Here is a 57,671-nt window from a genome sequence, read left to right on the forward strand (position 1 = left end):
CGCACCGCAACTGACGATGGCTCTCTACGCGGTGGGATTCACTCCCACTCAATGGTTCCCGGCGGCTTTGACGTGACGTCCAGGACCACCCGGTTGATCTCCTCGACCTCGTTGGTGATGCGGTTGGACATCCGGGCGAGCAGCTCGGAGGGCAAGCGGGACCAGTCAGCGGTCATGGCGTCCTCGGAACTGACCGGGCGCAGCACCACGGGGTGGCCGTACGTGCGACCGTCCCCCTGGACGCCCACCGAGTGCACATCCGCGAGCAGCACCACGGGCATCTGCCACACGTCGTCGTCGAGACCGGCGCGCGTGAGCTCCTCGCGGGCGATCGCGTCCGCGCGGCGCAGGATGTCCAGGCGCTCCTCGGTGACCTCACCGATGATCCGGATCCCCAGACCCGGACCGGGGAACGGCTGGCGGCCCACGATGTTCTCGGGCAGTCCCAGTTCGCGGCCCACGGCGCGGACCTCGTCCTTGAACAGGGCGCGCAGCGGTTCCACGAGTTCGAACTGCAGGTCCTCGGGCAGCCCGCCCACGTTGTGATGACTCTTGATGTTGGCGGCACCCTCGCCGCCGCCGGATTCCACGACGTCCGGGTACAGCGTGCCCTGCACGAGGAACCGGACGGGCTGGCCGTCCTGGGCCTCGTCGCTGAGCACCTTTTGCTCGGCGGCCTCGAACGCGCGAATGAATTCCCGGCCGATGTTCTTGCGCTTGGTCTCGGGGTCGGTGACACCCTTGAGCGCGGCGAGGAAGCGGTCCTGCTCGCGGGCCACGTGGAGCTTGATGCCCGTGGCGGCCACGTAGTCCTTCTCGACCTGCGCGACCTCGTCCTGGCGCATCAGACCGTGATCCACCAGCACGCACGTGAGACGGTCCCCGATCGCGCGCTGCACGAGGGCTGCAGCCACCGCGGAGTCCACACCGCCGGAGAGCCCGCACAGGGCCTTGCCGTCACCCACCTGGGCGCGGATCGCGGCCACCTGCTCCTCGATGATGTTGCCCGTGGACCACGTGGGCGTGAGCTGGGCCCCCTCGAAGAGGAAGTTCTCCAGGATCTTCTGCCCGTACGCGGAGTGCTTGACCTCGGGGTGCCACTGCACGCCGTAGAGCCTACGCTCGCGGTTCTCGAAGGCCGCCACCGGGACGCCCTCCGTAGTAGCCAGGGTCGTGAAACCCTCGGGTGCGGCGGTGACCGAGTCACCGTGACTCATCCACACGGTCTGCACGTCCGGGGTGCCGTCCAGGATGGTGCCCACGCCGTCCCCGGAGGTCGAGGCGGCGGTGGCCCCGTACTCGCGCACACCCGTGCGCTCAACGGTCCCGCCCAGGGCGTTGGCCATGATCTGAAAGCCGTAGCAGATCCCCAGCACGGGCACGCCGGCTTCGAACAGTTCGGCGTCCCGTTGCGGCGCACCGGGCGCGTACACGGACGCCGGGCCGCCGGAGAGGATCAGTGCGGCGGGGTTGCGCTGCAGGATCTTCTCGGTGGACCAGGTGTGCGGGACGATCTCGGAGTAGACGTTCGCCTCGCGTACCCGGCGGGCGATCAGCTGCGCGTACTGCGCGCCGTAGTCGACCACGAGTACCGGACGTTGCTCCAGTTCGCTCAGGGTGTCAGGGGATTCACTCACGCGGACAAGTCTAGAACACCGCTCGGACACCCTCGCCCGGTCTCAGTAGCGCCGGGCGGCGCGCGGATTGGCCACGAGTTCGGCCTCCGTGGAGCGGTGGATCTTGCGTTCCACGATGAACGAGAGGAACGGCACCACACCGCCCAGGGCCATCACGACCAGCTGCGCGAACGGCCAGCGCATGAGCGACCACACGCGCAGGCATGAGAGCAGGTAGATCACGTAGAACCAGCCGTGGATGATCAGGATCCACGTGGAGATGTTCACGCCCCCGGCCAGGTTCTCGAGCTCGAGGTCCTGCCAGCCCAGGGCCACGCTCTGCCCCGTGGCCTTGTCCGTGCCGCCCGCGATCAGGTCGTAGCCGAAGCCGTAGCGGGTGATCATCTCCGCGACGAGCAGCAACAGGAAGGTACCCGAGATCCACGCGCACACCTTGTAGAAGGTCAGCGCGCCGCGGATCTGCGCCTCGGTCCCGCCGAAGCGCCGTCGTGGTTTCAGCGCGGCGGCCTTGGCGCGCACACTGTCCGGGACGGTCGCCCGCTCGGGGCTCGCGTCCTCGGGCGCGGTGACCCGCACGCCGTCGGTGCGGCGCACCGGGCGGGGCTGGGAATCGGGCTGCGGCGTGTGATCACTCATGACTGGCTCCGTGGGATCGCAGGGTGGAACTCGTGGGCGGGGTGCGCGATTCCGTGCGCACCGCGGGTTGGTCGTCGAAGTAGTAGTAGCACTGGTCCTGGGCGTCCCAGTAGTAGTAGGACTGCTCGGCCTCGTCCCAGAAGTAGTCGCCGTCGAAGTAGAAGTACTTCTCGGGGTCCTGCCGGCGCAGGTAGTCGTCCCGCACGAAACGCCACCACATGAAGAACGCGAAGCCCGCGAACACGACCCACTCGATCGCGTAGAACAGGTTCAGGGCGTGCACGGAGGTGTCCGCGGGTTGCTGCTGGATCTGCAGGGGTTCCAGCCCCTCCCCCATGAGCCCGGCCGACACCGCGAGCGTACCCTCCCGGGTCACGGGCGCCGGTTCCGCCGAGGGGTTCTCCGCGAACGCGGCCACGTACCCCGAGTACAGGGGCGCGTCCCACAGATTGCTCAGCTGCGCGGACGCCACGGACGCGACCTGCCCGGCCGGCACATTCTCGCTCGGTAGCGGGGAGTCCGTGGGCAGGAGTCTGCCGATCACCCGGATCTCGTCCGACGGCGCTCGCGGCACCCGGTCGGCGGAAGCGACCCAGCCCCGGGCCACCGCGATCGAGACGTCGTTATCGGCGGCGTCCCAGCGCTGTTGCGAATCGGGGATCGCGAGCTGGGTGACCACCCAGTACCCAGGGTTGCCGTCCTGCAACCGCCCCGGGACCAGCACCGTGGAATCGGGGACGTAGCGCCCGACCGCGGATACCATGTGATCGGCTTGCTGAGCGGTCGTGGCCTCCCCCGGGGAGACCACGTCTTCAAGGGTCGAGACCCGGTCCTTGGCGGGATCCACCACCGTGGAAGACTGCAGGGAAGCGTTCAACTGCCACATGCTCAACACTACGAACAGTGCCGCCACGAGCAGCGCGACCGCCAGGAAAGCCAGGGAGCGGGGGCGCAGGGCGGTCTTGAGCACCCCTCAACCCTAGTGCTCCGGGCTGGACGTTTCCCAAATCAGCGGGGGTACGGGCAGCCCCGATCACGGGACGGCCACGGGTCACGGGTCCGTAACGACCACCGGTTCCCGAGCCGGAAGCGCGGGCGCACCCGCGGCCCGGCACGGGGGGGATCAGCTGCGGATCACCACGTCCGCGCGTTGGAACTCCTTGAGCTCGGAGTAGCCGGTGGTGGACATGGCCCGGCGCAGGGCACCGATCACGTTAGAGGAGCCGTCCACGTGGCGCGAGGGCCCGTTGAGCAGCTCGCCCAGAGGACCCACGGTCCCCACGTGGGTGCGCACACCGCGCGGTGAGTGCGGGTTGTGGGCCTCGGGACCCCACAGCCAGCCTTGACCCGGGGCCTCCTCCGCGCGGGCCAGCAGGGTCCCGAGCATCACGGCGTCGGCGCCCATGGCGATGGCCTTGACGATGTCACCCGAGGTGCCCAGACCGCCGTCGGCGATCACGTGGACGTACCGACCGCCCGACTCGTCGAGGTAGTCGCGGCGGGCCGCGGCGACGTCGGAGATGGCCGAGGCCATGGCCGCGTGGATGCCCAGGATGGATTCGGTGCGCAGGGACGCGCCGCCCCCGAAGCCCACGAGCACGCCCGCCGCACCCGTGCGCATGAGGTGCAGGGCCGGGGTGTAGCCCGCGGCGCCGCCCACGATCACGGGAACGTCCAGGTCATAGATGAACTTCTTGAGGTCCAGGGGCTCCTGGGTGCGCGAGACGTGCTCGGCGGAGACCGTGGTGCCGCGGATCACGAACAGGTCCACGCCCGCCTCGAGCACGGTGCGGTAGTGCTCCACGACGCGCTGCGGGGACAGGGAGCCGGAGACGATCACCCCGGACTCGCGGATCTCGGCCAACCGGGCCTTGATCAACTCGGGCTGGATCGGGGCGGAGTACAGCTCTTGCATCCGCCGCGTGGCCTGCGGCAGGTTTTCAGAGCTGAGGTCCGCGATCTCGTCCAGGACGGGCTGCGGGTCCTCGTAGCGGGTCCACAGGCCCTCGAGGTCCAGCACGCCCAGACCGCCGCAGCGGCCCAGGGCGATCGCTGTGGCCGGGGACATCACGGAGTCCATGGGCGCACCCACCACGGGGATGTCGAAGTTGTAGGCGTCGATCTGCCACGAGGTGCTCACGTCCTGTGGATCGCGCGTGCGTCGGGAGGGCACCAAGGCGATCTCGTCCAGGCTGAACGTGCGGCGTGCCCGCTTGGAGCGCCCGATTTCGATGTCGTAACTCACGAGGGATCCTTTCACCGCGCGGAGAGCGCGGGGGCTGGCGCGATCAGCGCTTGTAGTTGGGGGCTTCCACCGTCATGGTGATGTCGTGCGGGTGGGACTCCTTGAGCCCGGCCGGCGTGATCCGCACGAACCGCCCCTTGTGCTTGAGCTCCTCGATGCTGTGCGCGCCCACGTAGAACATGGTCTGGCGCAGCCCACCGTCCAACTGGTGCAGCACGGACGCGAGCGGCCCGCGATAGGGCACCTGGCCCTCGATGCCCTCGGGGATGAGCTTCTCGTCGTCGGCCACGTCCGCCTGGAAGTAGCGGTCCTTGGAGTAGGACGTGTTCTTGCCGCGCGACTGCATGGCCCCGAGCGAGCCCATACCGCGGTACGCCTTGAACTGCTTGCCGCCCACGAACACGAGTTCCCCGGGGGACTCGTCGCAACCGGCCAGCAGGGAGCCGAGCATCACGGAGTCCGCACCGGCCACGAGGGCCTTGCCGATGTCCCCAGAGAACTGCAGCCCGCCGTCGGCGATCAGCGGCACGCCCGCGGGGATGGTGACCTGGGCGGCCTCGTTGATCGCGGTGATCTGCGGGACGCCCACGCCCGCGATCACGCGGGTCGTGCAGATGGAACCCGGGCCCACGCCCACCTTCACGGCGTCCGCGCCGGCATCCACGATCGCCTGGGCGCCCGCGCGGGTCGCGGCCTGCCCGCCGATGATGTCCACGTGGGCGGCGGCGGAGTCCTTCTTGAGCCGGGCGATCATGTCCAGCACGCCCTGGGAGTGACCGTTGGCGGTGTCGATGAACAGGGCGTCCACGCCCGCGTCCACGAGCGTCATGGCGCGCTCGAAGCCGTCGCCGAAGAAGCCCACGGCCGCGCCCACGCGCAGCCGGCCCTCGTCGTCCTTGGTGGCCAGGGGGTACTGCTCCGCCTTGGTGAAGTCCTTGACGGTGATCAGCCCGGTCAGCCGGTCCTGCTCGTCCACCAGGGGCAGCTTCTCGATCTTGTGCTTCGCGAGCAGCGCGTGCGCCTCGTCCTTGCTCATCCCCACCTTGCCGGTGACCAGCGGCATGGGGGTCATCACGTCGCGGACGAGCCGGGTCTCGAAGTCGCTCTCCGGCAGGTAGCGGGTGTCACGGTTGGTGATGATGCCCAGCAGCTTCTGGTTCTCGTCCACCACGGGCAGGCCGGAGACCTTGAAGTAGCCGCAGAGCCGGTCCAGATCGGCCAAAGTGGCGTCCGGGGAGACCGTCACGGGATTGGTGATCATCCCTGACTCGCTGCGCTTCACGCGGTCCACGTGATCCGCCTGGTCCTGGATGGACAGGTTGCGGTGGATCACGCCGAGCCCGCCCTGGCGGGCCATGGAGATGGCCATGGCGGACTCGGTCACGGTGTCCATGGCCGCGGACAGCACGGGTGCCTCCAGGGTGATCCTGCGCGAGAGCCGGGTTTTGGTGGACGCCTCTGAGGGGATCACGTCCGTGTTGCCGGGCAGCAGCAGGACGTCGTCGTAGGTCAGTCCGGTGAAGCCGAACGGGTCGTCCATCAGGGCAGTGGGCACGTTGTCAGACACGGAGGGTCCCTTCCACACGAGGTTGTCCCGGCCAGTCTACGGGCCGGGCCCACCTGCTCCCCATTCCCTCAGCAGCTACGACATGGCTGTTCAGCCCAGAACCTCATCCAGCTGGCCCCCGAAGGCATCCGTGAGACTGAGCCCATAGGGGGCCGAGAGGTGGTTAGTGTCTGCGAACACGTAGACGTTACCGACGATCGGGTGGCACGATCCCCCGGGGCATATGAACGAGGTCATGTCCACCGAAACGTAGCCGTCGATGACGTCGGTCAGGGCCTTCTGGGGGTCGTCCTGCATCACAGCCGGGGGCACTTGGATACATTGGGGGTTGTCCCGGCCCAGAGTCAACGCACACTGGGTGAGCCCCTCCTTGAACCGAGGATTGTCGCGTATGCCCACCACGGTCGTTCCTCGCCCGGTGAGACGCCGGATGGCCGACGTGAGATTGTCGTGCACTGTCTCGGACTCCACGCTCGCGAACGTGCCCTGCAGGAAGACCGTGTCGAAGTCGTTGGAAGTGAGCAGGTCCTGCGAGTGTTCGAACCACCCGGCGCAGTGCGGTTGGGTCTTCGGCTGCTCCGATGGATCCGTGTAGAAGCATCCCTGCCCCACGTACGCGATCACCCGCCAGTTGTGATCTTGTGCGTAGGCCTTGATGGCAGGGATCCATTGCTGTGCGTGGCTGTTCCCCAGGACCAGGACCGTCTTCTCGGCATCGTCGTTACCCAGGACTTCCGTGCAGTACTTCCTGACCGAGGAGTCGATGCTGATATCTGAGGGGCACTTTGACCCCAAATCAGCGTGGTAGTTCGCAAGGTTCTCGACAAGCGGGAGCGTAGGGGCATCTGGGTCTCCCCTCAACTCATAGCCCGGTTCGAGGACCCGAGCACCGGGATTGTTCAGCTCAGCCTGCGCCTCGAGCTGGGCCGTACGGCGTCCCTCGAGGATGGACCACGTACCCGCAGTGGCGAGCACCAGACCCATGCAGACCACGATGATCAGCGCGAGCCTCCAGTTACTCGCCTCGGGCCACCTCCACCGCTTCAACGGCGTCTCAACCAGTTGGGTCAGCACCAGCGCCAGGACGATGGACAGGACCACGATCACCACACCGGAGCGCGGTCCGGCCACCGGCCGCTCCCGCACCATCAGGTAGGTGATGAGCAAGGGCCAGTGCACGAGGTAGAGGGCGTAGGCGGCGTCGCCCATGCGCACCACCGGGGTCCACGAGAGGAAACGGTCGAAACTCCATCGCGAACCTGACTGACCAGCCACAATGATCGCCGCCGCGGACAGCAACGGCCACAGAGCGATCCACCCCGGGAACGCGCCCTGGACGTCCACCAGGATGCCCACCAAGACCATGCTCACGAACCCGCCCCAGCCCAGGACCACGCGCAGCGCGCGGGACAGCCGCAGGTACGGGATGGCCAGGGCCACGAGTGAGCCCAGCGCGAACTCCCAGAGCCGTGCCCGGGTGTCGAAGTACGCGAACGACTGCTGGGTGTGGGTGGTGATCACCGAGAACACGAGGGATGCAGCGAAGACCACGCCGAAGCACGTGGCGAGCACGGGGATGCTGCTGCGCCCGGTCCGGCGCTTCACGAGCCAGGCAAGCCCAAAGATCAGCGGCCAGACCAGGAAGACCTGCCCCTGCACGGACAACGACCAGAAGTGCTGGAAGGGCGAGGCGCTGGAGTGGTCCGCCGCGTAGTAGTCCACAGCGTTGAAAGCGAGCGTCCAGTTCTCGAAGTAGAGGATCGAGGCCACGCCCTGGAAACGGAAGTCCGCGACGTCCTGCGCGGGGTACAGCCACCACACGAGGAACAGCGTGGTCAGGATGACGACGGTCGCCAGCGGCAGCAGCCGCTTGAAGGTGTGCAGCCAGTAGCGCCCGAGCGCCAGAGGACGTCCCCCCTCGAGCTTGCGGACGAACGAGAGTGTCATGAAGAACGCGGAGATGAACAGGAAGATGTCCACACCGCCGGAGACCCGGCCCATGAACACGTGGTAGAGCACCACCAGCAGGACCGCCACCGCGCGCAGCCCCTGCACCTCGGGCCGAAACCCCGAATACTGCTGGACACGCTCCGCCGACGAGGAACCAGCGTCGGCCCAGGACTGGGACCTCACCGGGGACGGAGGTGACGACGTACCGGCAGCGAGGTCCGCGGGAGGGGGAAAGCGCATCTGACCAGCTTAAACGTACCGGGGTGCTTTGATCGCATTGCACGCAGTCGTCAATACGCCCGTGGCGCCGCGCGGCGGTCCGCCCGTGCCCCGGTGCCTTGTCCCTCCCGCTCCGGCATCCCACAGGAGCCCGGCACACCCATTCCTCCACCCACACGAGGCCGGCGACCCACCCCTCGGAAGGGATGGGCCGCCGGTCGTTCAGCGTGCGCGGGCCGGAGCCCAGACGAGAACTCAGTCCTCGTCGTCGTCCTGCTTCTCCGCCACGAGGGTCTCCGTGGTGAGCACGAGCGCCGCGATGGACGCCGCGTTCTGCAGAGCGGAACGGGTGACCTTGACGGGGTCGATGATGCCCGCGGCGAGCAGGTCCTCGTACTCGTCCGTCAGGGCGTTGTAGCCGTTGCCGGGCTCGAGGTCCGCCACACGCGCCGCGACGACGTTGCCGTCCTGGCCCGCGTTCTCCGCGATCCAGCGCAGGGGCTGGGTCAGGGCGCGCCGCACGATGGTCACGGCCGTAGCCGCGTCCCCGGTCAGACCGAGGTCCGTGCCGTCGAGCGCCTTGGAAGCGTGGACCAGCGCGGAACCGCCGCCGGCCACGATGCCCTCCTCGAGGGCCGCGCGGGTCGAGGACACGGCGTCCTCGATGCGGTGCTTGCGTTCCTTCTGCTCGACCTCGGTCGCGGCACCGACCTTGATCACCGAGATGCCACCGGCCAGGCGCGCGAGGCGCTCCTGGAGTTTCTCACGGTCCCACTCGGAGTCCGTGCGGGCGATCTCCGCCTTGATCTCCGCCACACGCTCGGCCACGGCCTCCGAGGAGCCCGCACCGTCCACGAGCGTGGTCTGGTTCTTGGTCACGGTGATCCGGCGGGCGTTGCCCAGCTGGGACACGTCCACGCCCTCGAGCGAGATGCCGAGCTCGGGGGTGATCACGGTCGCATCCGTGAGCACGGCCAGGTCCTGCATGATCGCCTTGCGGCGGTCACCGAAACCGGGGGCCTTCAGGGCCACGACGTCGAGCGTGCCGCGCAGCTTGTTGACCACCAGGGTGGACAGGGCCTCGCCCTCGACGTCCTCGGCGATGATGGTCAGCGGCTTCTTGGCCTGCAGCACCTTCTCGAGCACGGGCATGAGGTCCTGGACCGAGGAGATCTTGCCCTGGAACAGCAGCACGAAGGTGTCGTCCAGGACGGCTTCCTGGCGCTCCGGGTCCGTGACGAAGGACGGGGACAGGTAGCCCTTGTCGAACTGCATGCCCTCGGTGACGTCCAGCTCCACCTCGGTGGAAGAACCGTCCTCGATGGTGATCACACCGTCCGTGCCCACGGTCTCGAAGGCGCGGGCAATCAGTTCGCCGATCTCCATGGACTGCGCGGAGATCGCGGCCACGTGGGCCACGTCCTTGCCCTCCACGGGGCGGGCGTTGTCGAGCAGACGCTGGGCCACGGTGGCCACGGCCGCTTCCACGCCGCGCTTGATGTCGCCCGGGGCCGCGCCGGCGGCCACGTTGCGCAAACCCTCCTTGACGATGGCCTGCGCGAGGACGGTCGCCGTGGTGGTGCCGTCACCGGCGACGTCATTGGTCTTGGTGGCCACTTCCTTGGCCAGCTGGGCGCCGAGGTTCTCGTACGGATCCTCGAGCTCCACCTCACGGGCGATGGTCACGCCGTCGTTGGTGATGGTGGGTGCGCCCCACTTCTTGTCCAGGACCACGTTGCGCCCGCGGGGGCCCAGCGTGACCTTGACGGTGTCGGCCAGTCGGTTGACACCGGATTCGAGCGCTTTGCGAGCGGCGTCGTTGAACACCAACTGCTTGGGCATGTGTGCTCCTTACGAAACGAGAAGGGTGTGGAAATGACGGCGCGGTGCCCGCGTGGCCCGTTCTCGGGCGAACGTCCGGGCACCGCGCACGAAAGTCGTTGCGGGGATTACTTCTCGATGACGGCCAGCACGTCCCGCGCCGGGAGCACCAGGTACTCCTCGCCGTTGTACTTGACCTCGGTCCCGCCGTACTTGGAGAAGATGACCACGTCACCCTCCTTGACGTCCACGGGGATGCGGTTGCCCTTGTCGTCCACGCGGCCCGGGCCCACGGCCAGGACGGTGCCTTCCTGCGGCTTCTCCTTGGCGGTGTCCGGGATGACCAGACCGGAAGCGGTGGTCTGTTCAGCGGCCAGCGGCTGAACCACGATGCGATCCTCGAGAGGCTTGATGGAGACCGACACGATCTCTCCCTTTCTTCTAGGCGTGTGAGACGGTGTGCGAACGCGCCGTGTCATGGGGTCCCATGACCGCGTCCGCCACAGGCCAGTTGGCGTGCCAACCGTCGTCGCGGTGCCGATTGAGCGCCTGGCCTTTAGCACCCTCAGCATGAGAGTGCTAATCATCACTGTAGGGAGACGGGCCGCGCGCGGTCAAGGCGCGCCCGCCGCGCTCGTCTCTGGGCACAATCCGCGGGTACGACGCCGCCGTCCCCGCGGCCGCGTCAGTCGAGGCCGGCGAGCCGTCCGTGCCGCGTCAGTAGTAGACCGCGAGCCGTCCGTGGGGACCGTCGTGGCACGTGACCGGGGTGTCGAACACGCGCGTGAGGGTCTCGTCCGTCATGATCTGCTCGGGCGGGCCGAACTCCACCACGCGACCGTCCTTCACGGCGCAGATCCAGTCCGAGTAGTGGCTCGCGAAGTTGATGTCGTGCAGCACGATCAGCACGGTGCGTCCGAGCTCGTCCGCGACGCGGCGCAAGTGATGCATCATGTGCACCGAGTGGCGCATGTCCAGGTTGTTCAGGGGCTCGTCCAGCAGGAGGTACTCGGTGTCCTGGCACAGCACCATGGCCACGTAGGCGCGCTGGCGCTGACCGCCCGAGAGCTGGTCCAGGTAGCGGTTCTGCAGGGGTCCCAGGTCGAAGAAGTCGATCGACTCGGAGATGATCCGCTCGTCGTCCCGGGTGATCCGCCCGCGCGTATAGGGGAAGCGACCCAGCGCCACGAGCTGACGCACGGTGAGCCGCGCGGTGAAGTGGTTCTCCTGGCGCAGCGTGGAGACCACCTTGGCGAGTTCACGCGGCGGCGTCCTGCTCACGTCGTGACCGCCGATCTCCACGGTGCCGGCCTCGGGACCCAGCAGGTGACCCATCATGGTCAACAGCGTGGACTTCCCCGCGCCGTTGGGCCCCACGAGCGCGGTCACGCCACCGGCGGGGATCTGCAGATCCACCGGCCCGATCGCCAAGTCCGTGCCGTACTCCTTGACCAGTCCGGTCAACTGGATCACAGTCTGCCCCTCCTCAGGATCACGAAGAGGAAGACACTGCCACCCACCAGCTCGATGATGATGGACACAGCGCCCTCCGCGTAGAAGACGTTCTTCAGGACGAAATAGGCCCCGGACAGCACCGCGAAACCGATCAGCGCGGCCATGGGGAACACGTAGCGGTGGTCGTGGGTGTCCGCGAACTGGTACGCCAGGATCGCCACGAGGAACCCCAGGAACGTCATGGGCCCGATCAGGGACGTAGAGACCGCCATCAGAATAGACACCCAGAACAGGGTGAGCAGCAGCCCCCGGCGGTGGTCCATTCCCAGGTTCGTGGCCACGTCCCGCCCCATAGCCATGACGTTGAGCGTGCGGGAGTGCGCGTACAGGGCCACCGTGGCCACCACGCACAGCGGCACGGCCAGCGGGAAGTACCCGGGATCCGCGTTGGCCACCGAGCCGAACAAGCGGGCGCTGAGCACGTCGAACTCGCTCGGTGAGAGCAAGCGCTGCATGAAGGTGGACACCGCGCCGAGCCCGCCGCCCAGGACGATGCCGATCAGCAGCATCACCTGCACGTTGGCGTACTTGCCCGAGAGCAACCAACCGTAGAGCCCCAGCGCGAACACGATCATGAGGCTCACCTGCAGGGCGTACTGCGGCAGCCCCTGCACCGCACTGACCCCCACCGCACCCAGGAAGTACACCGCCGAGGTCTGGATGAGCACGTACAGGGACTCGAAACCCATGATCGACGGCGTGATGATCCGGTTGTTCGCGGCGGTCTGGAACGCGACCGTGGCCATGGCTTGGCTCACCGCCACGATCAGGATCACCACCACGCTCGTGGCCCGGGACTCGGCGATCCGCCAGAACCCCGGGGTGCCGAACGGCAGGGGGTTGTCCCACGTGAGGATGCCCGCGCAGAACACGAGTCCCGCCGCGAGCAGGGACAGCGCGGTGATCCAGTAGCGGCGGCGGTGGGCCGGGGAGACGAAGGCCCCCGACCCAGTGCGCGCCCGGTCGTGGCGCAGCGCGGTCACCTCAGACATGGCGCCGGCTTCGCAGCAACAGGGCGATGAACACCGCAGCGCCCACGATGCCCAGGATCAGGGACACGGGGACCTCGAACGGCGCGATGATCGTGCGCCCGATCAGGTCACACACCGTGACCAGGCCGATCCCGAGCAGGCACACCCACGGCAGGTTGGAGCGCAGGTCGTCGCCCCGGAACAGGGACACCACGTTGGGCACGATCAACCCCAGGAACGGCAGGTTGCCCACGACCACTGTGACCACGCCGGTGGCCGCGGCCACGAGTCCGGTGCCGATCAGGATGATCCGGTTGTAGTTCAATCCCACGTTGGTCGCGATGTCCTCGCCGAGTCCCGCCACGGTGAGCCGGTCCGCGGTGATGACCACGAGCACCGCCACGAGTGCCACGACCCAGAGGGTCTCGTACTGGCCGCGCAGCACGGACGTGAAACTGCCGGCGAACCACACGCCCAGGTTCTGCAACCGGTCCGTGACGAGCGCCAGGTAGGTGGAGATCGACCCCACCACGGCCCCGAGCATGATCCCCACGATCGGCACGATCAGGGAGGAACGCAGCGTAACCCGGCGCAGGAACGCGAAGAACACCATGGTCCCCACGAACGCGGCCACGATCGCGCCGATCATCCGTGCGCTCAACCCGGCGTCCGGGGCCAGGATCATCATGAGCAACAACCCCAGCCCGGCCCACTCGGTGGTGCCCGTGGTCGTGGGTTCCACGAACCGGTTCTGGGTGAGCAACTGCATGACCAGCCCGGACATGGCCATCGCGGCACCGGCCAGGACCAGGGCCACCGTGCGGGGAATCCGGGTCAGACCCAGGAACTGCTCACCCTGGGCGTCCGAAAGGTCCGCGACCCCCGTGACCAGGGACAGCCAGAGCAGTCCCAGGACCACCAGCAGGGCGAGCCAGAACTTCCAGTCCCGGGCCACCCCCGTGCGGGTCGGACGTTGTGCAGTGGAGACCATCACGTGTGCTTCCTGGATCATGCCGAAGCCCCGCGGGAGGCTCCCGCGGGGCGTCGGTGGTCGTGCGGGGTGGGAGGGATCAGTTGCTCCGGCCTCCCAGTTTCTCCGCGATGTCGTCGAGGATCTCGGTGTAGGTCTGGATCCCCTCGTTCGTGTAGGTGTCCGCGGGCAGGTAGACCACGTTGCCGTTCTTCACCGCGGGGACGTCCTTGAGGGCCTCGGACTTCTCGATCACCTCGGACGCCGGGCTGGCACCCTCGGAGGTCTTCACGCCCGCGTCACGGTCCAGCACGATGAGCAGTTCCGGTCGGGACTGGGCGATGGCCTCCACAGAGATGTCGTCCCCCTGGTGGTTGTCGGAGCCCTCGACCTTCAGCGCGGGCTGCAGCCCCACCATGTCGAACAGCGGGCCGATCGTGCGTCCCTTGCTCGGTGCCACGTACCCGATGTCACCACCGGAGACGATCACGCCCATCGTGGACTGGCCGTCGTAGGCGTCCTTGGCGCGCTGGGCGGCCTGGTCGAGCCCGTCGGTGAGTCGGCGGGCTTCCTCCTGCTTGCCGAAGACCTCGCCCAGGGCCGTGGTCTGGCGCTTGAGTTCCTCGTCCAGCGGCTGATCGTCGCGCGGATCCAGTTCCAGCATGGCGGCGTCCGGGACGAGCTTTTTGATGTCGTCGTAGTACTGCGTGAAGCGCTGCCCGTTGATCACGAGGTCCGGGTCCACCCCGGCGATCGCCTCGAGATTCGGTTCGCGGTGCGAACCCAGGTCCACCACGGCATCGTCGTTCGCATAGGAGATGCCGTTCGGGATCAGCTGCTTGGGGGCGGCCTTGAGCTGTACGCCCCAGTCCGCGAGCGTCTCGAACACCCGGTTGTCGGTGGCCACCACGGACTGCGGCGGTGCGGGAACGGTCTGCTCGCCCTTGTTGTCCGTGACGGTCACGGTGGCCGAGGACGCCTGGTTGTCGGAGGCGTTCTGGGCGTTGGCACCGCATCCCACGAGGGCCAGTGCCGCCACGGCACTCAGCGCCACACCGGGGATCAATCGGTTCATGGACATGGATCTTCTCGCAATCTCGCGGGGTCGTCTGTTACGGGCGGCCAGCCACTAGGTGAGCCTAACCTAATTAGGGATGCGGATCGTAATGTAAATGGTTCTGTGACGGGCGTCGCGGCCCGCGCGTTCGCCGCGGCTTCCCCGCGCCGTGATGTGATGGACGCGTGAACGCCTCCACCGCCCCCGACGACGCCGAGACCCGCAGCCTCGCCCAGCTGCTGACCCCGCAGGGGATGCGGCTGCTGGATTCGCTGGGCCCCTACGACCCGGACGCCACGCTCTCGCTCTCCCAGTCCCTGCGAGCACAGGGCCACGACCCGGAGCTCGTGGCCGCGGTCCTCACCCAGTCCCGGTTGCGCGCCAAGGCCCACGCCAAGTTCGGGGACTTCGCCCGTCACATGGTCTTCACGCGCGATGGTGTGGAGCAGGCCACCCGGTGGTCGGTGGCCGCCCTGCACGCCCAGCGGTTCGCGCAAGCGGGGATCGAGCACGTGGTGGACCTGGGATGTGGGATCGGCGCGGACTCGCTGGCCCTGGCCGCGCTCGAGCGCACGGTCACCGCGGTCGAGCGGGACCCGGTCACCGCGGCCGTGGCGACCGTCAACCTCACGGGATGGCCGCGCGCTCGCGTCGTGTGCGCGGACGCGCAGTCCTTGGACCTGGACGCCCTTGAGTCCGGTCCCGCGCAGGGCGTGTGGCTGGACCCCGCGCGCCGGGTCTCGGGTCACGGGCGCACGCGGCGGTTGTTCGACCCGGAGGCCTTCTCCCCTCCCCTGTCCTTCGTCACGGACCTCGCGGACCGGGGGCTCGCCGTGGGCGCCAAGCTCGGTCCCGGCATCCCCCACGAGCACGTCCCGCGCGCCGCGGAGGCCCAATGGATCTCACAGCACGGTGACGTCGTGGAGGTCGCATTGTGGTTCAACGCCGTGCGCCGCCCGGACGTCGCGCGCGCCGCCCTGGTCCTCGGACACGACGGCGCACCCCGCCTTCCCGGCGCCGCCGACGACACGCTCGTGCCGGGTGACGACGCGCCGGGTGCCGGGGACGGCCGGAACGGTGACGCATCCCGGGACGGTGCCGCGGCGTCGTTGGCGGCCGAACTGACCTCCGCGACGTGGGAGTCGCCCGCGGCGGAAGGGGATCTGCTGGGCGCGGTGGGGCAGTACTTCTACGAGCCCGACGGCGCGGTGATCCGCGCGGGGCTCGTGACCGATCTCGCGCAGCGCATCGGAGCGCGTCTGATCCATCCCGCGATCGCGTACCTGAGCTCGGACACGCTCGTGCACACCCCGCTGGCCACCGCGTACGAGGTGCGCGAGGTGCTGCCCCACACCGTGAAGACCCTCAAGAAGTGGGTGCGGGAGCAGGACGTGGGAACGCTGGAGATCAAGAAACGCGGCACGGACGTGACCCCCGAGCAACTGCGTAAGCAACTTGCACCCCGGGGCACACAGCGAGCGACCCTGGTCATGACGCGACTCGAGCAGGCGGGGAAGGAACGGCGCGTGGTGCTCGCCGTAAACCTCGTACACTGATACCCCTGTGTTCGGACCGCGCGCGACACCCCGGTGGTCGGCAACGACGTCCCGGTTCAGGTCACGACCGCCGATCCCGGTGCACCCATGAGAGGACCACGCCGTGCAGATTGATTTCCACAGCTCCGAACGTTCCACCCTGGGTGTGGAGTGGGAGGTCGCCCTGGTCGAGCGCGAGAGCGGCGAGCTCGCCCCGCGCGGCCAGGAGGTCCTCGATGCCCTCGTGGCGCAGCACCCGCAGTTCGGTGAGGAGGGGGACCACCCCCATGTCACGGGCGAGTTCCTGCAGAACACCGTGGAGATGGTGACCGGTGTGTGCGACACCGTGGGCGAGGCCGTGGACCAGCTCGCGGACACCCAGGACCGGATCCGGGAGATCACCGATTCGCGGTCCCTCGAGATCTTCGGCGCGGGGACCCACCCGTTCTCCCAGTGGGCGGACCAGCCCGTGGTGGACAAGGAACGCTACTTCAAGGTCCTGGACCGCGCGCAGTACTGGGGCCGGCAGATGGTGATCTTCGGGGCCCATGTGCACGTGGGCATCGACCACCGGGACAAGGCCCTGCCCGTCCTGGAGGGCCTGCTCAACTACTATCCCCACCTGCTCGCGCTGTCCGCGAACTCGCCGTACTGGTGCGGCCAGGACACGGGGTACGCGTCCCACCGGGCACTGATCTTCCAGCAGCTGTCCACGGCGGGGCTGCCCTTCCACTTCGACACGTGGGGCGAGTACGAGTCCTACGTCAACGACCTCATCGAGACCGGCGTGATCGAGGAGATCTCCGAGAACCGCTGGGACATCCGCCCCGTCCCCCGCTTCGGGACCGTGGAGATGCGCGTGTGCGACGGTCCCTCGACCCTGCGGGAGGTGGGCGCGATCGCCGCACTGACGCAGTGCCTGGTGGAGTCCTTCTCCCGTTCCCTCAACGACGGCGAGACGATCCCCGTGATGCCCCCGTGGCACCACCAGGAGAACAAGTGGCGCGCCGCGCGCTACGGTCTCGAGGCCGTGGTGATCCGGGACACCCGCAACCGCGAGCGCCTGGTCACGGAGGACCTCGCGGATCTGCTCACCGACCTGGAACCCCTCGCGGACGAGCTCGGCTGCGCCCGCGAGCTCGCCCACGTGGAGACCATGATGAGCGGGGCCGTGGGCTATCAGCGCCAACGGCGCGTGGCCCGGGAGAACGGCGGGGACCTGCGCGCCGTGGTCATGGACATCGTGGAGCGCAACCGCTCGGAACGCTGATCCGGATACGGCCCGGCAGGACTACGCCGCCGGCATCGACACCGTGGACACCGGCAGGCCGGGGTCCGCGGTGAACGAGATCCCGGTGGGCTGACGGCCTTGCGCCACCAGTCGGGAGCCCAGGGCCGCGACCATCGCCCCGTTGTCGGTGCACAGGGACAGCGGCGGGATCACCACGGGAATCCCGTGCTCACCGCACCGCGCGGTCACGACCTCTCGCAACCGGGAATTGGCGGCCACGCCCCCGCCCATGAGAAGCGTGGTGATCCCGTGTTCGGTGCACGCCAGCACGGTCTTGCGCGCGATCACGTCCACGACCGACTCCTGGAAGCTTGCGGCCACGTCCGCCACGGGGACGGGTTGATCGGCGGCGTCGAACGCTTCGACCACGCGGGCCACGGCCGTCTTCAAGCCGGAGAAGGACATGTCGTAACGGTGCGGACCGGGATTCTCGGCCGACCCCATGTACTTACCCGCCGTCAGCCCCCGGGGGAACGCGAAAGCCGTCGGGTCGCCGTCCTTCGCGGCCTTGTCGATCGCTGGCCCACCGGGGTAGGAGAGGCCGAGCAGGCGGGCGACCTTGTCGTAGGCCTCGCCGGCGGCGTCGTCGATCGTGGCGCCCAGGAGCCGCACGTCGCTCGTGATGTCGGGGACGGCCAGGATCTCGGTGTGGCCCCCGGAGACGAGCAGCGCGCCCAGGCCGTCGGGCAGCTCACCGCGGTCGTCGAGCAGGCCCACCCCCACGTGGGCCACGAGGTGGTTGATCGCGTACAGGGGTTTGCCCGTGGCCACCGCGAGTGCCTTGGCCGCCGCGACGCCTACCATGAGCGCCCCGGCGAGCCCGGGCCCGGAGGTCACGGCGATCGCGTCGAGCTGGTCCAGGGTCACACCGGCGTCGTCGAGCGCAGCACGCACCGCGGGGACGAACGCCTCGAGGTGCGCGCGCGAGGCGATCTCGGGGATCACGCCGCCGAAGCGCACGTGTTCGGCCATGGACGAGGACACCGTGTTGGTGAGCAGCTCGGTGCCCCGCACGATCCCGATACCCGTCTCGTCGCACGAGGACTCGATGCCCATGACGAGCGGTTCAGCGGTGTTCATGAATGGTCCTTCCGTCCGCGCTGCGGGTGGGCTCCTTCGCGGGGACCAGTTCGCAGCGCATGATCAGCGCGTCGTGGCCGGGCCCGTAGTAGTGCGCCCGGGTGTGGATGTGGTGATAGCCGAAGTGGCGGTACAGCTCTTGTGCCCGCGGATTGTCCGCCCGCACCTCGAGCATCATCTCGGTGGCGCCGCTGCGAATCGCGGCCTCGTGCAGCACGCGCAGCAGGGCACTGCCCAGGCCCTTGCCCTCGTGGTCCTTCGCGACCGCGATGGTCTGCACATCCGCGACCGGCGGGATGCTCATCATCCCCGCGTAGCCCACGATCTCCCGGTCCCGGGTGAGCACCCAGTACTGCCGTGTGGGGTGGGTCAGTTCCTCGTGGAACATGTGCCGGGGCCAGGCGTCCTCGGGGAACAGGACGGTCTCCAGCGCGTACACGTCGTCGAGGTCCCCAGGTTGCATGGGGCGCAGCGCGTAGCCCGCCGGTAACGACGACGCCGCTCCCACCGCAGCCGCGTGCCCTCCCGTCATGGGGTGGCCCGTCACCGGGTGGCCCGCTTGGGGGATGCGGGCACCTTGGCGTCGGAATCGCGCAGGTACAGGGGGGACGTGTCGGTGCTCAGTTTCTGACCGCGGCTCGTGATCGCCCACGCCGCCCGGGCGAGATCCGCGGCGGAGGGGTGCAGGTCCGAGAATCCCGGGACCGCGTGCGACAACCGATCGGAGTAGAGCCCCGCACCGGAGCCGTAGCACGGCAGCGCGGGAACGTCCTCCGGGGGGCCAACCCGGGGATCGCCCAGCGGGGTGATCACGGGTCCGAGCTCGTCCTCGTGCACCCGGTAGTCGCGGCGGTAGAGCTCCTTGCGGCGCGCATCGGTGACCACCACGAACTCCGCATGACCCGCGGCGAGCGCCTCCGGGGCCACGTGGAACGCCGCCGCGTCCAGGGAACACACCCCATGGACAGGCAGGGCCCAGGCAAAGCCCAAGGTGCGACCGGTCACAAGTCCCGCGCGCAGACCCGTGAACGGTCCGGGACCGGTGCCCACGAGAACGGCGTCCAGGTCGGTGCCGGTGAGGCCCGCCTCCGCCATGAGGTCGTGCACGGCGGGAGCCAGGGCCTCGGCGTGGGATCGGGTGTCGACGGTGTCGAACCTGCTCAAGACCTCACCGTCCCGGGACAGTGCCACGGACGCGATCGACGAGGAATCCAGACTCAGCACAAGCACCCGAACAGTCTAAGCCCGGCCCCGCAACCGCTCCGGGCCCCGGCGACCGCCAGCCGCCATCACTCCGGGCTCCGGCCGCCCCTCGCCCCGGCACTACGTGGCGAGGTCACAACTGGAGGGGGTCCGCCCAACGGGGTCCGTAGCCGCGCACGATCACCGCGCGCGGTTCATCGCTGAGTTGCTCCGCGGATTTCCACTCGTCGTTGAGGGCGCGGATCACGTCCGCCGCGGAGGGGGAATGGCCCTCTCCGTCGGAACCTGATCCGCCGGAGAGCACCGCCCCACGGAGATCCGCGGGGTCCTCACCGTCCGTGGTCCCCACGGTGGACTCCGCACCCGTCGCGTCCGACACCGGATCCGCCGAACCGGGCCCGTCCTGCGTACCCCGCGCCCGGACGATGTCGATCACCAACCGGGAATCGCTGAGGTGTTCCACCTTGCCGGTCCCCCACTCCACGACGGTCACGCACGTGTCCACGGTGTCCTCGAGGTCGATGTCGTCCACGTCCGCCGCGGAGTCCAAGCGATAGGCGTCCACGTGCACGAGATCGGGTCCGCCCGGGCGGGGCCCGTCCGGATCGTTGGGGTGCACGCGGCTCAACACGAACGTGGGGGATATGATCCCGTCGCGCACGCCGAGGCCCCGGCCGAGCCCCTGGGTGAACGTGGTCTTCCCGGCGCCGAGGTCACCGTTGAGCATGACCAGGTCCCCGGCCCGCAGGTGCTCGGCCACCCGCTCGGCGAGCACCCGGGTGTCATGAGCGGTGTCGGGATGCCGAGTCACGGTCCAGGCGGCACCGTCCGCCGCGCTCCCGGCTGTTCCGAGGCCGTCGGCATCGGGAGCGTTCACGTACTCCCGGGGTACGCGCGGCGAGATCCTCGTGACGATCTCGTAGTTGATCGTCCCCGCGGCATCCGCCCACCGCGTGGCGGACGGGTCCTCCCCTGCCCCGAACAGCACGGCCTCGTCCCCCACGCGCACGGGCGGTTCCGCCGCGGACGAGTCCACTCCGGGCGGTTCCGATCCGGACGACGACGCCGCGGGCTCCCCGCCCCGTGACAGGTCCACGACGCACTGGTCCATCGCGATCCGCCCCACCACGGGGTACACCCGGTCCCCGATCCGCACGGGGGGGCCCGTGGCTACCCGGGGAACGCCGTCGGCGTAGCCCAGCGGGATCAGCGCAAGGTGCGTGGGCCCGGTGGTACGGTACGCGAAACCGTACGAGACCCCGTGGCCCGCGGGAACGGCTTTGACGTTGGCCACACGGGCCCGCAGGGTCATGGCCGGGCGCAGGCCGAAGTCCTCGGGGGTGCGATCCGCGAACGGGCTCAGCCCATACAGGCCCAGCCCCACCCGCACGGCGTCGCGGAGCATGAGATCGGGATCCGCCATGTCCTGTGCCCCGAATAATCCGGGGGTGTTGGCCGCGTGGATCAGGGTGGGGTCCAGGCCCGCGTCGCGCGCGATCCGCACCGCATCGCTGAGTGCGTGCAATTGCGCAACGGTCTCGGCCTCGCGCTGCGGTTCGTCCGCGACGGCGAGGTGCGTGAAGATCCCTTCCACGCTCAGCAGACCGGCGTTCTGAGCGGCCACCACGCGCTCGACGAACCCGGGCCACTCCTCCACCGTGGCACCGTTACGGCCGAGCCCGGAATCGAGTTTCAGGTGCACCGTGGCCGGGGTGCCCGTGTCGCGGGCGGCGGCCAGAACGGCGTCGAGCTCCCACCCGTTGATACCCAGGCGGACGTCGCGTCGCAGCGCCTGTTCGAAGTCCGTGGCAGGGGTGTGCAGCCACGCGAGCACGGGGGCGGTGATGCCCGCGTCGCGCAGGGCCACCGCCTCGGACGCGTGCGCCGTGCCGAGCATATGGGCGCCGGCGGCGAGCACCGCGCGCGCCACCGGAACCGCCCCGTGGCCGTACGCATCTGCCTTGACCACGGCGATCAGCGTGCGCCCCCGGGCGAGTTCCGCGAGGCGCCGCACGTTGTGCTGCACGGCGGAGAGGTCCACCACCGCGCTGCGTTCGCTGGGTTGCCGGGGCTGTCGGTCTGTCATCGCACTCACCATTCCATTGTGCCCTGCGCCGCCGGCGCGCCCGGCCCCGCCCGAGTCACGCGCACTCGTTCCCGGGCGGGCGGTCGCGGTACGCCGCCCCAGTAGGCTGGTCGCGTGTCCTCTCCCGATCGGCCCCGTGTCCTGCTGCTGAGCATGCACACGTCCCCCGTGGACCAGCCCGGGACCGGGGACGCCGGTGGCATGAACGTGTACGTGTGGCACCTAGCCCACGCGCTCGCCCACGCGGGCTGGGCCGTGGACATGGCCACCCTCGATCGCGATCCGTCCCATTCCCCCGGCATCCGCACGACGGACCTCGCCCCGGGCGTGCGGCTGCTCACCGTGGCGCTCGCGGGCGCCGCAGAGGTCCCCAAGGAGGGCCTGCCCCGGTTCGCTCGTGCCTTCGGCGAGGCCCTCGCACAGCATTACGCCGACGACGCCGCGCCCGTCGTGCACGCCCACTACTGGCTCTCCGGCGTGGCCGGGCTCCACGTGGCCAGCTTCCTCCGGGCTCCCCTCGTCCTGACCCTGCACACCTCCGCCGCCGCCAAGAACCTGCGCGCCGGATCGGACGAGTCCCCCGAACCGGCCGAGCGGGAGGCCGCCGAACGAGAACTGATCGCCCACGCCTGCCGCACCGTGGTGAACACCCCCGCGGAACAGCGGCAGGTCGTGGAGCTGTACGGCGCGGATCCGGCGAGCGTGGTCGTGATCCCGCCCGGGGTGGACCCCGAGGTCTTCCACCCGCCGGTCCCGGACGAACGGGACGAGTTACGGAACGGGCCCTTCACCGTCCTGTCCGCGGGACGCATGCAACCCCTCAAGGGACAGCAGATCCTGGTCCGCGCGCTCGGAGAGTTGCACCGCAGTCACCCCGACGTTCCCGTTCGCTTGATCCTGGCCGGTGTGGGCTCCCCCGGCTTCCTGGCCCACCTGCGCGAGCTGGCGGACGCGGGGGGCGTGGCGAGCGCCGTCGACTTCCGCGGCTCTCTGCCCCGCGAGGACCTCGCCCGACTCATGGGCCGGGTGGACGCGGTGGCCGTGGCGTCGTCGTCGGAAACGTTCGGGCTCGTGGCGGTCGAGGCCCAGGCGTGCGGGACGCCCGTCCTGGCCACGGACGTGGACGGACTGCGCTACGCCGTGCGCGACGGTGAGACCGGCCGGCTCGTCCCGGACCGCGAGCCCGCGAGCTGGGCGGACGCACTGTACCGCGCGGCCCGGGACCCGGGCGCGTGGCGAGCAATGTCACACGCCGCTCGGCTGCGAGCGCGCGAGCTGACGTGGGACGACGTCGCCGCGCAGCACGCTGCGGCCTACCTCGCCTGTGCGGCGCGCGAGCACGACGCCTAAACTTTCCCGTGTGACCACCGCGTACCTGAGCCGTGATTCCCTTGCCCGTTACCTGGACCGCTCCCGGATCACCGGGGCCGTCGCGACCCCCCGTGAAGCCAACCTCCGCAACATCCAGGGTTTCCTGGACGGGGACCAGCACCAGCACATGGGGGTCGAGCGCACCAGGGACTGGGATTTCGACTCCGTCTTCGAGCTCATGCGTGACCGCGTGGGGATCAACGACGACCCCGAGTACGCCGAGGGCCAGGACTTCATTTCCGCGCAGCTGTGCGTGGCCGGACTCGACCGCTACGCCGAGCTGTTCAGCCGCGCGGTGCAGGGCCGCAAGCGGTTGTTGTTCGCGACCGGTCATCCCTCCGGCCTCGCGCCCGTGTACGCCCGGCTCGCGCGGGTGGCCCGCAAGTCCGGGGCGCGCGTGCTGCGCTTCGACGAGGCCCTGCCGTTCGAGGACGGGGACGTCCGCCAGATCGAGGACGTCGTGATGGTCGAGCAGTACGGCGGCCTGCGCCACACCCACTTCCCCGAGCCCATGCAGCTGGTCCTCGATCACCTGCGGGACCAGGGCCGCGAGGCGCCGGACCTCGTGATCGCCGATCACGGGATGGCCGGGTACGCGGGCTCGCGGGCGGGGCTGTCCACCATCGCGATGGGTGACTGCAACGACCCCGGGATCTTCGTCGCTGAGGCCCAGGGGCAGGTGGAGGTCGTGGTCCCGCTGGACGACAACGTCCCCCCGCACCTCTACGACCCCGTGGTGGACTACATCATTTCCCGTGCGGGGCTCGCGGGGCAGGAACGCGGCTGAGTTCGGCGATCCCGTCCAACCAGTCGCACGCCTGCCGCGCGGGCGGTCGGCCCTCGGCGGCGTCGTGCCGACCCGCGTCCCCGAACCGGGACGCGCCCGCTGCCGCGAGGGTCTCGTCCAGCACGACGACGCCGCGCGCGAACGTCTCCCCGTACGTGCGGTCCCCAAGGCCGAACGCCGCGTAGCGCACGCCGCTCAGATCCGCGGCTCCTTCGGCCACTGCCGTCGCGAAGGCCCGCGCGGACGTGGGCAGTTCGCCGTCCCCGTACGTGGAACACACCACGACGTGCGGGTGGGAGGTGTCCAGAGCGGCGGGGTACGTTCCTGGGCGTGGGGGCGGAGCTGAGTCGGGAGGGACTACCCGTGGTGTGCCGCCCGGTGTCCCCGGGGAGCGAACGGGAATCGGTGGTGCTGGCCTGGCCGCGGGGTGTGGCCATGCCCCGGCGGGTCCGGGCGGTCGCGGACCTGGCGCGCGCGTCCGCCGAGGGCTCGGCGGTCTTCCGCTGAACCGCGCGAGGGCCGGGCCGTACGCCCGCCCCCAGGGACCCGGGCCGCCGCACCCGCGGGCCCGGGCCAGCGGCAGGACGCGCGCCCCCGGACGCGACCGAGGGCCGCCCGGTACGTGCCGGGCGGCCCTCGCGGCGTCGTCGTGCGGAGCTACGGGACGATCAGCGCTCGACCTCGCCGCGGATGAACTTCTCCACGTTCTCGCGGGCGGTGTCGTCGTCGAACTGCTCGGGCGGGGACTTCATGAAGTAGGAGGACGCCGAGGTCAGCGGTCCCCCGATGCCGCGGTCCAGGCCAATCTTCGCAGCGCGGATCGCGTCGATGATCACACCGGCGGAGTTGGGCGAGTCCCACACCTCGAGCTTGTACTCGAGCGAGATCGGGGCGTTGCCGAAGCCGTGGCCCTCGAGGCGGACGAAGGCGAACTTGCGGTCGTCAAGCCACCCCACGTAGTCCGAGGGTCCGATGTGCACGTCCTTGGCCCGCATCTCGTGCGGCACGTTGGACGTCACGGCCTGGGTCTTGGAGATCTTCTTGGACTCGAGCCGCGAGCGCTCGAGCATGTTCTTGAAGTCCATGTTCCCGCCCACGTTGAGCTGGTACGTGCGGTCCAGGACGTAGCCGCGGTCCTCGAGCAGCTTGGCCAGCACGCGGTGGGTGATGGTCGCGCCCACTTGGGACTTGATGTCGTCGCCCACGATCGGCACGCCGGCGTCCGTGAACTTCTGCGCCCACTCGTCGGTCCCGGCAATGAACACGGGCAGGGCATTGACGAACGCCACACCGGCGTCGATCGCGGCCTGCGCGTAGTAGCGGTCGGCCTCCTCGGAACCCACCGGGAGGTAGGAGACGAGCACGTCCACCTCGCGCTCGCGCAGCACCTGCGCGACGTCCACGGGCTCGGCGTCCGATTCCGTGATGGTCTCGCGGTAGTACTGGCCCAGCCCGTCCAGGGTGGGTCCGCGCTGCACGTTCACGTCCAGGTGGGGGACCTTTGCGATCTCCATGGTGTTGTTCTCGGAGGCCAGGATCGCCTGGGAGAGGTCCAAGCCCACCTTGGCGGTGTCCACGTCGAACGCGGCCACGAACTGCACGTCTCCCACGTGGTAGTCACCGAAGCGCACGTGCATGAGCCCGGGCACGGTCTCGGAGGGGTCTGCGTCCCGGTAGAAGTGGACGCCCTGGATGAGCGATGTGGCGCAGTTGCCCACACCGGCAATGGCCACTCGGATGGGATTTTCGGACACGGTTCTCCTCAGCTCGGGTGATGACGGCCACGCGCACCTCGCGCGTTCGTGCGTGGGCACCGCATCCCGCCGTGCCACGCCGCACGCAACCGACTCCACAGTCTAGCCACGCGCTCGGACGTGCCTCGCCCGGGCACCACCGTGACGACGACGCCGCTGCCGCCCTCACGCTGCACGGTCACCCGGCCAGGACGACCTCCACGAGCAACAACACCGCGACCAGCAAGAACACGACCCCGGCCACAATCTCGACCTCGGCTGAGCGTGTTTGGAACCGCCGCGCCAAGGCGGGGACGGAACCGAACCACGCGACGGCCAGGAACCACGCCAAGCCCACGGCCATGAGCAGCGCCAGGGCGATCAGTCCCTCCCACCACAGGATGTCCGCGGGAACCACGGTCGCGAACAGGGCGATGAAGAAGACGATCGCCTTGGCATTGGCCAGGTTGGTGATCGTCCCCTGGAGCAGGGCCTTGCCCGATGTGAGGTTGCGGGTCCCGAGCAGACCTCCGGCCTTCGAGAACGCGGGACCCCCGATCGTGCCCGCGGATGCGGCGGGGCTCGCGGCGACGTCGGGGTCCACTGGTCCGCTGAATCCGGCCGAACCGCCGGGGCCGTCCTGCCCGTCGGTGCAGACCCGCGCGGCGAGGCCCGCTCGTGCCTCGGGATCCGAGGTCTCCGCGTGACCCGTTCCACCGCGATTCAGCGCGCGCGCGGCCAGCCCGGCGCGCAGGGATCCGTAGCCCATGCGCGCCAGGAACAGGGCACCGGCGATCTGGATCACAAGTTTGAGCACATGATTGCTGTTGATCACCAGCGTCACGCCCGTGAGCGAGAGCGTGATCCACATGAGGTTGCCGACCATCACCCCCGCCGCCGTGAGCATGGCCTTGCCACGTGTGGTGAGGAACGCATTGCGCAGAATCACCAGGACGTCCGGACCCGGGGAGATGATCCCCGCGATCCACAGTCCCAGCAGCGCGGCGTACTGCGCGGCGGTCATACGTGCTTGGACGCGGTGGCCGCCCCCCAGATGTTGATGTCCGCGTCCGAGACCAGCTCGTCGATCCGCTGCAGTTCGTCGTCGGAGAAGTCCAGGTTCTGCACGGCGCGGGCGGAATCGGTGATCTGCTCGGGCGAGGACGCGCCCACGAGCGCCGTCGTGACCTGTCCCTCCGCCTGCGGACGCAACACCCACGCGATCGCCATCTGGGCCAACGTCTGCCCGCGGTCCCGGGCCATCGCGTTCAGTTCCCGAATCTGATCCAGGGTGTTCTCGCTCAACCAGTCCGGGTTGAGTGACTTCCCAGCGGCCGCGCGGGAGTGCTCGGGTACACCGTTCAGGTACTTGTCGGTGAGCATGCCCTGGGCCAGCGGGGAGAAGCTGATAGAGCCCATGCCCGCTTCCGTGAGCGCGCCCAGCAGGTTCTTCCCGTCCGCGTGCTCGTCCGGCTGCTCGATCCAGCGGTTGAGCATGGAGTACGAGGGCTGGTGGATGAGCAGCGGAGTGCCCAGCTCCCGCATGATCCCCTGCGCGGCGAGCGTGAGGTCCGCGCTGTAGGACGAGATCCCCACGTAGCTCGCGCGGCCCGAACGCACGATATGGTGCAGGGCACCCATGGTCTCCTCGAGGGGAGTGTCCGGGTCCGGGCGGTGGTGGTAGAAGATGTCCACGCGGTCCAGGCCCATGCGTTCGAGCGACTGGTCGATGGAATCAAGCAGGTACTTGCGTGAACCGCCCACACCGCCGTACGGGCCGGGCCACATCTGCCACCCGGCCTTCGTGGAGATCACGAGTTCCTGGCGGTACCGGGCGAAGTCCTCCCGTAGGATGCGCCCGAAGTTCAGCTCCGCGGAGCCCGCGGGCGGGCCGTAATTGTTGGCCAGGTCGAAGTGCGTGATCCCCAGGTCGAACGCCCGGCGCAGCGTGGCCCGCATGGTCGCGAGCGGGGTGTCATCGCCGAAGTTATGCCACAACCCCAGAGACAGCGCGGGCAGCTTCAGCCCGGAGTTGCCCACCCGCCGGTACGGCATGGTCTCATAGCGGTCCTCGGCCGCGGTCCACACGGTGTTCTCACCAAAAGTCAGCATGGGGTTCAGTGTGCCACCTCGCGGGCGGGGCTGACTCGAAGCAGGTAACGGTCACGTCCCGGGCCCGGTACCGCAGCCCGCACGACGACGCCGCGGCGGGGCCCGCGCGGCCCCCATGGAATCCCGCCGCACACACCGACGCCGCGCAGAACGACGCCACACGCATAGCTACACGCGCAGCACCACCGCCGTCTCCGGCGCGAGCCGCACCGCGCCCGGCGTCGCCGTAATGTCAGGGTCCGTGCCACTCGCGAAGAGCACCCGCGGGGCGTCACCGCCCATGAGCGGCAGCTCGCGTTCGGAGTCCGAGAGGTTCACGGCCACGACCACGCCGTGTTCGGACTCCGGCTCGCTCATCCGCTTGAGCACGAACCACTGCTCGGAGTCGCTCGCCTGGGTGGCCACGGTGGCCCAGTTCTGATCGGTGAGCTCCGGGGTGTCGTGGCGCAGCGCGATCAGCTCCCGGTAGGCGTCCAGGATGCGCTGGTGCTCACCCTCGTGCACCTCGCCCCAGACGAGCTTGGAACGTTCGAACGTCTGCGGGTCCTGGGGATCCGGGACGGTCGCGTGATCCCAGGCCATCGCGGCGAACTCCGCCTTGCGGCCCGTGGCCACGGCCTCCCCCAGCTCGGGTTCGGGGTGGGCCGTGAAGAACTGCCACGGCGTGCTGGCCCCGAACTCCTCGCCCATGAACAGCATGGGCGTGTAGGGCTGGGTGAGCAGCCACGTGGCGGCCGCGATCGCCCGGTCCACGGTCATGCCGTGGTTCATCCGGTCCCCGGCCGCGCGGTTGCCCACCTGGTCGTGGTTCTGCAGGAACGTCACGAACTGCCACGGCCGCTGCTCGGCAGGATCGATCTCCCGGCCGTGCGAGCGGCCCCGGAACGTGGAGTACGTCCCGTTGTGGAAGTACGCCGTGTGCATGGTCTTCTCCAGGGCGTGCAGGGACGCGAAGTCCCCGTAGTACCCGTGGGTCTCCCCGGTGAACGCCACGTGCGCGGCGTGGTGGACGTCGTCGAGCCACTGCGCGTCCATGCCCAGACCGTGCCCGTCCGTACCCGCGATCATGCGGGGGTCGTTGAGGTCGGATTCCGCGATGGCCACGAGCTCCTTGCCCGTGCGCTCGGACTCCGCGGCGATGCGCTGGGCGATCTCCTCCAGGATGTGCGTGGCGCGGGAATCGGCGAGCGCGTGCACGGCGTCCAGGCGGAACCCGTCCACGTGGTAGTCGCGCAGCCACATGGTGATGTTGTCCAGGATGTACTCGCGCACCCCGTCCGAACCCCACCCGTCCAGGTTGATCAGATCGCCCCAGCTGGAGGCCCCGGGCTTGAAGTACTCCGCGAACAGCGGCAGGTAGTTCCCACTGGGTCCCAGGTGGTTGTAGACCACGTCCTGGATCACGGCGATGCCCTTGGTGTGGCACGCGTCCACGAACCGCTGGTAGGCCTCGGGGCCGCCGTAGGACTCGTCCACGGTGTACCAGGCCACACCGTCGTAGCCCCAGTTGTGGTCCCCGTTGAACCCGTTGACGGGCAACAGTTCCACGGCGTCCACGCCGAGGTCCACGAGGTGGTCCAACTTGCCGATGGCCGCGTCGAGCGTGCCCTCCGGGGTGAACGTCCCGGGGTGCAGTTCGTAGAGCACCGAGTCCCGCAGCGGACGCGGCCGCCACGCGGCGTCGTGCCATTCGAAGGCGTCCGGGTCGAACGTGCAGGACAAATCGTGCACACCTTGCGGCTGGCGGCGTGAGCGCGGGTCTGGAAGCACCTCGGACACCGAAGTGCGTTCTTTGTCCGTGCCCTCGTCGAAGACCTTGGTCAGCAGGTAGCCGTAGCGCACGGTGCCCCGGGGGACGTCGGCGTCGTCGGGCAGCGTCCACCAGCCGGGGCGATCGGCCAGGCCCTGCATGGGGTGGTCCACACCGTCGATGCGGACGGTGACCTTGCGGGCGTGGGGTGCCCACACGTCGAAACGATGGTCCTGGGTCATGTCTCAGCCGTCCTTCCGGCGCAGGATCGCCACGGGGTAGGTGAAGAGGAGGTCGGCCAGGCGCACGGCGCCGTCCTGGTCCGTGGTGTACTCGCGGTGCGTGAGGACGTCCTGCCACGTCCCCGGCGCGAGGACCACGGTCTCGTCCGTGAAGCCGCCCTCGGGGGCGAGGGTCGCGGGGAAGCGGGTGACCACGGTGGCCACGCCGCCGCGGTCGAAGCCCAGGGCGTGCTCGGCGAGCGCGCCCCGGAACTCCAGCGGTATGTACTCCGTGAACAGCTCGGGGTGCTCGGCGCGCAGCCGCAGGGCGCGCGAGGTCAACAGCATGCGCGCCGCCCCCGTGCCGTCCACGGGCGGGGTGGCGTCCGCGGAACCCGGCCGAGCGGCGTCGAGCCGTGCCAACATCTGCTCGCGCGCCGCGAAGTCCACGGGCCGACGGTTGTCGGGGTCCACGAGCGACGGTTCCCACAACTCCTGCCCCTGGTAGACGTCCGGGACGCCCGGCAGGGTCAGCTGCAGCGCGGTGGCCGCCAGGGCGTTGCTGAACCCCGGTGCGCTCACGCGCTCCACGCACCCCTCCACGATGCCGCGGGCGCGCGGGTTGCTGAAGAGGAAGTCGATGAACCGGGTCAGCTCCGCCTCGAAGTGCTCATCCCCGTCCACCCACGCGGTGGACACGGACGCCTCGCGCACGGCCTTCATCGCGTAGTCCACGGCACGATCGCGCTCGAGCGGCCACGCACCCACCACGGCCTGCAGGACGAGGTTCACGGCGGGTCCGTCCGCCAGCTCGATCTGCGCGTCCTTGGCGCGGTTGACGAGCGTGGCCACGGTCTCGGACCAGGCCCTGGGCTGCTCCGAGAGCACCGTGATCCGCGCACGCACCGATGCCGAGCGCTTGGTGTCGTGGGTGGTCAGTGCGTTCATGGTCGCGGGCGATTCACGCTGCCGCCGCGCCGCCTCCGCGTGGAACTGCTCGGGCGTGAGCGAGAAGACCGAGGGGTCACCGCCCACCTCGGTGAGGGAGGAGAGCTTGGGGTATCGGTAGAACGCGGTGTCTTCCACGCCCTTGGCCATGACCATGCCCGAGGTCTGCTGGAAACGCTGCGCCACTCCGCTCAGGGTGCCGTTCACGTCCCCGCCGAGTTCACGCGCGAGGTCGTCGAGCACGTCCGCGAGCTCGGGGCGCCACCGCCGCGCGGCGGCGACCGCGTCGCGCAGGTACTGCGCACCCTCGGGCAGGTACGTGCGGTACACCGGGAAGTTGGCGAGGATCTCGGCGAGACCGTCGTACGACGCCGCGGCCCCGTGCGGGAAGTCGGCCGGCAGTTCGCGCACCAGGCGGTGCACCTCCGCGGCCAGGCCAGCGTCCGCCATCCGGCGCTTGGTCTCGTGGATCAGCGGGTCCCAGCGCACGGGCTGACCACCGCGCAGCTTGGTGTCCAATGAGGCGAGCTCGTAGTGCCCGCGCGCGTCCGTGAGCACCCGGTCGATCCAGCCCAACGAGTCGTAGCCCGTGGTCCCGGCCGTGCGCCACTGTTCGGGCAGGTACTCCCCCGGTTCCAGGATCTTCTCGACGACGGTCCACGCGCCGTCCGTGAGCCCGGCCAGCTTCCCGAGGTAGTCCTGCGGGTCCCGCACCCCGTCCGGGTGGTCGATGCGCAGCCCGTCCACGAGTCCCTCGCGGAACCAGCGCGCGACCTCCGCGTGGGACTCCTCGAAGACACGGGCGTCCTCGACCCGCACCCCGGCGAGCGTGGCCACGGTGAAGAACCGGCGGTAGTTCAGCTCGGAGTCACCGCGGCGCCAGTTGATCAGTTCGTAGTGCTGCCGCCCGTGCACCTCGGCGGGATCGTCGCCCTCGCGGTACGTGCCCTCGGCCAGGGGGTAGACGTTGTCGTAGTAGCGCAGCGTCCCGTCCTGGACGGTGAGCGCGGAGAGGTCCTCGTCACCGTCGCCGAGCACCGGGATCAAGATCTTGCCGCCGCCGGCCTGCCAGTCCACGTCGAACGCGTCCGCGTAGGGGCTGTCCTGCCCCTTCTCGAGCAGCGACCACCACCACGGGTTCTCCTGCGGGGCGGCCACGCCCTGGTGGTTGGGCACGATGTCCACGACGACGCCCAGTCCGGCCTCGTGCGCGGCATCGGACAATGCCTTCAGCCCCTCCGATCCCCCGCGTTCGGGATCCACCTCGGTGGGATCCACGACGTCGTACCCGTGGTCCGAGCCGCTCGTGGCCCGCAGGATGGGCGAGAGGTACACCCACCCCGCCCCCAGACGCTTGATGTAGGGGACCAGTTCCGCCGCGCGATGCAGGTCCTGCTGGGTCGTGATTTGCAACCGGTACGTTGAAGTGGGTGTCAGCACCCTTACAGTCTTGCCGAATGCGCGCGCTCGGGCCAGTCACTCCGCGCTCAACGAGCACCGTGACGTAAACGGCGGACGCGCCACCCGTGTGGGGTGACGCGTCCGCCGTCGTGTTCAGCGCGGCGCGGGCTGCGGGCGATCTGCCCGGTCACGCACCGCGGGGCGCTCAGGCGTCGTCGGACGACGCCGCGTACACCGCTGCCGCGACGGACGCGGCCACGGAGGCGTCCGGCTCTTCCTCGGGGGCCTCCCACGCGCGCAACAGCACCGTGGACTTGCCTGCCATCCGCAACGTGGAGGAGTGCCCGCGCACGGCACCGTCCGCATGCTCGCCGGCGGTGTCCACGATCTCCTCCCACTTCATGCCGTAGCTGGCCGGGGGCAGTGTGACGTCCACGGGCTCGGGGTTGGAGTTGAAGTACACGATGAAGTTCACGTCCGTGATCCGGCGACCGCGCATATCCACTCCCGTGATGCCCTGACCGTTGAGCCACATGCCCACGGCACGAGCCAGGGGCTCGTCCCAGTCGGCGGGCACCATGGGCGTGCCGTCCGTGTTGAGCCAGGCAATGTCCGGCATGGGATCGCCCTCGGCACGCTCGCCCATGTCCACGGGACGCCCGTCGAAGAACTGCGAGCGGCGGAACGTGGGGTGTTCGTGGCGCAGGTGGGTGATCACGGAGGTGAACTCCACGAGCGGGGTGTCCACCTTCTCCCAGTTGATCCACGTGAGCTCGTTGTCCTGGCAGTACGTGTTGTTGTTGCCCTTCTGGGTGCGCCCCGCCTCGTCACCGTGCAACAGCATGGGCGTGCCCTGGGACAGCATGAGCGTGGCGATGAAGTTGCGCTGCTGACGCGCACGCATCGCGAGCACCTCGGGATCGTCCGTGGGCCCCTCCTCACCGCAGTTCCACGAGCGGTTGTGGGACTCACCGTCGTTGTTGTCCTCGCCGTTCTCCTGGTTGTGTTTCTCGTTGTAGGACACGAGGTCCCGCAGTGTGAAGCCGTCGTGGGCGGTCACGAAGTTCACCGAGGCGAAGGGGCGCCGGCCGCTGTTCTCGTAGAGGTCCGCGGAACCGGTGACACGGGACGCGAACTCCCCCAGGGTCGAGGGCTCCCCGCGCCAGAAATCACGCACGGTGTCCCGGTACTTGCCGTTCCACTCGGTCCACTGCGGCGGGAAGTTGCCCACCTGGTAGCCACCGGGACCGATGTCCCAGGGCTCGGCGATCAGCTTGACCTGCGAGACGATAGGGTCCTGCTGGACGAGTTCGAAGAACGTGGAGAGCTTGTCCACGTCGTAGAACTCACGGGCCAACGTGGCGGCGAGGTCGAAACGGAAACCGTCCACGTGCATCTCGGTGACCCAGTAGCGCAGCGAGTCCATGATCAGCTGCAGCGAGTGGGGATGGCGCACGTTCAGGGAGTTACCGGTACCCGTGTAGTCCATGTAGAACTTCTGGTCGTCGTCCACGGTGCGGTAGTACGCGGTGTTGTCGATGCCCTTCATGGACAGTGTGGGGCCCAGGTGATTGCCCTCGGCCGTGTGGTTGTACACCACGTCCAGGATGACTTCGATGTCCGCTTGGTGCAGTGCGCGCACCATGGCCTTGAACTCCTGGACCTGACTGCCCAGGTGGGAGGCCGCGCTGTACTCGTTGTGGGGCGCGAAGAACGCGATGGTGTTGTACCCCCAGTAGTTGCGCAGCCCCTTCTCGAGCAGCGTGGAGTCCTGGACGAACTGGTGCACGGGCATCAGTTCGATCGCGGTGACACCCAGCTTCTGCAGGTGTTCGATGACCGCGGGGTGGGACACACCGGCGTATGTGCCGCGCTGTTCCTCCGGGACCTCCGGGTGCTGCATGGTGAGGCCCTTGACGTGGGCCTCGTAGATCACGGACTTGTGGTACGGGGTGCGCGGGGTGCGGTCACCCTCCCAGTCGAAGAACGGGTTGATCACCACGCCCTTCATCATGTGTTCCGCGGAGTCCTGGTGGTTCTCGGAGTCCTCGTCGCCGAAGTTGTAGGAGAACAAGGACTCGTCCCAGTCGATCCCGCCCTCCACGGCCTTGGCGTAGGGGTCCAGGAGCAACTTGTCCGGGTTGCACCGCAACCCGTGGGACGGATCCCACGGCCCGTGCACCCGGTACCCGTAGCGCTGACCGGGCTGCACCTGGGGGAGGTAGCAGTGCCACACGTAGCTGTCCACGGCGGTGACCTCTACGCGCGTCTCGGTGCCGTTCTCCTCGAACAGGCACAGTTCCACACGGTCCGCGACCTCGGAGAAGAGCGCGAAATTGGTCCCCGTGCCGTCGAACGTGGCGCCCAACGGGTACGGTTGTCCTGGCCAAACTTCCATGTACTTCTCCTCAGCGTGTCGTGGGGCTGTGAGCGGATCCCCGCTCACAGCCAGCCACTAACAATAGTCGTTCGGGTCGCGGCTCACGGACGGGTCAGCACCGCGCGCACGTTCTCCGCGAGCACCGACGGCGGGACGGGGCCCTCCCCATCCGCCCGTGAGGCCACCGCGTGCAGACCGGCCCCGAGGGCCGCGGCGGCCGCCCAGCGACCGTCCCCGCGGGCCCAGTCGCCCAGGACCGCGAGCGCGTCCGGGTGCTCGGCCACGTGGGCCACGACCGTGCCCAGGATCCCGGCGAGGGTGTCCCCCGAACCCGCCGTGGCCAGCCAGGGGCTCGCGTGGCCGATGCTCAGGCACAGGCATTCGTCGCGCCCGGAAGCGTTCCCGTCCTCGCATGCGTCCCCGTTCCGTCCCACGGGGGACGCGATCACGGTGGACGCGCCCTTGAGCAACACCGTGGCGCCCGTGAGGCGCGCGGCTTCACCGGCCCAGTGCACGGGGTTGGCCTCGATCTCGGAGCGCTCCACCGTGGAATCGCACACCCCGAAACCGTGGAGCCACTCGAAGACCTGGGACAGCTCCCCCGCGTGGGGCGTGAGGATCTTATGGGGGCCCAGAGCGGCGTCGACCACGGATCGCGCAGCGGCGTCGAGCGCACCTGCGTCCAGCACAGCCGGCTCCTGGGCCTCGATGATTGCCTGCACGCGCGCGGCCTGGGACTCGTCCCCCACCACGCCGGGGCCCGCGAGCCACGCCTGGACGTGGACGTCCCACGGCTGGTCGTCCGAGCACACGACCTCCGGACTGCGCGCGAGCACCATGCCGCGCGTGGTCGAATCCCCCAGGAAGCGGACCATCCCCGCGCCAGCGTTGACCGCCGCCTGGGTGCACATGATCGCCGCGCCCGGATAGCTCGACGCGCCGGCCACGACGCCCAGCACACCTCGGGTGTACTTAGTGTCGGTCGCACCGGGACGCGGCCACGCGGCGAGCACGTCACGCGGTTCGAGCCGGTGCACGGCGGGGTCGCTCAGCCGGTCCTCGATCCCGATGGGCACCACCGTGAGCGCCCCCGTGGCCTGCTCCCCCGGGGACACCACGTGGCCCGTCTTGGCCCCGCCGAACGTGATGGTCGCGTGGGCATGCAGGACCGGCTCGGGAGCCTCGCCGGTATCCGTGCTGACGCCGGAGACGAGGTCGCACGCCACGATCCGTGGGAAGCGCCGTTCACGCGCGGCGGCGGGATCCCGCTGCCGTTCGGTGAACGCCCGCACGAGCTCGGCGGCCGTACCCCGCAGCCCGCCCTGCGCACCGGTGCCGAGCACGGCGTCCACGATCAGGTGGGCGTCGGCCATGAGGGAGACCGCGCGGGACACCTCCACCGGGTGCGCGGCGGCCACGGCGTCCGAGAGTTCGCGCTCCTCGCCGTCCTGGTCAGTGAGCCGCAGCGCGGTGCCGCCGCGAGCGAGCAGCGCCCGCAGGCCCTGTTCGTACACGCGCGTGCCGGTCAGGATGGCCACGACCTTCACGCCGCTGCGGCGCAGGAACGCGCCCGCCCACAGTCCGTCCCCGCCGTTGTTGCCCGAGCCCACGAGCAGCACCGCCGTGGTGCCACCCAACAACCCTCTCCGGTTGGCCAAGCGCAACTGCGCTTCGCAGCCGCGGGCCAGTCCCAGGGCCGCACGACGCATCAGCACGTCCCCGTAGCCCTCGTCCAGCAGCGGCTGTTCCGCGGCCCGGATACTCTCGCCCGAGTACGCCTCAATCATCGCGGTGTCCTCCCTGTCCCTCGGCCACGACGAACGCCACGGCCATGCCGCCGTCGTGGGAGATCGTTACGTGCCATGTTTCCACGCCCCTGCGCCGCGCCTGCTCGGCCACGGTGCCCGCGGTGTGCAGACGGGGAGCGCCGTGGGCGTCGTTGCTGATCCAGCAGTCCTGCCAGATCATCCCCGGCGGGGCCAGCAGCGCCTTGGCCGCGGCCTCCTTGACCGCGAAGCGCGCGGCCAGCGAGCGCGGGTGCAGCTCCCGTTCGTGCGGGACGAACAGGCGTTCCCGCAATCGCGGCGTGCGCTCCAGCTGTCGTTCGAAACGCGCGATGTCCACGATGTCCACGCCGGTGCCCACAATCATGTCGCCAGCCTACCGGCGCCGCCCGACCCCTCACGGGCGCCGCGGCACGGCCCCCATGGGCGTCGCGGCATGCCCCGGTACGACGACGGCGGGTGACGCTCCCGTGGGAAGCGTCACCCGCCGTCGGACGGACGAACCGGATGATTACTCCACGGTCACGGACTTGGCCAGGTTGCGCGGCTGGTCCACGTCGTAGCCCTTGGCCCCGGCGAGTTCGCACGCGAAGATCTGCAGCGGCACCGTGGCCAGCAACGGCTGCAGTAGCGTAGGCGCCTCGGGGACGTAGAAGACGTGGTTGGCGAACTCGCGCACAGCGTCGTCGCCCTCCTCAGCGATCACGATGGTCTCGGCACCGCGAGCGCGGATCTCCTGGATGTTGGAGACCACCTTGGCGTGCAGCGAGTCCCGGCCGTTGGGCGAGGGGACGATCACGAACACGGGCTGGCCCTGGTCGATCAGCGCGATCGGCCCGTGCTTTAGCTCACCGGCGGCGAAGCCCTCCGCGTGGATGTACGCGATCTCCTTGAGCTTCAGGGCGCCCTCCATGGCCACGGGGAAGCCCACGTGACGACCCAGGAACAGCACGGATCCGGCGTCCTTCATCCCGGTCGCGAGTTCCTTGACCTGCGGCTCCACCTCGTCCAGCACGCGCTGGATCTTGGCGGGCATGGCCTCAAGCTCGGCCAGCATGGTGGAGATCTCGTCCTTGAACTTGTTGCCGCGCAACTGGGCCAGGTACAGGCCCAGCAGGTACGCCGCGGTGATCTGGGCGAGGAACGCCTTGGTGGAGGCCACCGCGATCTCGGGACCCGCGTGCGTGTAGAGCACGGCGTCCGCCTCGCGCGGGATTGTGGAACCGTTCGTGTTGCAGATCGCCACGACCTTGGCGCCCTGTTCCTGCGCGTGACGCACGGCCATGAGGGTGTCCATGGTCTCCCCGGACTGGGAGACCGCGACCACCAGGGTCTTCTCGTTCACGATCGGATCGCGGTAGCGGAACTCGTGCGCGAGCTCCACCTCGGTGGGGATCCGGCACCAGTGCTCGATCGCGTAGCGCGCGACTTGCCCGGCGTATGCTGCGGTACCGCATGCGATCACCACGATCTTGTCGATCGAGCGCAGCACGGTCTCGTCGATCTTGATCTCGTCCAGCGTGAGCCGGCCGTTCTCGTCCAGGCGGCCCAGCAGGGTGTCGCCCACGGCGGCGGGCTGGTCGTGGATCTCCTTCTCCATGAAGGACGGGTAGCCGTCCTTCTCCGCGGCGGCGGCGTCCCACTCGATGTCGAAGGGCTTGCCCTCGGCGGCGTTGCCGTGGAAGTCCACGATCGTGTAGTCGTCCGCGGTGATGGTCACGATCTGGTCCTGGCCCATCTCCACGGCCCGCTTGGTACAGTCGATGAAACCGGAGACGTCCGAGCCCAGGAAGTTCTCGCCGTCGCCCAGCCCGATCACGAGCGGCGAGTTGCGGCGCGCAGCGACCACGCGGTCCGGGTGGTCCGCGTGCACGGCCAGCAGCGTGAACGCGCCCTCGAGGCGGCGGCACGTGTCCTGCATGGCCACGGTGAGGTCCTTCTCGTCCGCGCCCTGCGCGTTGTACGTGCGGGCCAGCAGCACCGCGGCGACCTCGGTGTCCGTCTCGGACGTGAAACTCTCGCCCTGGGCGCTGAGTTCGCGCTTGATCTCGCTGAAGTTCTCGATGATCCCGTTGTGGATCATGGCCAGCTTGCCGCCGTCGACCACGTGGGGGTGCGCGTTGACGTCGGAGGGGCCTCCGTGGGTGGCCCAGCGGGTGTGGCCGATCCCGATGTTCGATTCCGGCAGGGGGTGCGCTTCGAGCTCACCGATCAGGTTGCTCAGCTTCCCGGCCTTCTTGCGGTACTCCACCGCACCGTCGGCGATCACTGCGACGCCCGCGGAGTCGTACCCGCGGTATTCCAGTCGACGAAGCCCCTCGAGGATCACCTCGAGCGCACCGTGCTGTCGCCCGTCAGCACGGTTCGAGCCCACATATCCCACAATTCCACACATGAAAAATACTGTACCGGAAACGCTACGCGCCCTAATGCCTTGCGGGAGGGGGCCCGGGCCTACACTGGTCCGAGCATGAGCACACAGCCCATAACCCACCGCGTCTCCCCTTTCGTGGAGTTGGATCGTCAGACCTGGTCCAGGCTTTCGCACGAGATCGACGTCCCGCTCACCGCGCAGGAGATCGAGAACCTGCGCGGTCTCGGTGACCGGTTGGACGTGGACGAGGTCCGCGAGGTCTATCTGCCCCTTTCGCGGTTGCTCACGCTGTACGACATGTCCTCCACACAGCTCAATGCCGCCACCAACTCGTTCCTGGGCGAGCATCACGCGCGCACCCCGTTCGTGATCGGGATCGCCGGGTCCGTGGCGGCGGGTAAGTCCACCACGGCCCGCTTGCTACGCGAGATGCTGGCCCGCTGGCCGTCCACCCCGAACGTGCAGCTCGTGACCACAGACGGTTTCCTCTACCCCAACGCCGAACTACGACGGCGCGGACTCATGGACCGCAAGGGCTTCCCCGAGTCCTACGACCGGCGCGGGCTGCTGCGCTTCGTCTCCGAGATCAAGTCCGGCGCCCCCGAGGTGCGTGCCCCCAAGTACTCCCACGTCACCTACGACATCCTCCCGGACGAAGAAGTGGTAATGACCCGCCCCGACGTCGTGATCGTGGAAGGCCTGAACGTGCTCGCGCCCGCGAAGCTGGAGAGTGGCAAACGCACCGCGCTCGCGCTGAGCGATTTCTTCGACTTCAGCATCTACGTGGACGCCCGCACCCAGGACATCGAACGCTGGTACGTGGAGCGCTTCCAGGCCCTGCGCTCCTCCGCGTTCTCGGACCCCGAGTCCTACTTCCACCGCTACGCGGACCTCACGGACGAGCAGGCACAGGACGTGGCCACGGACATCTGGCGGCGGATCAACGAACCTAACCTGGAGCAGAACGTGCGCCCCACACGCGGCCGCGCACGGCTGATCCTCTCCAAAGACCACGATCACAAGATCCGCAGGGTGCTGCTGCGAAAGAACTGATATTTTCAGGCCCGTTCTCACTGTGCGATGAGCGCCATGCTCAGTGGTTTCAAAGAATTCATCATGAAGGGCAACGTGATGGATCTGGCCGTTGCCGTGATCATCGGCGCCGCCTTCTCCAAGATCGTCAATGCTCTCGTCGAGAACGTCCTCATGCCCGCCATCTCGGGACTCGTCGGTTCGCCCAACTTCGACAATTTCGCCGCCGTCACGTTCAACGGCAACCAGGTCAAGTTCGGTGTGCTGCTGACCGCGATCGTGAACTTCCTGCTCATCGCCGCCGCCGTGTACTTCTGCATCGTGCTGCCCATGAACAAGATGATCGAACGCCGCAACCGCCGACTGGGCATCGAGCCCACCGATGAGCCGGCCGATCCCAACACCGTGCTGCTCACCGAGATCCGCGACGCGCTCACCGGGCACAACGCCGACGCGCTGCGCACGGACGGCACGCAGACCGGCCTCTCGGGACAGCCCGGTACCACCGGAGGAACGATCCGCTGACCCCCACCACCCCTTCGCCGTTGGTCCGTTCGGTGACGCTACAGGCTGAGGTGCTGTTCCACCACGGACACGAGCTCTTCCGCCTCGCGCTGGGCGATGTCCTGCGAAGCCGCCTCCACCATGACCCGTACCACGGGTTCGGTGCCGGAGGGGCGTAACAGCACCCGGCCCTCGCTGCCGAGCCGCTCCTCCGTGCGGGCGACGGCGTCGAGCACCGGTTCGCTCGTTTTGGCCGCCGCCTTGTCCACGCCCTTGACGTTGATCATCACCTGGGGCATGCGCGTCATGGACTTGGCGAGCTCCTGCAACGGCATGCCCGTCTGAGCCACCCGTGAGGCGAGCATCAGACCCGTGAGCAGACCGTCACCGGTGGTCGCGTAATCCGCCATGATCACGTGCCCGGACTGTTCGCCACCCAGGTTGTAGCCGTTGGCCACCATGGATTCCAGGACGTAGCGGTCCCCCACGGAGGCGCGCACGAGCTGGATCCCGGCCTCGTCCAGTGCCAGTTGCAGACCCAGGTTGCTCATGACCGTGGCCACGAGCGTGTTCTGGTTGAGCCTGCCCGCGTCCTTCATGGCCATGGCAAGGATGCACATGATCTGGTCGCCGTCCACCTCCGTGCCGGTGTGGTCCACGGCCAGGCAGCGATCTGCGTCGCCGTCGTGTGCGATGCCCAGATCCGCGCCCAGCTCACGCACGGCCTGCTTGAGCGGACCCAGGTGGGTGGAGCCCACGCCGTCGTTGATGTTCAGCCCGTCCGGTTCCGCACCGATCACGTGCACCTTGGCACCGGCATCGCGGAACGCGTCCGGTGAGGCGCCGGACGCCGCGCCGTTCGCGCAGTCGAGCACGATCGACAGCCCGTCCAGACGGTGCGGGATGGCACCGACCAGGTGCAGGATGTAGCGGTCCTCGGCGTCCGACAAGCGGGTCACGCGGCCCACTTCCGCACCCGTGGGGCGGCGGAAATCCTTGGCCTCGTAGACCTCCTGGATAGTGTCCTCGATCGCGTCCGGCAGTTTCTTGCCCCCGTGCGCCAGGAACTTAATGCCGTTGTCCGGCGCGGGGTTGTGGGACGCGGAGATCATCACGCCGAAATCGGCGTCGATGTCCCCCACCAGGTAGGCGGCTGCCGGCGTGGGCAGCATCCCGGCGTCGTAGACGTCCACGCCGGAGCTCGCGAGACCCGCGATCACGGCCGCGCCGAGGAACTCCCCGCTCGCGCGCCCGTCCCGTGCCACGACGGCGGTGGGTCGCTTCCCGGCCTCCGCGTGGCCGTGGCCCAGGACGATCGCCGCCGCCTGGGACAGCTCCATGGCAAGTTCTGCTGTGAGGAGGCCGTTCGCGAGACCGCGAACGCCGTCCGTTCCAAAGATTCTAGACATCGAGAGTCATCTTACGACCAACGCCCGCGCAAACCCTGCGCATTCGACTCAGCCCTTCCCAGGCCGGACCACCGGGAAACCGTCCGGGTTCTCGTTGCTGTCCTCCGTGAGATCCGCCGCCCCACCCACGATCTTGGTGTCCGGCGTGCCCACCACGGAGTGGTCCTTGTTGGGGTAGTCGAACTGCGTGAGGACGTAGCGCATGGCCTCGAGCCGCGCGCGTTTCTTGTCATTGGACTTGATCACGGTCCACGGGGCGTCCCCCGTGTCCGTGTAGAAGAACATGGCCTCCTTGGCCTCCGTGTAGTCGTCCCACTTGTCCAGGGATGCCACGTCCGTGGGCGAGAGCTTCCACTGCCGCACCGGGTCCGTCCGGCGGGACTGGAACCGCGCGAGCTGCTCCGCGCGCGTCACGGAGAACCAGAACTTGATCAGGTGCGTGTCCGAGTTCACGAGCATCCGTTCGAACTCCGGCGCCTGACGCATGAACTCGTAATACTGCTGGGACGTGCAGTAGCCCATGACCCGTTCCACACCCGCCCGGTTGTACCACGAGCGGTCCATCAGCACGATCTCCCCACCGGACGGCAGGTGCTTGACGTAGCGCTGGAAGTACCATTGCGTCTGCTCAATGTCCGTGGGCTTCTCGAGCGCCACGACCCGAGCACCACGGGGGTTCAGGTGCTCCGTGAACCGCTTGATCGCCCCGCCCTTGCCCGCGGCGTCCCGGCCCTCGAAGATGATGAGCAGCTTCTGGCCGGTCTCCTTGATCCACAACTGCAGCTTGAGCAGTTCGATCTGCAGGGCCCGCTTGGTGCGCTCGTAGTCCTTGCGGGGCAGCTTCTCGTCGTACGGGTAGCCCAGTTTCCACGCGGTGGACGGTTCCGCCCCGCTCGCGTCGTTGAGTCTCTTCCCGAGCTCCGCGATCTCGTCGAGTTCGGCCGCGTAGTCCTCCACCACGGAGACCCGGTGCTGTTCCTTCTTGAGGGCCTCGTCCACCGCCACCCGCTGCTCTGTGCGCTGTTCCGTCTCGGCCTGCTGCTCCTCGACGACGGCGTTCCCCGACTTCTGCTCCGACTGCTTGCTCATACGGGCCCTCTCTCGACGGTACGGCGGGAGCGACGTCGCTCCACCCCTTCATGGTACGTCCGTCACCGCGGCAGGTGGCCGCATGGCAACGCCCGGGCAACGAAACAGGGTCCCGTTCCCCGGCCGAAACCGAGGAACGGGACCCTGCACGAAAACGCCCGGCCGAGGCTTGGGCTGCTTCGTTTTAGCGCTTGGAGTACTGCGGAGCCTTGCGGGCCTTCTTGAGGCCTGCCTTCTTGCGCTCGATGACGCGGGCGTCACGGGTCAGGAAGCCGGCCTTCTTGAGGGCGGGGCGGTTGTGCTCGGCGTCGATCTCGTTGAGCGCGCGGGCCACGCCGAGGCGCAGCGCACCGGCCTGGCCGGAGGGGCCACCGCCGCTGATGCGGGCGATGACGTCGTACGCGCCCTGCAGTTCGAGCAGGCGGAAGGGGTCGTTGACCTCCTGCTGGTGCAGCTTGTTGGGGAAGTACTCCTCGAGGCTGCGACCGTTGACGCTCCACTGCCCGGAACCGGGGACCACGCGCACGCGGGCGATGGCCTGCTTGCGGCGGCCCACGGCCTGGCCGGAAACGGTCAGGGCGGGGCGGTCGGACAGGGCGGCACCGGCGACGGGCTCGGTGGACTCGGAGGTGTAGCTGGTCAGCTCCACGTCCTCGGTGATCTGCTCTTCAGTGTTCTGAGCCACGATTCTCCTTATGTGTTATTCGTTGGCCCGAATTACTGGGCGACCTGGGTGAATTCGTAGGGCTTGGGCTGCTGAGCCTGGTGCGGGTGCTCCGCACCGGCGTAGACCTTCAGCTTGGACAGTTGCTGAGCGGCCAGCTTGTTCTTGGGCAGCATGCCCTTGACGGCCTTCTCCACGGCGCGCGTGGGGTTCTTCTCGAGCAACTCGGCGTAGCTGGTGGACTTGAGCCCACCCGGGTAGCCGGAGTGACGGTAGGCGCGCTTCTTCTCGAGCTTGGCACCCGTGAGGGCGACCTTTTCCGCGTTGATGATGATGACGAAATCGCCGGTGTCCACGTGGGGAGCGAAGGTCGGCTTGTGCTTCCCGCGCAGCAGTGTTGCGGTCTGGCTGGCAAGACGACCCAGGACGACGTCGGTGGCGTCGATGACGTGCCACTGACGCTGGACGTCACCGGGCTTCGGAGTGTACGTACGCACGTTGATCTGCCTTCGTTTGTCTGCTGATGACACGAATGCTCGTGTCCGATGGTTCCGCTGTGCTTCGGGGCCCGGGTGAGATCCGGGCGGCATCCGTGCGTCCACAACCCGGTGCACCGCACGGCCCTGCGCTCTGCAACATGAGCGACCGATGCGGGTACACGTGAACCGGGGCAGAACACGCACAACAGCATTCCATATTACCGGATCACCGCCCGCCCCGCCAGTCGTGGGGCGCTATTCGTCGTGTTGGGCGGGGCGCCGAGCGCGCGTGAGCCGGGCGCGTTCGGCGAGCTGGGACTGGTCGGGATAGCGCACGGCATCAAGGACGAGACCGTACGCGGGTGCCATGAGGACGTTCGCGTCCCGGACCCGGGCGCGCAGCCGCTGACCCGGCCACCCGGCGTCGTACCGCCCCTCCCCCACGCGGACCACCGCGCCCACGATGCAGCGCACCATGTGGTGGCAGAAGGCATCCGCCTGCAGGACGATCGTGATCATGCCGCTCTCGTCGCGGTGCACGCCCGCGCGCTGCAGGTCGCGGATCGTGGTGGCGCCCTCGCGGGGTTTGCAGAAGCTCAGGAAGTCGTGCAGCCCCAGCAGTTCGCGCACGGCCCGGTCCATCGCGGGCACGTCGAGGTGCCAGGGGACCCACCACGAGAACGTCCGCGTCAGGGGGTCGTGACCGGTCACGGCGTCCGCCACGCGGTACGTGTAGCCGCGGGAGAGCGCGGAGAACCGGGCGTCGAAGCCCTCGGGGGCCACGGCGACGTCGCGCACCACGATCGCACCCACGGCGGGGTCCCAGCCGTGGGCCGCACGGTCCTTACCCAGGACCCGGTTGAGGGCGCCGTTGAGCTTGCGCGTGAGCCCCGCGGCGGCGGCATTGCGGGCCGCGACGTCCTGCACGTCGGCGGGACCGCCTGCGCTGAGATCGCCGGTGTCGGCATCACTTGCCAGGGGCCCGCGGGGACGCGAGCACGCGAACCGGGCCCACAACGGCGCGGGAACGTCCACGTGGACGGTCTGCCGACGCGCATGCACACCCGTGTCCGTGCGCCCGGCCACGACCGTGGCGCACGGCGCGCGGAAGATCAGCTCGAGCGCGTCCTCGAGCGCGCCCTGCACGCTCGGCAGCCCGGGTTGCCGGGCCCAGCCCTTGAACGGGGCGCCGTCGTAGCCCAGTTCCACCCGCAGTCTGAGGGTCTCCCCCGTCATCTGTGCGTTCCTCCCGAGGACGACGACGCCGCCGCAGGAACCTGCGGCGGCGTCGTGACGGTCGTGCTACTCAGAAGTCCCGATCACTCGGAGATCTTCTGGGCGGCGGCACCGCCGGCGGGCTGGAAGCCGGCTGCCTCGGCATTGGCCGGGGAGTCGAACCAGATCTCGGCGGTCGTGCCGGAGTACCAGCGCGAACCGGGCACGTGGTACTTCATGGAGTTGCGGTTGCCCTTGACGGTGAAGCCCTCGGGGGCCTCGCCGGACTCGAGCGGCGCGTGGGAACCGGCGAACTCGGCGTCCTGGTTCTCCTCGGCGACCTCGGCGGCCTCCTCGGAGCCAATGGCCGGAGCCTGCTCTTCGGCGGGGATCTCGTTCTCCTTGACGTCCTCGGCGGTAGAACCGGCGGGGGTGTCCACGGGAGCGGCGGGCTCGGCGGCGGCCTTGGTCGTGGCGCGCTCGGCCTCGGCCACGGTCTCCCGCTTGGCCACGGGCTCCATGACGAGCTCGATCACGGCCATGGGGGCGTTGTCGCCCTTGCGGTTGCCGATCTTGGTGATGCGGGTGTACCCGCCGTCGCGGCCTTCCATGGCGGGCGCGATGCTGGTGAACAGCTCGTGCACCACGGACTTGTCGGTCAGCTGACGCATGACGCGACGGCGGGCCGCGAGGTCACCGCGCTTGGCGAACGTGATCAGGCGCTCGGCCACGGGACGCAGGCGCTTGGCCTTGGTCACGGTGGTGGTGATGCGCTTGTGCTCGAACAGCTGCTGCGACAGGTTCGAGAGGATCATGCGCTGGTGGGTCGGCCCGGCGCCGAGACGGGGTCCCTTGGTAGGGGTAGGCATAGTAGGTCTCCTGATGATCGGGCCCGTGCGGTCCGCTCAGCGGCCGCGGGGCACGGAAAGTGGTGTGGGCGTCAGTCGAGATCGACGTCGAACGGGTTGTTGTTCTCGTCCTCGTCCTCGAGCGACGCCGCGTGGGCGGCGAGGTCGTAACCCGGAGGGGAATCCTTCAGGGCCAGACCGAGCTCACCGAGCTTCTCCTTGACTTCATCGATGGACTTGGCACCGAAGTTGCGGATGTCCATGAGGTCCGCTTCGGAGCGGCCCACGAGTTCACCCACGCTGTGGATGCCCTCGCGCTTGAGGCAGTTGTACGAACGCACGGACAGCTCGAGGTCCTCGATGGGCAACGCCATGTCCGCGGCAGCCGCTGCGTCCGTGGGCGAAGGCCCGATCTCGATGCCCTCGGCGGCCGAGTTCAGCTCGCGCGCCAGGCCGAACAGCTCGACCAGCGTGGTGCCCGCCGAAGCCACCGCGTCACGCGGGGAGATGGCTTCCTTGGTCTCGACGTCCAGGATGAGCTTGTCGAAGTCGGTGCGCTGTTCCACACGGGTGGCCTCCACGCGGAAGGTCACCTTCAGGACGGGGGAGTAGATGGAATCCACGGGGATCCGACCGACTTCCGCGTCACCCGACTTGTTCTGCGACGCCGAGACGTAACCGCGCCCGCGCTCGATGGTCAGCTCGATCTCGAGCTGGCCCTTGGAATTCAAGGTCGCGATGTGCAGATCGGGGTTGTGGACCTCGACACCGGCCGGGGCGGAGATGTCCGCCGCGGTGACCTCGCCCGGGCCCTGCTTGCGCAGCCACGCGGTGACAGGCTCGTCCTCCTCGGAGGACAGGGAGAGTTTCTTGATGTTGAGAATGAGCTCGGTGACGTCCTCTTTGACACCCTCCACGGTGGAGAACTCGTGCAGCACACCGTCGATGCGGATGCTGGTCACGGAGGCCCCGGGGATGGAGGACAGGAGCGTACGGCGCAGGGAGTTACCGAGGGTGTAACCGAAACCCGGTTCCAGCGGTTCGATCACGAACCGGGAACGGTTCTCGGCCACAGCCTCTTCCGTGAGGGTGGGGCGCTGTGCGATGAGCACTGATGTTTCCTTTCAGCGTGCCTCCGCCATATGACGCACGCAGGTGGTGGAAAACAAAATGGGTGGGTGCCGCGGTGAGCAGGCGTGAAACACCGCGTCGAAGCGTGGTCACCCGCACCCAGGGGGCACGGGCGACCACGCGGGACGTGTCAGACGCGGCGGCGCTTGGGGGGCCGGCAGCCGTTGTGCGCGGACGGGGTGACGTCCTGGATGGACCCGACCTCCAACCCGGTGGCCTGCAGTGCGCGGATCGCGGTCTCGCGGCCCGAACCGGGGCCCTTGACGAACACGTCCACCTTGCGCATGCCGTGCTCCTGCGCGCCCTTGGCAGCGGCCTCGGCGGCCTGCTGCGCGGCGAACGGGGTGGACTTCCGCGAACCCTTGAAGCCCATGCCGCCGGCCGAGGCCCACGACAGGACCGCACCCGAGGGGTCGGTGATGGAAACGATGGTGTTGTTGAACGTGGACTTGATGTGGGCGTGGCCCTGCGTCACGTTCTTGTTAACCTTGCGACGCGGCTTGCGAGCAGCCGTCGCGCGAGTCTTCTGAGCCATGAATTCTCCTACAAAGATCTTCGACGTAGATCAGCCACCGGCGGCGGTGGCGACCACGATTACTTCTTCTTGCCGGCGACCGTGCGCTTGGGACCCTTGCGGGTGCGAGCATTGGTCTTCGTGCGCTGGCCGTGGACCGGGAGGCCACGGCGGTGACGCAGTCCCTGGTAGCTGCCGATCTCGACCTTGCGGCGGATGTCGGCGGCAACCTCGCGGCGCAGATCACCTTCGACCTTGTAGTTGCCTTCGATGTAGTCGCGCAGCTCCACGAGCTGGGCGTCGGTGAGATCCTTGACGCGCACGTCGCCCGAGATGCCGGTGGCATCCAGGGTTGCGAGAGCGCGCGTGCGTCCCACGCCGTAGATGTAAGTCAGCGCGATTTCCAGCCGCTTTTCGCGGGGGAGGTCGACGCCTGCGAGACGAGCCATATCGGCGGTTCTCCTTGTACTGTCCGGAGGTCTTGAACACTGCGTCCCGGATGTTTCGTCACATCCGGTCTCCGGCCTCCGTGCCGGGGGTTGCCGCACCCGTGGGTGCCGGCTGCAGTGCCCGTTCTGTCAATCCACTTGCGTGGGGGCGTCCCCGTCAGCCCTGGCGCTGCTTGTGCCGGGGGTTCTCGCAGATCACCATGACCCGCCCGTTACGGCGAATCACCTTGCACTTGTCGCAGATCTGCTTGACGCTCGGTTGGACCTTCATCGCATTCCTTCGCGTACTAGTAATGGCGTGTGCACCGGAGACACCGCGCCCGGGCCGGGGGTACCGGCCGTGCGCGGTGGTTCTGGGTCTTACTTGTAGCGGTAGACGATCCGGCCTCGGGAAAGGTCATAGGGGCTGAGCTCCACCACGACGCGGTCCTCAGGGAGGATCCGGATGTAGTGCTGGCGCATCTTGCCAGAGATGTGGGCGAGCACCTTGTGACCGTTGGTCAGCTCAACACGGAACGACGCATTGGGCAGTGCCTCGACCACAGTGCCTTCGATCTCGATGACTCCGTCTTTCTTGGCCATATCCTCCGCTAACTTCTCGAGGGGTCCGGTTGTCCTACCGGACGGCGGTGCCCGGACCGGTAGTCCCCCCAGACGAACAACCCCGCACTACGATTCGCAGTGGGGGTCATGGGATGGGTGGGCGCGGCTCGGTCTGCGAGCACAAACAACCAACGCACGACACTACGCTGTTTCGCCCGTCTTCGCAAACCGGAGGGCAGCGCCACGACGCCGCCGCGCTGCCCCGCCGTCAGCCCCCCCCCGCACCGCGGTGGTGCTCTTCCGTGAGTGTGGTCCCGCTAGTCCGTGAGCCTGGTCCCGTCGGCCGACACCGGGCCGCCCGTTCGCTGGGCCCACCCTCACGACGCGGGTGAGCGCGCGCCGGCTCAGACGTCCGTGGCCAACTGGCCGCACGCGCCGTCGATGTCGGAGCCGCGAGTGTCCCGCACCGTGGTGGGGATGCCGTGGGCGCGCAGGCGCTCCACGAAGTTCTGCTCCACGCCACGGCGCGAGGCCGTCCACTTGGAGCCGGGGGTGGGGTTGAGCGGGATGGGGTTCACGTGTACCCACCCGGCACCACGCTTGTTGAGCTTCTCCCCCAGCAGGTCCGCCCGCCAGCCCTGGTCGTTGATGTCACGGATCAGCGCGTACTCGATCGACACGCGCCGGCCGGTGGCGTCGTAGTAGTCGCGCGCGGCGTCGAGCGCCTCGTCCACCTTCCAGCGAGTGTTGATGGGGATCAGTTCGTCGCGCAGTTCGTCGTCCGGGGCGTGCAGGGACAGCGCCAGCGTGATGGGCAGCTTCTCGAGGGTGAACTTACGGATCCCGGGAACCAGACCCACGGTGGACATGGTGAGCCCGCGCGCGGAGATCCCGAGTCCTTCCGGGGAAGGGTCGATGATCCGATGTACGGCGCCCATGGTGGCCTTGTAGTTGGCCAGAGCCTCCCCCATGCCCATGAACACGATGTTGGACACCCGCTGGGGCACGTCCTCCGGGTCCCCCACCACGCCGTCGCGCAGCGCCCGCACACCCTGGACCACTTGATCGGCGATCTCGGCGGCGGAGAGGTTGCGTGTGAGGCCGGACTGGCCGGTCGCACAGAACGGGCAGTTCATCCCGCACCCCGCCTGGGACGAGATGCACATGGTCACGCGCTTGTCGTAGCGCATGAGCACCGACTCGACCATGGCGCCGTCGAACAACCGGTGGACGGACTTGACGGTCATCCCCTGATCCGCGCGCAATTGCCGCACGGTGGTCAACAGCGGCGGCAGGGCCTTGGCCGCGAGCTCGTCCCGCTGGGCGGCGGGCAGATCCGTCATGGCCGCGGGGTCCGCCTCGAAGCGCTCGAAGTAGTGCTTGGACAGCTGCGACGCCCGGAACGCGGGGTAGCCCGCGTCCTGCAGGAACTGCTTGCGGCCGGCCATGTCGAAGTCCGCGAGGTGCAGCGGGGGCTTGCCGCGCCGCGCGGGCTTGAACACGAGCTGGCCGGTCTTGGGTTTCGGGGTGATCTCAACGGGTTGTGCCGTCATGGGAATCCTCTCCCTGTTCTCGGGGTGGTTCTGTGGTGTCAGGGGTCGGGTGGACGTTGCGGGACGAGCTGTGACGATCGGACCTGCGGCGACAGGCCGTCAGGCAGCGGGGATCGGGACCGGGCGGACCCCCAAGGGTTCGAGTTCGGAGCGGCCACCGTCCTCCGCGGTGAGCACCCACACGCCCTGGCTGTGGCGGCACACGGTGTGCTCCCACTGGCTCGCGCGCGAGCCGTCCGTGGTCACGACCGTCCATTCGTCCTCGAGCACGCGGGTCTCGATCCCGCCGCGCACGAGCATCGGTTCGATGGCCAGCGCCATGCCCGTGACGAGTTTGGGCCCGCGATTGCTGACCGCGTAGTTGGGGACGTCCGGGGCCATGTGCATCTCGGTGCCGATGCCGTGGCCCACGTAGTCCTCGAGGATCCCGAGACGCCCGCCCACGGTGTCCCGCACGTGGTCCTCGACCGCGCGGCCGATGTCCCCCACGTGGGTACCGGTGGCCATCGCGGCGATGCCGCGCCACATGGCCGCACGCGTGACGTCCGACAGTTCCTGGTCGGCGGGGTCGTGGGTCGTCCCCACGAGCACGGTGCGCGCGGAGTCCCCGTGCCAACCGGCCACGATCGCACCGCCGTCGATCGATACGATGTCACCGTCCGCCAAGACGCGCTGCCCGGGGATTCCGTGCACGACCTCGTCGTTGACGGAGGTGCACACCGTGGCCGGGTAGCCGTAGTAGCCCAGGAAGTTGGACTGCGCGTCGTACTCGTCCAGGACCTCGCGGAATGCACGGTCGAGGTCCGCGGTGGTGGCCCCGGGGACGGCGGCCGCGACCGCGGCGTCGAGCGCGAGTGACGTGACCACGCCCGCCCGGGACATGGCCGCCAACTCGGCGTCCGACTTCAATTGGATCTTGCGGCGTCCGAACACGGTGCTCGGGACCTCCCCTGATGGTTGATGTTCGTCTGACGGGCGAGCCCCCGGACCGACTCTTCGCGCCGGTCTGGGGGCTCGTGATGGTTCTGGTGTTCGACGGCGCGCCCCCGGCCGCGGCCGAGCGGCGCCGTTCGTGTGGATTGCGGCTCAGGCGGGCAATGCCGCCAGGATGCGCTCGGTGACCTCGTCGATGCCGCCGAGTCCGTCCACGCGCGTGACGATGCCCCGGTCCTCGTACAGCTCCACGACCGGTGCGGTCTGCTCGTCGTAGACGTCCAGACGGTGCCGGATGACGTCCTCGGTGTCGTCCGTGCGGCCCTGGTCCTGGGCGCGGCCCAACAACCGGGAGACGAGTTCCTCGTTGTCCGCGGTAAGCAGCAGCACCACGTCCAGGGAGACCCCGTTGGCCTCGAGGATCCGGTCCAGTTCACGGACCTGGGCCACGGTGCGCGGGTACCCGTCCAGCAGGAAGCCGTCGCGGACGTCGTCGTGCGACAACCGGTCACGCACCATGTTGTTGGTCACGGAATCCGGGACCAGGTTCCCGGCGTCCGTGTAGCGCTGGGCTTCCTTGCCGAGTTCGGTCTGTTCCTTGATGTTGGCGCGAAAGATGTCACCGGTCGAGATGGCGGGAACGCCTAGTCGCTCGCAGATCCGCGCGGCCTGGGTGCCCTTGCCCGCGCCCGGCGGTCCAATGATCAACATGCGGGTCATGTTCTCTCCTTGCGTCAACGTCAGGTTCTCCCCCACTCTACCGGGCGGTGGACCAGCCTGCCGTGGCCGTGCACGGGCTCAGGTGCGCAGCAGACCCTCGTAGTGGCGCTGTTGCAACTGGGCGTCGATCTGCTTGACGGTGTCCAGACCCACGCCCACCATGATCAGCAGCGACGGGCCGCCGAAGGGGAAGTTCTGGTTCGCGTCGAAGAGCACGAGCGCCACGAGCGGGATCATGGACACGATGCCCAGGTACAGCGCACCGGGCAGCGTAATCCGGGAGAGCACGTAGCGCAGGTAGTTCTCGGTGGGACGGCCCGCGCGGATCCCCGGGATGAAGCCGCCGTAGCGCTTCATGTTGTCGGAGACCTCTTCGGGGTTGAACGTGATGGACACGTAGAAGTACGTGAAGGCCACGATCAGCAGGAAGTAGACCGTCATGTAGATCGGGTGGTCACCGCGGGCCAGGTACGTGTTGACCCAGTTGACCCACCCCGGAACGGGGCTGCCGTCGTCGGGCATCGCGAACTGCGCGATCATCGTGGGCAGCATGAGCATGGAGGACGCGAAGATGATGGGGATCACGCCGGCCATGTTGACCTTGAGCGGGATGTAGGTGCTGGTCCCGCCGATGGTGCGGCGGCCCACCATGCGCTTGGCGTACTGCACCGGGATCCGGCGCTGCGACTGCTCCACGAACACCACGCATGTGATGACCACCAGTCCCACGGCACACACGCCCAGGAACAGGCCCCAACCGCGGGTGCGCAGGATGTCACCGAGCGCGGACGGGAACGTGGCCGCAATGGAGGTGAAGATCAGCAGGGACATGCCGTTACCCACGCCGCGGTCCGTGATGCGCTCACCGAGCCACATGATCACGGTGGTGCCCGCGGTCATCGTGAGGATCATGATCACGAGCACCAAGAGGGAGTCGTCCGGAATGACGGGCAGGGGGCAGTTGCCGAGCAGGTTGCCCGAACGCGCCAGGGAGATCACGGTGGTCGCGTTCAACGCGGCCAGCCCGATCGTGAGGTAGCGGGTGTACTGCGTGAGCTTGGTCTGCCCCTGCGCACCCTCCTCGTGCAGTTCCTGGAACCGCGGGATCACCACGCGCAGCAACTGCACGATGATGCTCGCGGTGATGTAGGGCATCACGCCCAGCGCGAAGATGGACAGCTGCAACAGGGCCCCACCGCTGAACAGGTTGACCAGGTCGTACGCGCCACCCGTGGTGTTGCCCAGGGCGAGACACTGCTGCACGTTGCCGTAGTCCACACCCGGTGCGGGGATGAACGTCCCCAACCGGTAGATCACAATGATCCCCAGTGTGAACAGCAGCTTGTTGCGCAGCTCCGGCGTGGTAAACGCCCGTGCGAAAGCACTGAGCACAGGTCCTCCTCCAAAAACGTGGTGGCCCGGTGGGTTCCGACCCCGGGCAAGTCTAGCGAAGGATCCGCCGCGACCCCGGCGGTCGGTCTTGCGACATCCTGGTAAAGCGATTCGGGCGACGCGGTCCGGGCGTCGTCGTGGGGGTAACGCAACGGGCCCCGCGCCGGCAATCCGGCGCGGGGCCCGTTCCAGTTCAGGGATTCACCCTACAACCGAACACTGGGATCGGTTCATGCGTTCTGCGTGGACCCACCAGCCGCGGCGATCTTCTCCGACGCGGACGCGGAGAACTTGTCCGCGGTGATGTTCAGTGCCACGGAGATCTCCCCGCTACCGAGCACCTTCACGGGCTGGTTCTTGCGCACCGCACCCTTGGCGACCAGGTCCGCGACGGTGACCGTGCCACCCTCGGGGAACAGCTCGCCCAGGCGGTCCAAGTTCACGACCTGGTACTCCACGCGGAACGGGTTCTTGAACCCGCGCAGCTTGGGCAGGCGCATGTGCAGCGGCAGCTGACCGCCCGCGAAACCGGCCTTGACCTGGTAACGCGCCTTGGTGCCCTTGGTACCACGGCCCGCGGTCTTACCCTTCGAGGCCTCGCCACGGCCAAGACGCGTCTTGGCCTGGTGCGAGCCGGGGGCGGGACGCAGGTGGTGGACCTTCAGAGCGTGGCGCTTGCTCTCGGTGTTTTCAGCCATGCTCAGGCCTCCTCAACCTCTACGAGATGCGACACCGTGTTGATCATGCCCACGGTGGCGGCATCGGCCTTGCGCTCCACGACCTGGCCCGGACGCTTGAGACCGAGCGAACGCAGCGTGTCGCGCATGTTCTGCTTCTGACCGACCACGGAGCGGACCTGCTTCACGCGCAGGGACGCGCCGGTGGCCTGAATGCGCTTTCCGTTCATCAGGCACCTGCCTTCTGGATGTCACGCAGCAACGGCGCGGGAACGACCTCGTCCATGGGCAGGCCACGGCGGGCCGCCACGGAGGCGGGCTCCTCGAGCTCACGCAGCGCCTGGATGGTCGCGTGCACGATGTTGATCTGGTTGGACGAGCCCAGGGACTTGGACAGCACGTCGTGGATACCGGCGCACTCGAGCACCGCACGCACCGGACCACCGGCGATCACACCGGTACCCGGGGTCGCCGGGCGCAGCATGACGACGCCAGCCGCGGCCTCACCCTGCACACGGTGCGGGATGGTGCGGTTCTCCACGCGGGGGACCCGGAAGAAGTTCTTCTTGGCCTCCTCCACGCCCTTGGAGATCGCGGCGGGAACTTCCTTGGCCTTGCCGTAGCCCACGCCGACCATGCCGTTGCCGTCACCGACGACCACGAGAGCGGTGAAGCTAAAGCGACGACCACCCTTGACGACCTTGGACACACGGTTGATGGTCACGACGCGCTCGAGGAACTTGTCCTTGTCGTCGTCGCGCCCGCCGCGGCCCCCACGACCACCACGGTCGTTGCGGCCACCGCGCTCGTTGCGACCGCCACGGTCGTTACGACCGCCGCGGCCACCGCGGTTCTCGTCGGTCCCCTGGCGCTCCGAGGTGTTCGCCTCGGTCGTCGTGTTGGAACCGTTGGTGGCTTCGCTCACCTGAGTTTCCTTCTCGTTCTTCTGCTCGCTCACAGCGCCAGACCTCCTTCACGGGCACCCTCGGCCACCGCGGCCACGCGGCCGTGGTACTTGTTGCCGCCGCGGTCGAACACGACGGTCTCGATCCCCGCAGCCTTGGCACGCTCGGCGATCAGCTCACCGATGCGCTTGGCCTTGGCGGTCTTGTCGTCGGACGACGCACGCAGATCGCTTTCCATGGTGGACGCCGAGACCAGGGTGAAGCCCTTGTCGTCGTCGATCACCTGGGCGACCATATGGCGGGTGGAACGCGTGACCACCAGACGGGGGCGCAGCGCGGTTCCGGCGATGTGCTTGCGCACGCGGCGGTGACGCCGTGCCCGCTGAGCAGCCTTCGACTTTCCCTTGATTACGAGAGCCATGATTACTTACCAGCCTTTCCGGCCTTGCGGCGGATCTGCTCGCCGGCGTAGCGCACGCCCTTGCCCTTGTAGGGATCGGGCAGACGCAGGGAGCGGATCTTCGCGGCGACCTGGCCAACCTGCTGCTTGTCGATGCCGGAAACGGTGACCTTGTTGGCGCCCTCGACGGAGAGCGTGATGCCGTCCGGAGCGTTGAAGGGCACCGGGTGGCTGTAACCCAGAGCGAACTCCAGGTTGGCACCCCTGGCCTGGACACGGTAACCCGTGCCCACGATCTCCAGCTGCTTGGCGTAGCCCTGCGAGACACCCTGGATCATGTTGGAGATCAGGGTGCGCGTGAGGCCGTGCAAGGAACGGGATTCGCGCTCGTCGTTGGGGCGGGACACCTGCACGGTGCCGTCCTCGACGACCACGGTGATGGGCGCGGGCACGGTGTGGGTCAGTTCGCCCTTGGGGCCCTTGACCTGCACCACGGAACCGTCCACGGAGACCTCCACACCGGCGGGCACAGAGATCGGGAGACGTCCAATACGTGACATGTCTTCTTCCTTTCTTCTTCTGTGCTACCGGTTACCAGACGTACGCGAGGACTTCCCCGCCCACGCCCTTCTTGCCGGCCTGCTTGTCGGTCAGCAACCCGGAGGACGTGGAGAGGATCGCGATGCCGAGGCCGCCGAACACGCGGGGCAGCTCGGTGGACTTTGCGTACACGCGCAGGCCCGGCTTGGAGATGCGGCGGACACCGGCGATCGAGCGCTCACGGTTGGAACCGAACTTCAGCGACAGGGTCAGGGTCTTGCCCACCCGAGCGGGTTCTTCGGACCAGTCGGCGATGTAGCCCTCGGCCTTGAGGATGTCCGCGATCCGAGCCTTGAGCTTGGAGTACGGCATGCTCACGGTGTCGTGGTAGGCCGAGTTCGCGTTGCGCAGCCGCGTCAGCATGTCTGCGACGGGATCTGTCATTGTCATGTGGGCTTCAGCCCTTCCTCGTCAGGGTTTCCCTGCCGGTTGCAGCCCGCAGGGACCTTCTGACGTCGATGGAATCAGTTGGTCTTGAACGGGAAACCGAGCGCCTTGAGCAGCGCGCGACCCTCGTCGTCGGTCGTGGCGGAGGTGACCACGGTGATGTCCATACCGCGCACGCGATCGATCTTGTCCTGATCGATCTCGTGGAACATGGACTGTTCCGTCAGACCGAAGGTGTAGTTGCCGTTGCCGTCGAAGTGACGGTCGGACAGACCACGGAAGTCACGGATACGCGGCAACGCGAGCGTGACGAGACGGTCCAGGAATTCCCACATCCGCTCGCCACGCATGGTGACGTGCGCGCCGATGGGCATTCCCTCACGCAGCTTGAACTGCGCGATGGACTTCTTGGCCCGGTTGACCACGGGCTTCTGACCGGTGATGGCGGTGAGGTCCTTGATGGCGTTGTCCACCAGCTTGGAGTCCTTGGCCGCCTCGCCCAGACCCATGTTGACCACGACCTTGACGACGCGCGGCATCTGCATGACGTTCGCGTAGCCGAACTGCTCCTGCAGGGCCGGGACGACGGTCTCCTGGTACTTGGTCTTGAACCGGGGGGTGAACTTGGTTTCGGTGGTTTCGCTCATCACAGATCCTTGCCGGTGCTCTTGGACACGCGAACGCGGACGGTCTTCTGCTTGCCGTTGCGCTCCACGGTCTCGGTGCGGTAGCCCACACGGGTCGGCTTGCCGGTCTCCGGGTCCACGAGCATCACGTTGGAGATGTGGATCGGAGCCTCGGACTTGACGAGGCCGCCGGCTTCGCCCTGGGCGTTGGCGCGCTTGTGCTTGGTCACGACGTTGACGCCCTCGACCACCACGCGGGAGGTCTCGGTGATCACGCGCAGGACCTTGCCCTGCTCGCCCTTGTTCTTACCGGTGATGACCTGAACCAGGTCGCCGGTCTTGATCTTGAATTTCGCCATGTCAGAGCACCTCCGGGGCCAGCGAGACGATCTTCATGAACTTCTTGTCGCGCAGCTCGCGGCCCACGGGGCCGAAGATGCGCGTGCCGCGGGGGTCCCCGTCGTTCTTCAAGATCACTGCGGCGTTCTCGTCGAAACGGATGTAGGAACCGTCGGGACGGCGCCTCTGCTTCTTGGTACGGACCACAACCGCCTTGACGACGTCACCCTTCTTGACGTTGCCGCCGGGGATGGCGTCCTTGACGGTGGCGACGATGATGTCGCCAATGCCTGCGTAACGGCGTCCGGATCCACCGAGCACACGGATGGTGAGAATTTCCTTCGCACCCGTGTTGTCGGCGACCCTCAGCCGCGATTCCTGCTGAATCACTGATTTACTCCTGTCGTCGCGCTGGTTCTCATCCGATGGTGCTGAATGCCGAGCCTTGCGGAACGGTGGTCGTGTGAACGCTCCACGCCACGGTGTTCCCCGTGACCGTAGGAGGGGTCCGGGGCGTGCGCGGAGTTCGTACGCGATGATCGCTCACACATGGATGGCGAACGGGTTCGCCGTGCTGCCCTGCTCGGATTCGTGGCTGAATGCAGAATCAACGAGCAA

At 68.4% G+C, this 57,671-nt stretch carries 57 protein-coding genes; 7 read left to right on the forward strand and 50 right to left on the reverse strand.

What is annotated here, in order from left to right:
* Positions 1–38: 38 nt before the first annotated feature.
* From guaA to RF646_RS01105, 12 genes are all read right to left on the reverse strand, one after another.
* Positions 39–1,637 carry a glutamine-hydrolyzing GMP synthase gene (gene guaA / locus RF646_RS01050; RefSeq protein ID WP_064847319.1) on the reverse strand — a complete coding sequence of 533 codons (1,599 nt, stop codon included), beginning with the start codon at positions 1,635–1,637 and terminating at the stop codon, positions 39–41.
* A 42-nt stretch (positions 1,638–1,679) separates the two neighbouring features.
* Complete coding sequence (locus tag RF646_RS01055) at positions 1,680–2,273, reverse strand: DUF3817 domain-containing protein (RefSeq protein WP_035965872.1); 594 nt, start codon at positions 2,271–2,273, stop codon at positions 1,680–1,682.
* A complete protein-coding gene (locus RF646_RS01060; protein ID WP_368834991.1) occupies positions 2,266–3,243 on the reverse strand; it encodes an SURF1 family protein in 978 nt (325 codons plus the stop codon). The genes RF646_RS01055 and RF646_RS01060 overlap by 8 nt, the downstream gene beginning before the upstream one ends.
* A 153-nt stretch (positions 3,244–3,396) precedes the next feature.
* The gene (locus RF646_RS01065) at positions 3,397–4,518 is read right to left on the reverse strand and encodes a GuaB3 family IMP dehydrogenase-related protein (RefSeq protein WP_144998366.1); all 1,122 of its coding nucleotides are present in this window, start codon (positions 4,516–4,518) and stop codon (positions 3,397–3,399) included.
* 43 nt (positions 4,519–4,561) lie between these two features.
* Positions 4,562–6,058 carry an IMP dehydrogenase gene (guaB, locus tag RF646_RS01070; RefSeq protein ID WP_368835173.1) on the reverse strand — a complete coding sequence of 499 codons (1,497 nt, stop codon included), beginning with the start codon at positions 6,056–6,058 and terminating at the stop codon, positions 4,562–4,564.
* Between the two features lie 117 nt (positions 6,059–6,175).
* Positions 6,176–8,275 (reverse strand): acyltransferase family protein, encoded by a 2,100-nt coding sequence (locus RF646_RS01075; protein ID WP_368834992.1) that lies wholly within the window; start codon positions 8,273–8,275, stop codon positions 6,176–6,178.
* A 234-nt stretch (positions 8,276–8,509) separates the two neighbouring features.
* The gene (groL, locus tag RF646_RS01080; RefSeq protein ID WP_368834993.1) at positions 8,510–10,096 is read right to left on the reverse strand and encodes a chaperonin GroEL; all 1,587 of its coding nucleotides are present in this window, start codon (positions 10,094–10,096) and stop codon (positions 8,510–8,512) included.
* 107 nt (positions 10,097–10,203) lie between these two features.
* On the reverse strand, positions 10,204–10,500 hold the full coding sequence (groES, locus tag RF646_RS01085; RefSeq protein ID WP_035959438.1) for a co-chaperone GroES: 297 nt from the start codon (positions 10,498–10,500) through the stop codon (positions 10,204–10,206).
* A 292-nt stretch (positions 10,501–10,792) separates the two neighbouring features.
* Positions 10,793–11,548 (reverse strand): ABC transporter ATP-binding protein, encoded by a 756-nt coding sequence (locus tag RF646_RS01090; protein WP_144998357.1) that lies wholly within the window; start codon positions 11,546–11,548, stop codon positions 10,793–10,795.
* Positions 11,545–12,582 carry an iron chelate uptake ABC transporter family permease subunit gene (locus RF646_RS01095; RefSeq protein ID WP_368834994.1) on the reverse strand — a complete coding sequence of 346 codons (1,038 nt, stop codon included), beginning with the start codon at positions 12,580–12,582 and terminating at the stop codon, positions 11,545–11,547. The genes RF646_RS01090 and RF646_RS01095 overlap by 4 nt, the downstream gene beginning before the upstream one ends.
* A complete protein-coding gene (locus RF646_RS01100) occupies positions 12,575–13,552 on the reverse strand; it encodes an ABC transporter permease (protein ID WP_085106481.1) in 978 nt (325 codons plus the stop codon). Before RF646_RS01100 ends, RF646_RS01095 begins: the two co-directional genes overlap by 8 nt.
* A gap of 79 nt (positions 13,553–13,631) precedes the next feature.
* Positions 13,632–14,612, reverse strand: coding sequence for a siderophore ABC transporter substrate-binding protein (locus tag RF646_RS01105; protein ID WP_144998355.1), 981 nt, complete (start codon positions 14,610–14,612; stop codon positions 13,632–13,634).
* Positions 14,613–14,773: 161 nt separating this feature from the next.
* Between RF646_RS01105 and RF646_RS01110 the strand changes: the two genes are divergently transcribed.
* Positions 14,774–16,144 carry a class I SAM-dependent methyltransferase gene (locus RF646_RS01110; protein ID WP_144998353.1) on the forward strand — a complete coding sequence of 457 codons (1,371 nt, stop codon included), beginning with the start codon at positions 14,774–14,776 and terminating at the stop codon, positions 16,142–16,144.
* 103 nt (positions 16,145–16,247) lie between these two features.
* A complete protein-coding gene (locus RF646_RS01115; protein WP_144998351.1) occupies positions 16,248–17,393 on the forward strand; it encodes a glutamate--cysteine ligase in 1,146 nt (381 codons plus the stop codon).
* Positions 17,394–17,414: 21 nt separating this feature from the next.
* Here RF646_RS01115 and tsaD read toward each other — a convergent pair whose 3' ends face one another.
* The 4 genes from tsaD to alr form a co-directional block, all read right to left on the reverse strand.
* Complete coding sequence (gene tsaD, locus RF646_RS01120; protein WP_098054353.1) at positions 17,415–18,494, reverse strand: tRNA (adenosine(37)-N6)-threonylcarbamoyltransferase complex transferase subunit TsaD; 1,080 nt, start codon at positions 18,492–18,494, stop codon at positions 17,415–17,417.
* Positions 18,481–19,026 (reverse strand): ribosomal protein S18-alanine N-acetyltransferase, encoded by a 546-nt coding sequence (gene rimI, locus RF646_RS01125; protein ID WP_368834995.1) that lies wholly within the window; start codon positions 19,024–19,026, stop codon positions 18,481–18,483. The genes tsaD and rimI overlap by 14 nt, the downstream gene beginning before the upstream one ends.
* 11 nt (positions 19,027–19,037) lie before the next feature.
* Positions 19,038–19,724, reverse strand: coding sequence for a tRNA (adenosine(37)-N6)-threonylcarbamoyltransferase complex dimerization subunit type 1 TsaB (tsaB, locus tag RF646_RS01130; protein ID WP_368834996.1), 687 nt, complete (start codon positions 19,722–19,724; stop codon positions 19,038–19,040).
* A 106-nt stretch (positions 19,725–19,830) separates the two neighbouring features.
* Positions 19,831–21,783, reverse strand: a complete 1,953-nt coding sequence (gene alr, locus RF646_RS01135; protein ID WP_368834997.1) for an alanine racemase — start codon at positions 21,781–21,783, stop codon at positions 19,831–19,833.
* Positions 21,784–21,897: 114 nt separating this feature from the next.
* On the opposite strand from alr, the gene RF646_RS01140 reads away from it, so the two are divergent.
* Positions 21,898–23,133 (forward strand): glycosyltransferase, encoded by a 1,236-nt coding sequence (locus tag RF646_RS01140; protein WP_260849339.1) that lies wholly within the window; start codon positions 21,898–21,900, stop codon positions 23,131–23,133.
* 10 nt (positions 23,134–23,143) lie between these two features.
* On the forward strand, positions 23,144–23,941 hold the full coding sequence (locus RF646_RS01145; protein ID WP_144998345.1) for a phosphatase: 798 nt from the start codon (positions 23,144–23,146) through the stop codon (positions 23,939–23,941).
* Here RF646_RS01145 and RF646_RS01150 read toward each other — a convergent pair.
* Positions 23,901–24,344 carry a flavodoxin domain-containing protein gene (locus RF646_RS01150; protein WP_368835174.1) on the reverse strand — a complete coding sequence of 148 codons (444 nt, stop codon included), beginning with the start codon at positions 24,342–24,344 and terminating at the stop codon, positions 23,901–23,903. The two genes, RF646_RS01145 and RF646_RS01150, sit on opposite strands and share 41 nt — an antisense overlap.
* On the opposite strand from RF646_RS01150, the gene RF646_RS01155 reads away from it, so the two are divergent.
* The gene (locus tag RF646_RS01155) at positions 24,272–24,448 is read left to right on the forward strand and encodes a hypothetical protein (protein WP_368834998.1); all 177 of its coding nucleotides are present in this window, start codon (positions 24,272–24,274) and stop codon (positions 24,446–24,448) included. The genes RF646_RS01150 and RF646_RS01155 overlap by 73 nt on opposite strands.
* A 161-nt stretch (positions 24,449–24,609) precedes the next feature.
* On the opposite strand, the gene RF646_RS01160 is transcribed toward RF646_RS01155, so the two are convergent.
* The 9 genes from RF646_RS01160 to glmS form a co-directional block, all read right to left on the reverse strand.
* A complete protein-coding gene (locus RF646_RS01160; protein WP_368834999.1) occupies positions 24,610–25,695 on the reverse strand; it encodes an inositol-3-phosphate synthase in 1,086 nt (361 codons plus the stop codon).
* A 178-nt stretch (positions 25,696–25,873) separates the two neighbouring features.
* The gene (locus RF646_RS01165; protein WP_368835000.1) at positions 25,874–26,698 is read right to left on the reverse strand and encodes a LysE family translocator; all 825 of its coding nucleotides are present in this window, start codon (positions 26,696–26,698) and stop codon (positions 25,874–25,876) included.
* Positions 26,695–27,786: an L-glyceraldehyde 3-phosphate reductase gene (gene mgrA / locus RF646_RS01170; RefSeq protein ID WP_085106421.1), complete on the reverse strand. Its 1,092-nt coding sequence runs from the start codon at positions 27,784–27,786 to the stop codon at positions 26,695–26,697. Before mgrA ends, RF646_RS01165 begins: the two co-directional genes overlap by 4 nt.
* A 168-nt stretch (positions 27,787–27,954) precedes the next feature.
* Positions 27,955–29,778: a malto-oligosyltrehalose trehalohydrolase gene (treZ, locus tag RF646_RS01175; protein WP_368835001.1), complete on the reverse strand. Its 1,824-nt coding sequence runs from the start codon at positions 29,776–29,778 to the stop codon at positions 27,955–27,957.
* A 3-nt stretch (positions 29,779–29,781) separates the two neighbouring features.
* On the reverse strand, positions 29,782–32,145 hold the full coding sequence (treY, locus tag RF646_RS01180; protein WP_368835002.1) for a malto-oligosyltrehalose synthase: 2,364 nt from the start codon (positions 32,143–32,145) through the stop codon (positions 29,782–29,784).
* A gap of 166 nt (positions 32,146–32,311) precedes the next feature.
* The gene (gene glgX, locus RF646_RS01185; RefSeq protein ID WP_368835003.1) at positions 32,312–34,504 is read right to left on the reverse strand and encodes a glycogen debranching protein GlgX; all 2,193 of its coding nucleotides are present in this window, start codon (positions 34,502–34,504) and stop codon (positions 32,312–32,314) included.
* Between the two features lie 83 nt (positions 34,505–34,587).
* Positions 34,588–36,273: a bifunctional ADP-dependent NAD(P)H-hydrate dehydratase/NAD(P)H-hydrate epimerase gene (locus RF646_RS01190; protein WP_368835004.1), complete on the reverse strand. Its 1,686-nt coding sequence runs from the start codon at positions 36,271–36,273 to the stop codon at positions 34,588–34,590.
* Positions 36,266–36,637 carry a holo-ACP synthase gene (locus tag RF646_RS01195; RefSeq protein WP_035959524.1) on the reverse strand — a complete coding sequence of 124 codons (372 nt, stop codon included), beginning with the start codon at positions 36,635–36,637 and terminating at the stop codon, positions 36,266–36,268. Before RF646_RS01195 ends, RF646_RS01190 begins: the two co-directional genes overlap by 8 nt.
* 144 nt (positions 36,638–36,781) lie before the next feature.
* The gene (gene glmS, locus RF646_RS01200) at positions 36,782–38,665 is read right to left on the reverse strand and encodes a glutamine--fructose-6-phosphate transaminase (isomerizing) (protein WP_085106416.1); all 1,884 of its coding nucleotides are present in this window, start codon (positions 38,663–38,665) and stop codon (positions 36,782–36,784) included.
* Between the two features lie 75 nt (positions 38,666–38,740).
* Between glmS and coaA the strand changes: the two genes are divergently transcribed.
* The gene (gene coaA / locus RF646_RS01205; RefSeq protein ID WP_368835005.1) at positions 38,741–39,697 is read left to right on the forward strand and encodes a type I pantothenate kinase; all 957 of its coding nucleotides are present in this window, start codon (positions 38,741–38,743) and stop codon (positions 39,695–39,697) included.
* 36 nt (positions 39,698–39,733) lie between these two features.
* Positions 39,734–40,201, forward strand: a complete 468-nt coding sequence (gene mscL, locus RF646_RS01210; protein WP_085106415.1) for a large conductance mechanosensitive channel protein MscL — start codon at positions 39,734–39,736, stop codon at positions 40,199–40,201.
* 38 nt (positions 40,202–40,239) lie between these two features.
* Here mscL and glmM read toward each other — a convergent pair whose 3' ends face one another.
* From glmM to rplN, 24 genes are all read right to left on the reverse strand, one after another.
* Entirely contained in the window at positions 40,240–41,589 is a 1,350-nt protein-coding gene (gene glmM, locus RF646_RS01215) for a phosphoglucosamine mutase (protein ID WP_085106414.1), read from the reverse strand.
* 48 nt (positions 41,590–41,637) lie between these two features.
* Positions 41,638–42,678, reverse strand: a complete 1,041-nt coding sequence (gene ppk2 / locus RF646_RS01220) for a polyphosphate kinase 2 (RefSeq protein WP_085106413.1) — start codon at positions 42,676–42,678, stop codon at positions 41,638–41,640.
* 184 nt (positions 42,679–42,862) lie between these two features.
* A complete protein-coding gene (gene rpsI / locus RF646_RS01225; protein WP_064847346.1) occupies positions 42,863–43,363 on the reverse strand; it encodes a 30S ribosomal protein S9 in 501 nt (166 codons plus the stop codon).
* Positions 43,364–43,395: 32 nt separating this feature from the next.
* Positions 43,396–43,839, reverse strand: a complete 444-nt coding sequence (gene rplM / locus RF646_RS01230) for a 50S ribosomal protein L13 (RefSeq protein ID WP_035959569.1) — start codon at positions 43,837–43,839, stop codon at positions 43,396–43,398.
* Between the two features lie 237 nt (positions 43,840–44,076).
* Positions 44,077–45,057, reverse strand: coding sequence for a tRNA pseudouridine(38-40) synthase TruA (locus RF646_RS01235; RefSeq protein WP_167318195.1), 981 nt, complete (start codon positions 45,055–45,057; stop codon positions 44,077–44,079).
* Positions 45,058–45,140: 83 nt separating this feature from the next.
* Positions 45,141–45,905 carry a 50S ribosomal protein L17 gene (gene rplQ, locus RF646_RS01240; protein WP_035959585.1) on the reverse strand — a complete coding sequence of 255 codons (765 nt, stop codon included), beginning with the start codon at positions 45,903–45,905 and terminating at the stop codon, positions 45,141–45,143.
* 71 nt (positions 45,906–45,976) lie between these two features.
* Positions 45,977–46,996, reverse strand: coding sequence for a DNA-directed RNA polymerase subunit alpha (locus tag RF646_RS01245; RefSeq protein WP_064847278.1), 1,020 nt, complete (start codon positions 46,994–46,996; stop codon positions 45,977–45,979).
* 149 nt (positions 46,997–47,145) lie between these two features.
* Entirely contained in the window at positions 47,146–47,550 is a 405-nt protein-coding gene (rpsK, locus tag RF646_RS01250) for a 30S ribosomal protein S11 (RefSeq protein ID WP_368835006.1), read from the reverse strand.
* A 59-nt stretch (positions 47,551–47,609) separates the two neighbouring features.
* The gene (gene rpsM / locus RF646_RS01255) at positions 47,610–47,978 is read right to left on the reverse strand and encodes a 30S ribosomal protein S13 (protein WP_035959599.1); all 369 of its coding nucleotides are present in this window, start codon (positions 47,976–47,978) and stop codon (positions 47,610–47,612) included.
* A gap of 157 nt (positions 47,979–48,135) precedes the next feature.
* Positions 48,136–48,249, reverse strand: a complete 114-nt coding sequence (gene rpmJ, locus RF646_RS01260; RefSeq protein ID WP_012397712.1) for a 50S ribosomal protein L36 — start codon at positions 48,247–48,249, stop codon at positions 48,136–48,138.
* An 89-nt stretch (positions 48,250–48,338) separates the two neighbouring features.
* Positions 48,339–48,560 (reverse strand): translation initiation factor IF-1, encoded by a 222-nt coding sequence (infA, locus tag RF646_RS01265; protein ID WP_012397711.1) that lies wholly within the window; start codon positions 48,558–48,560, stop codon positions 48,339–48,341.
* Positions 48,561–48,925: 365 nt separating this feature from the next.
* Positions 48,926–50,074: a 23S rRNA (adenine(2503)-C(2))-methyltransferase RlmN gene (rlmN, locus tag RF646_RS01270; RefSeq protein WP_064847279.1), complete on the reverse strand. Its 1,149-nt coding sequence runs from the start codon at positions 50,072–50,074 to the stop codon at positions 48,926–48,928.
* Positions 50,075–50,173: 99 nt separating this feature from the next.
* Entirely contained in the window at positions 50,174–51,007 is an 834-nt protein-coding gene (gene map / locus RF646_RS01275; RefSeq protein ID WP_082943453.1) for a type I methionyl aminopeptidase, read from the reverse strand.
* Positions 51,008–51,160: 153 nt separating this feature from the next.
* On the reverse strand, positions 51,161–51,727 hold the full coding sequence (locus RF646_RS01280) for an adenylate kinase (protein WP_064847280.1): 567 nt from the start codon (positions 51,725–51,727) through the stop codon (positions 51,161–51,163).
* Between the two features lie 78 nt (positions 51,728–51,805).
* The gene (secY, locus tag RF646_RS01285; RefSeq protein WP_064847281.1) at positions 51,806–53,119 is read right to left on the reverse strand and encodes a preprotein translocase subunit SecY; all 1,314 of its coding nucleotides are present in this window, start codon (positions 53,117–53,119) and stop codon (positions 51,806–51,808) included.
* Positions 53,120–53,349: 230 nt separating this feature from the next.
* Entirely contained in the window at positions 53,350–53,817 is a 468-nt protein-coding gene (gene rplO, locus RF646_RS01290; RefSeq protein ID WP_064845207.1) for a 50S ribosomal protein L15, read from the reverse strand.
* Between the two features lie 2 nt (positions 53,818–53,819).
* Positions 53,820–54,026, reverse strand: coding sequence for a 50S ribosomal protein L30 (gene rpmD, locus RF646_RS01295; RefSeq protein WP_035959642.1), 207 nt, complete (start codon positions 54,024–54,026; stop codon positions 53,820–53,822).
* On the reverse strand, positions 54,026–54,754 hold the full coding sequence (rpsE, locus tag RF646_RS01300) for a 30S ribosomal protein S5 (RefSeq protein ID WP_064845208.1): 729 nt from the start codon (positions 54,752–54,754) through the stop codon (positions 54,026–54,028). The genes rpmD and rpsE overlap by 1 nt, the downstream gene beginning before the upstream one ends.
* Positions 54,751–55,122, reverse strand: coding sequence for a 50S ribosomal protein L18 (gene rplR / locus RF646_RS01305; RefSeq protein ID WP_035959658.1), 372 nt, complete (start codon positions 55,120–55,122; stop codon positions 54,751–54,753). Before rplR ends, rpsE begins: the two co-directional genes overlap by 4 nt.
* 2 nt (positions 55,123–55,124) lie before the next feature.
* On the reverse strand, positions 55,125–55,661 hold the full coding sequence (rplF, locus tag RF646_RS01310) for a 50S ribosomal protein L6 (protein WP_064845209.1): 537 nt from the start codon (positions 55,659–55,661) through the stop codon (positions 55,125–55,127).
* A gap of 31 nt (positions 55,662–55,692) precedes the next feature.
* The gene (rpsH, locus tag RF646_RS01315; RefSeq protein ID WP_035959672.1) at positions 55,693–56,091 is read right to left on the reverse strand and encodes a 30S ribosomal protein S8; all 399 of its coding nucleotides are present in this window, start codon (positions 56,089–56,091) and stop codon (positions 55,693–55,695) included.
* A gap of 74 nt (positions 56,092–56,165) precedes the next feature.
* Positions 56,166–56,735, reverse strand: coding sequence for a 50S ribosomal protein L5 (gene rplE / locus RF646_RS01320; RefSeq protein ID WP_085106411.1), 570 nt, complete (start codon positions 56,733–56,735; stop codon positions 56,166–56,168).
* Positions 56,735–57,073: a 50S ribosomal protein L24 gene (rplX, locus tag RF646_RS01325; protein ID WP_035959685.1), complete on the reverse strand. Its 339-nt coding sequence runs from the start codon at positions 57,071–57,073 to the stop codon at positions 56,735–56,737. The genes rplE and rplX overlap by 1 nt, the downstream gene beginning before the upstream one ends.
* Before the next feature lies 1 nt (position 57,074).
* The gene (gene rplN / locus RF646_RS01330; RefSeq protein ID WP_035959693.1) at positions 57,075–57,443 is read right to left on the reverse strand and encodes a 50S ribosomal protein L14; all 369 of its coding nucleotides are present in this window, start codon (positions 57,441–57,443) and stop codon (positions 57,075–57,077) included.
* Positions 57,444–57,671: the final 228 nt, after the last annotated feature.

It is taken from the genome of Kocuria sp. CPCC 205261 (genome assembly GCF_040981025.1).
Taxonomy (GTDB): domain Bacteria; phylum Actinomycetota; class Actinomycetes; order Actinomycetales; family Micrococcaceae; genus Kocuria; species Kocuria marina.

Coding starts and splice junctions, on each gene's coding strand:
- RF646_RS01055 (WP_035965872.1), bottom strand. CDS start 2,273: ATGAGTGATCACACGCCGCAGCCCGATTCCCAGCCCCGCCCGGTGCGC.
- guaB (WP_368835173.1), bottom strand. CDS start 6,058: ATGGACGACCCGTTCGGCTTCACCGGACTGACCTACGACGACGTCCTG.
- RF646_RS01075 (WP_368834992.1), bottom strand. CDS start 8,275: ATGCGCTTTCCCCCTCCCGCGGACCTCGCTGCCGGTACGTCGTCACCT.
- groL (WP_368834993.1), bottom strand. CDS start 10,096: ATGCCCAAGCAGTTGGTGTTCAACGACGCCGCTCGCAAAGCGCTCGAA.
- RF646_RS01095 (WP_368834994.1), bottom strand. CDS start 12,582: ATGTCTGAGGTGACCGCGCTGCGCCACGACCGGGCGCGCACTGGGTCG.
- RF646_RS01100 (WP_085106481.1), bottom strand. CDS start 13,552: ATGGTCTCCACTGCACAACGTCCGACCCGCACGGGGGTGGCCCGGGAC.
- RF646_RS01105 (WP_144998355.1), bottom strand. CDS start 14,612: ATGTCCATGAACCGATTGATCCCCGGTGTGGCGCTGAGTGCCGTGGCG.
- tsaD (WP_098054353.1), bottom strand. CDS start 18,494: ATGAACACCGCTGAACCGCTCGTCATGGGCATCGAGTCCTCGTGCGAC.
- rimI (WP_368834995.1), bottom strand. CDS start 19,026: ATGACGGGAGGGCACGCGGCTGCGGTGGGAGCGGCGTCGTCGTTACCG.
- alr (WP_368834997.1), bottom strand. CDS start 21,783: ATGACAGACCGACAGCCCCGGCAACCCAGCGAACGCAGCGCGGTGGTG.
- RF646_RS01165 (WP_368835000.1), bottom strand. CDS start 26,698: ATGACCGCCGCGCAGTACGCCGCGCTGCTGGGACTGTGGATCGCGGGG.
- mgrA (WP_085106421.1), bottom strand. CDS start 27,786: ATGCTGACTTTTGGTGAGAACACCGTGTGGACCGCGGCCGAGGACCGC.
- treZ (WP_368835001.1), bottom strand. CDS start 29,778: ATGACCCAGGACCATCGTTTCGACGTGTGGGCACCCCACGCCCGCAAG.
- glgX (WP_368835003.1), bottom strand. CDS start 34,504: ATGGAAGTTTGGCCAGGACAACCGTACCCGTTGGGCGCCACGTTCGAC.
- RF646_RS01190 (WP_368835004.1), bottom strand. CDS start 36,273: ATGATTGAGGCGTACTCGGGCGAGAGTATCCGGGCCGCGGAACAGCCG.
- RF646_RS01195 (WP_035959524.1), bottom strand. CDS start 36,637: ATGATTGTGGGCACCGGCGTGGACATCGTGGACATCGCGCGTTTCGAA.
- glmS (WP_085106416.1), bottom strand. CDS start 38,665: ATGTGTGGAATTGTGGGATATGTGGGCTCGAACCGTGCTGACGGGCGA.
- coaA (WP_368835005.1), top strand. CDS start 38,741: ATGAGCACACAGCCCATAACCCACCGCGTCTCCCCTTTCGTGGAGTTG.
- mscL (WP_085106415.1), top strand. CDS start 39,734: ATGCTCAGTGGTTTCAAAGAATTCATCATGAAGGGCAACGTGATGGAT.
- glmM (WP_085106414.1), bottom strand. CDS start 41,589: ATGTCTAGAATCTTTGGAACGGACGGCGTTCGCGGTCTCGCGAACGGC.
- ppk2 (WP_085106413.1), bottom strand. CDS start 42,678: ATGAGCAAGCAGTCGGAGCAGAAGTCGGGGAACGCCGTCGTCGAGGAG.
- RF646_RS01235 (WP_167318195.1), bottom strand. CDS start 45,057: ATGACGGGGGAGACCCTCAGACTGCGGGTGGAACTGGGCTACGACGGC.
- rplQ (WP_035959585.1), bottom strand. CDS start 45,905: ATGCCTACCCCTACCAAGGGACCCCGTCTCGGCGCCGGGCCGACCCAC.
- rpsK (WP_368835006.1), bottom strand. CDS start 47,550: ATGGCTCAGAAGACTCGCGCGACGGCTGCTCGCAAGCCGCGTCGCAAG.
- rpsM (WP_035959599.1), bottom strand. CDS start 47,978: ATGGCTCGTCTCGCAGGCGTCGACCTCCCCCGCGAAAAGCGGCTGGAA.
- rpmJ (WP_012397712.1), bottom strand. CDS start 48,249: ATGAAGGTCCAACCGAGCGTCAAGCAGATCTGCGACAAGTGCAAGGTG.
- infA (WP_012397711.1), bottom strand. CDS start 48,560: ATGGCCAAGAAAGACGGAGTCATCGAGATCGAAGGCACTGTGGTCGAG.
- rlmN (WP_064847279.1), bottom strand. CDS start 50,074: ATGACGGCACAACCCGTTGAGATCACCCCGAAACCCAAGACCGGCCAG.
- RF646_RS01280 (WP_064847280.1), bottom strand. CDS start 51,727: ATGACCCGCATGTTGATCATTGGACCGCCGGGCGCGGGCAAGGGCACC.
- rplO (WP_064845207.1), bottom strand. CDS start 53,817: ATGGCTGAAAACACCGAGAGCAAGCGCCACGCTCTGAAGGTCCACCAC.
- rpmD (WP_035959642.1), bottom strand. CDS start 54,026: ATGAACGGAAAGCGCATTCAGGCCACCGGCGCGTCCCTGCGCGTGAAG.
- rplR (WP_035959658.1), bottom strand. CDS start 55,122: ATGGCTCTCGTAATCAAGGGAAAGTCGAAGGCTGCTCAGCGGGCACGG.
- rplF (WP_064845209.1), bottom strand. CDS start 55,661: ATGTCACGTATTGGACGTCTCCCGATCTCTGTGCCCGCCGGTGTGGAG.
- rpsH (WP_035959672.1), bottom strand. CDS start 56,091: ATGACAATGACAGATCCCGTCGCAGACATGCTGACGCGGCTGCGCAAC.
- rplE (WP_085106411.1), bottom strand. CDS start 56,735: ATGAGCGAAACCACCGAAACCAAGTTCACCCCCCGGTTCAAGACCAAG.
- rplX (WP_035959685.1), bottom strand. CDS start 57,073: ATGGCGAAATTCAAGATCAAGACCGGCGACCTGGTTCAGGTCATCACC.